The sequence below is a fragment of the Streptomyces radiopugnans genome, assembly GCF_900110735.1.
Taxonomy (GTDB): domain Bacteria; phylum Actinomycetota; class Actinomycetes; order Streptomycetales; family Streptomycetaceae; genus Streptomyces; species Streptomyces radiopugnans.
This window is the reverse complement of the sequence record NZ_FOET01000019.1, coordinates 57,672-114,905: the sequence shown is the minus strand read 5'-3', so window position 1 is coordinate 114,905 and position 57,234 is coordinate 57,672. Positions and strand designations below refer to the sequence as shown.

Genomic DNA, 57,234 nt, shown 5'->3' with positions numbered 1-57,234 from the left:
GGGCTCTCCGGAATCCGGTGGCGGCACCGGGCACGCCGAGGGAAACGAACGGCGAGCCCCGTGAACTGTTTGCCCGGCACCGGTTTTCCTTTTGATCCGGAAGCTTCGGGCGGGATTTTTCACCTTCCGTCACCATGCCGTGGAAGCGCGGCGGCCGAGGAGATCCCGATGATTTACCGCCGACTTCGTTCCGGCGGCACGGTTTGCGGGAATTCGGCAGGCGCCGGCCGGATCGGCCCGCGGGCGGTGAGGGTTCGGCCGGGGCAGCCGCCGCGGTCGCTTCCCGGGGGCGCTCCCGCCGGCCGCGCTCCGGCGGGAGGGGCGGGGCGGCCTGCCGGCGGCGAACGGCAACTTGATGCCAGATGCCGCTGGGAGCCGACGGCGACGGACGCACGCGGAAGACAATCGGTCCGCCTTATGAACCCCCTTTCGAAGGAGCCTCCCCCCATGTTCGGACGGGTCGGACGGGTCGCCGTCAGACATCCTTGGCTGACCATATTGGTGTGGGTGATCGCGGCGATGGGCACGGCAGCTCTGGCTCCGCCCCTGAAACCGGTCAGCGACCAGGCCGAATTCCTCCCCTCGCACTACGAGTCGGTGCGGGCCGGGGAACTCCAGGGACGTGCTTTCCCGCAGCAGGAGCAGCCTGCCTCCGTCATGGTCTTCCGCCGTGACGACGGCGGCAAGCTGACCGGGGAGGACCTGGCGGACGTGCAGAAGGTCGCCGCCGGTCTGGAGAAGGCTGGACTGGACAAGATCAAGAAGGTGGAGACCAGCGCGCAGGCCGTCTCCCCCAACCGCGAGATCGCCCTGGCGGGCATCGTCGCGACCACCAAGGACCCCTACAATGCCGATCTGCTTGATTCGATCAAGCAGATGCGGGAGGAGGCCAAGCCCCTTTTGAAGGGCACCTCCCTGCACATGGGGATCACCGGAGCCTCGGCGACCACGCTGGACACCCTGGAGTCCTCGGGTGACACCGACGCCATGATCATGATGGCGACCCTGGTGCTGATCGTCGTGTTGCTGGCCGCGATCTTCCGCAGCCCGCTGATCGCGATCCTGCCGGTCCTGGTCATCACCCTGGTCTTCGTGGTGGCCACCGGGCTGATCTCCACCGCCGCCGAGTTCGGCGGGTTCCAGGCGGACGCCTCGATCGGGTCCATCCTGATCGTGGTGCTGTTCGGTGTCGGCACCGACTACATCCTGTTCCTGCTCTTCCGCTACCGGGAGTTCCTGCGCCTGGGGCAGGAGCCGAAGGAGGCCATGGGCGAGGCCGTCGCCCGGGTCGGGGAGACCATCGCCTCGGCCGCCGGCGCCGTGATCGCCGCCTTCCTCGCCCTGCTGCTGTCCTCCCTGGGCATGCTGCGGGCCATGGGGCCCGCCCTGGCGATCTCGGTCGCCGTCACCCTGCTGGCCGCACTGACTCTGGTGCCCGCGGTCTTCTCGCTGCTGGGCACCAAGGCGTTCTGGCCGTCCAAGGCATGGCGCAGGGAACCGCGGCACGGGCTCGCCGCCCGGACCGCCTCCCTCACCGCGCGCCGCCCCGCTCTCGTCGCCGCCGCCTCCGGCGGTCTGCTGGCCGTGCTGGCCGCGGGCGTCCTCAACCTCACCACAGTCTTCGACAACGCCGGTTCGCTGCCGAAGAACCTGGAGTCGGTACAGGCGGCGGAGACGCTCGAGCGCGGCTTCTCGGCCGGCCAGACCGACCCGACCCAGGTGTTCCTGGAGGCGGAGGACGGCGGCAAGCTGGAGCGGAGCCAGGTCCTCGCCTACGAGAGGGAGCTGTCCGCGGCCGGTCTCGGGCAGGTCACACCCGCGGTCTTCAGCCCCGAGGGCAGCGTCGCCCGGTTCGGTGTGGTGCTCGAGCACAAGCCGGACAGCACCCAGGCCATCGACGTGGTCTCCGGACCGCTGCGCGACGCCGCCCACCAGGCCGCGCCGGAGGGCACCCGAGTCCTGGTCGGCGGCACCTCGGCGGTGCTCGCCGACATTCAGCACGCCACCCACCGCGACTACTCCGTGGTCTTCCCGGCCGCCGGAATCGCGATCATGGTGATCCTCGGGCTGCTGCTGCGCAGCGTCGTCGCCCCCTGGTACCTGATGCTCGCGGTCGGCCTGGGCTTCGCCGCGACGCTGGGATCCACCGTCTGGCTCTTCCAGAACCTCATGGGCGAGGCCGGTCTGCCCTTCACGCTGCCCGTGATCGTCTACCTGTTCGTCGTCGCGATCGGCACCGACTACAACATCCTGGTGGTGGCCCGGCTGCGCGAGGAGGTCAAGCGCGGTAACGCCCCGGCGCAGGCCGTCCGCCAGGCGATCACCCACTCGGCGTCGACCATCGGCACGGCGGCCGCCATCCTCGCGGGCACCTTCGGCGTCCTGCTGCTGGCCCAGAACTCCATGCTTCAGCAGATGGGCTTCGCCGTGGCCTTCGGCATCCTGCTCACCGCCTTCGTGATGGCCCTGCTGCTGGTGCCCGCCGTGACGACCCTGCTCGGTCACCGGACGTGGTGGCCCGGCCGCGTCACGCCGGACGCCGAGCCGGAGGAGGCTCCGGCGCGGGAGCCCGCCCTCGCCCGGCACGGGTGACGGACGGGATTGCCGCCCGGCCCCCGGGGGCCGGGCGGCGCTCCTCTTCGCGGAGGGGCGCCGGGCATCTTGTGATCGTGTCGTCCGACGGCACGGAACAGCTCCTACGATCAGCGGGGTGAAACCAGTCGCCGTTCTCCTGATAGCCGCGGCCGGCGCTCTGCTCGGCCCGATGATCATGGCTGTCGTGGCCCGCAGACTGCTCGGACTGCGAATCGGCAGGGTCCGCGCCCTTCTCACCGGGTGCGTGGGACTGCTGGCCGCAGGAGTGGTCGGCACCCCGATGGGTTCCGCGGCGAGCCGCGCCCCGCTGGTGACCGTGCAGCTCGGCGCGGCTCTGATCGCCGCCATGATCTTCCTGGCGCTCTCCGAGGCCGTGGTCCCCAGCGGGTCGGTGCGCGGCGTGGTCCGCTGGCCCGGTGCGGTGCGCCGCAGGCTGGCGCGCAGCCGGCGCTACACGCAACTCAGCAGAATCGCCGTGCGGCACGGGCTGCGGCGCTTCCTGACCGGCCGGCCCCGACGCGCCGGCAAGAGCCCGCAGGAGCAGGCGGAACTGGCCCGGTCCCTGCGGCTGGCGCTGGAGGAGGCGGGAGCCACCTTCGTCAAGCTGGGCCAGGTGCTCTCCTCCCGTTACGACCTGCTGCCCGACGTGTTCGTCGACGAGCTGAGCTCGTTGCAGCACGAGGTCGCCCCTGAACCCTGGCCCGACATCGAGCGGGTGCTGGCCGAGGAGCTGGGAGCCTCGCCGGTGGAGGTGTTCGCGGAGTTCGACCCCGAACCGCTGGCAGCCGGCTCCATGGCCCAGGTGCACCGGGCCCGGCTGCGCGGCGGCCAGGCGGTGGCCGTCAAGGTGCAGCGGCCGGGCGCCCGGCAGATCGTGGAGCGCGACCTGGACATCCTCTTCCGGATCAGCGACATGCTGGAGCGGCACACCCAGTGGGGCCGGACCGTCGGCTCCCGTGAACTGGTGCAGGGGTTCGCCGATTCGCTCCACGAGGAACTGGACTTCCGCACCGAGGCCCGCAACACCGTGGCCGTGGCCGCGAACGCCGCCCCGTCGGGGGACACCGGGCCCGCGGGCGGGGCCGGCGGCGGAGCGCAGCAGAGCACGGAGGACCAGAGCTTCGACATCGCGCCGCGCGTGCGGTTCCCCCGGGTCCACCAGGAACTGTGCAGCGAGCGGGTGCTGGTCGTCGAGTGGCTCGACGGGGTCACCCTGAACCGGGCCGACGCCGTCATCGACGCGCGCGGCCTGGACCGCGGGGAACTCGCCCGTGACCTGCTCGGCTGCCTGCTGGGGCAGATCATGTCCGAGGGCGTCTTCCACGCCGACCCCCATCCCGGGAACATCCTGGTCCTGGAGGACGGCAGGCTGGGCCTGGTGGACTTCGGCTCTCTGGGCCGGATCGACCAGATGCTCCGCTCCAGCCTGCGCAACCTGCTCATGGCGATCGACCGCGGCGATCCGCTGGCGATGTCCGACGCCCTGCTGGAACTGGTCGAGCGCCCCGAGGAGATCGACGAGGAGCGCTTCAAGCGCGCGCTGGGCCGCTTCACGGCCCGCCACCTGACCTCGGGCGCTCCCCCGAGCCACGAGATGTTCACCGACCTGTTCGTGATCGTGGCCCAGTACGGACTCACCGTGCCGCCCGAGGTGGCCGCGGCCTTCCGCGCGCTGACCACCGTGGAGGGCTCCTTGAACCGGCTCATGCCGGGATTCGACATCGTCGAGGAGGCACGTTCCTTCGCCTCCCGCGAGCTCACCCGCAGACTCTCCCCCCAGCACCTGAGCCGGTCCCTGGCGGACGAGGCCGCCGCCGTGCTGCCGATGCTGCTGCGGCTGCCGCGCCGGGCGGAGCGCATCAGCAGCGCGCTCGAGCACGGCAGGCTCAGCGTCAACGTACGGCTGCTCGCGGACGAGCGGGACCGACGCTTCATACGGGGCATCGTCCGTGACGTGCTGCTCGCCTTCCTCGGCGGACTGACCGGGGTCCTGGGCATGCTGCTGCTGGCCGCCGAGGGTGGCCCTCGCATCTCCGACTCACTGAGGCTGTTCGACGTCTTCGGTTACAACCTGCTGCTGGTCAGTACGGTGCTGGTGCTGCGGGTGCTCTTCACGATCACCAAACCGCAGCGGTGAGGGCGCCGGTGTCCGGTCGCGGCCGGACACCGGCGGGCCCTGCCCGCGGCGGTCGCGGCGGGTGGCCACCGCCGTCATCGCCCCCTCGGCGCGGCCGGTGCGCGCGGGGCGGCCGGTGCGGTGCGGGCCCGCTGCAGCGCGTCCCCCAGTTCGGCAGCCGAGTCGAACATGGCCGCGCCGAGCCGCCGGCTGGGGACCAGGCCCATCCGGCCCGGCGTACCCGACACTGACAGCGCGGCGACCACCCGGCCGTCCCCGCCGCGCACGGGCACGGCGTACGCGACCTCGCCGGGCACCATGACGTCGGCTCCCCTGGCCCAGCCGCGGCGACGCACCTGGGAGAGCTGGCCGGCGGTGAACCGGGCGCCGCGCAGCCCGTGGTAGATCTCCTCGGGCTCCTCCCAGGCGAGCAGCACCAGGGCGACCGCACCAGCGGTGACGGGTCTGGCCGTGCCCACCGGCGCCTTATCGGCGCCGACGGGTCCGGCCACACCGTCCGCGGAGGTCGCGACGCAGACCTGCACCCTCCCGCGGCGCCGCACGATGCGTGCTTCCAGCCCGGTCGCGGCGTGCAGTTCGGCCAGCACCGGAGCCGCCGCCCGGACCAGCCGGTCGTAGCGCGCCTGCACCGCCAGGGCGCCGAACCTGGGGCCGAGGACGAACCGTCCGCGGCAGTCGCGGGTGAGCAGTCCGAGCCGTTCCAGCGCCACCGCGATCCGGTACACGGTGGGACGGGCGAGGCCGCTGCGGGAGACCAGTTCGCTCAACGGCGCCGGGGCCTGCTCGACGATCTCCAGCAGTACGGACGCCTTGTCGAGCACGCCGACCCCGCTGACCCACTCCCGGGCCGCCGTGGTCATCGCCGGACCGCCGCAGGTCTGCGGCAAAGGCCGCCGCCGTCGACGCACGCCACCGCCCGGCGGCCCGGCAGCCGCCTGCGCAGCGGCGCCGAAACGGCGTGAGGACACAGCCGGATGTGGTCGGTGCCAGGTGGCATGGTGTTCCGCTCTCCTCCCCGCGCGGGATGGTCGTCAGTCCAGGGCGCCGGGGCCGTCCCCGGACACCGCTTCGATGTCCTGGGCGGTCCGGCGGATCAGTCCCGCCCGGCTGCCGCCGTCCGGCTCCGGTGCGACCGGGCGGCGGCAGCCGAGGGGGCCGGTGTGGGCGCGCACGCTCTGCTCCCGGCCCGTCGGCGAGGTGAGCCGGCGGGCTGCGGCCCCGGTCCGGCCGCCGCCGTACGGCCGCGCGGCGGCGTTGGTCACCCCCGGCCGGCGCCGGAGGGCCAACACCGTGTCCCGCGGCCCGACGGCGAGCGCCCCGGCGGCGAGGGCGGTGTACCCGCCCGGGCGGCGGCCCGCGCAGGCGGCCACGGGCCTGCCGGTCGCCCCGCACCGCACCGCCCCGCAAGGGGCGGTCACCGCGCCGGCGCGCACCGAGAGCCGCGCCAGGCCGACGCGCCGGAGCCGTCCGGCCGGGGTGCGGAGCGGCGGTTCGGGGAGGTCCTCCCCGGTGGACTGGGAGATCCCCGCGGTCGCATCCCGGGACAGGGGGCCGCGCCGGAACCCGCCCACCGCCTGCCTCGGCCTCCCCGGACCGGGAAACACCAGGCCGACCGGCCGCTGAGTCATGGATCCGCCTTCCGCACGGAAATGCACCGGGGCAACGGGGACCCGCCGGTGCCAGGGCCGAGGCGTGCGGGTCCCCGCGTACCGGCGGCCTGCGGGGGGGGTGGCGGGCCGCCGGGGACGGGAAAGCCCTCGAACCGGAACTCCGTCCCCGGCTTCATCCAACTGTGCGGCGCGGGAGAGGGGCAACGCCCGTTTCATGAAGCTGCCAGGCCGCTTCACGGGCCGGGATCACCGCCCTGCCCGGGCCCCGTCGTGGGCGGGAGCAGCCCCAGCTCCGCGGCCCGGACCCCCGCCTGGAAGCGTGAGCTGGCCCCGAGCAGCGTCATGATCTCCGCGACGTAGCGCCGGTAGGTCCGCACGGAGACCGTCAGCTCGCGGGCGGCGACCTCGTCGGTGACCCCGGCCCGCAGGGCGCAGAGGATCTGCCGGATCAGCAGTGCCCTGTCACGGTCGCCGAAGGCGATGCGCTCGCCGACGGGCACCGAGCTGCACCAGATGCTCTCGAACAGGGTGTGCAGGACCTGCAGCACCTCGGGGGCCTTGATGAGGGAGGCCCGGCGGCCGGCCGCGGACCCGGCCACCACCAGGGCGGCGGTGCCATCCGTGGTCAACACCTCCAACGGCGGCAACCGGGCCACCCGGACCGCCGCCGGCCCGCCCCGGTCCGGCCGCCGGCGCAGCAGGGACTTCTCGATCAGCTCCGGACTGACCAGCAGCCGTGTCGGGACCGTGTCCCGCGCGTACTGCAACAGACCGTTCTCCATCCATCCGAAGCCCTCCAGCTGCTCGCCGGGGCCCGGTGCCCGGGAGTGCAGGACATCGACGCTCTCCTCGGCACTCTCGATCAGCTCACGGGCGACACGCATGATTTTCCCGTAGCCCCCGGTGACCGCCGTGATGAGCTGCTCCCGCCGGCTGCGGTCGCGATGGATGACCATGGTCGACTCGATCAGCTCCCTGACCTGTAGAAGGGCGTACTCGAACTCGTCCCCGGGACGTCTGCACACGCTGTGACCCCACAATCACCGTCGGCAGTTCGTTCTCACGGTTACTTCACACCGGCCGCACCGCGTCACACGGCGGATTGCCGCTCCTGCGGCAGCAACCCCAACTCGACCGCTCGCACGCCGGCCTGGAAACGGGAGGACGCGTCGAGTTCCCGCATGATCTCGGCGACATGCCGCCGGTAGGTACGCAGCGACACCTGCAGGTCACGCGCGGCGGCGGCGTCGGTGTGCCCGGCCCGCAGCCGCTCCAGGATGCGGCGCGTGAACTCGGTGCGCAGCCGGGGGCTCAGTTCCGTGTGGCCGAGGAACCTGCGCCCGCGCGACCACGCGCTCGCGTAGAGCAGCTCCAGAGCGCTGACCGCCGTGGTGTCGGTGACGATCGCCGCCCGGCCGCCCCCCTCCCCGCCGGAGGCGGACCGCAAGAACGCCAGCGTGCCGTCGACCACCACCAGTCCGTTCAGCTCGTGCCGGAACACCCGGACCGCCGACAGGCGGCGGGACCGGTTGAGCACCACGTCGACGGCGGCGGGAGTGCACAGGACGCGCACGACCACTCCGCTCGGCACCTGTTCCAGGCTCCTCAGGACAGCCTCGGCGAACACGGCGCAGCCGGTGAGCGTCACGCTCACCGAGCGCCGGGCCCGCAGCACGAGCCGCTCCAGGGTCTCGGCGGTCACCGCGCCGTCGGTCCGCATCACCCCCGACACCGCGGCCGGACGCCGGCGGTGCAGGGAGACCGTGGACTCGATCAGTGCACGAGCCTGCAACAGCGTCTGTTCCAGGTGAGCGGCGTGGCTCTGGGCAGCGCTCCCCTCCAGTCCGCCGACACCTGGAAGATCGAATGCAGTACCTGCCACGTGTGATTCCCCCCATGATCGTTCAAAGCCTGCGTGCCCTTTCGCGCGTCTCAGCCCCGGTACCTCAGCCGGGCGACTCAGGCGGCCACCGTCGATCCGCCCGGCGCTTATTGAAAAAGCAAATACTCCGCACCGAACGCATGACGACTTGCCCCCCGGACAGTGACCCGCACGTTACGTCTCAGTCAGTGAGATCGCCTCGCAGTATGGCCGAAATCAAATGCAGAGAACCACAACTCTTCACCAATATTCGACCTTTCCCCCTCCCGCGCTGTCAGCAAGATGCAAGCCAGGTAACGGAATCAGTTGTTCCGATTCCATATGCGCGACTCTATGCGCACAGGGCGTCACCGAATGTGACATAGGTGTCCGCTAGCGGACACCCGACGGCCGACCCCCGCCCCTTTCTAACGTGGGAACCTACGGTGACCCGGTGCCTACAGGACACATACGGCCTCCCGGCCCCGCAACCCCTTTGACGCCCAATCGCCACGCCACCACCACTCACGTGTGGTGGTGGAAAGTGTCACCCAAAGGATCAAGCAGGACCGATATCGCCATTCTCGACACCGCAGAACGCAGTCGTGCAGACCAAATGAAATCCGCCGCCGCGGCCAACGAGTTCATTACCTGCCGAGCAGCAGTGCGTCGCATATTGTCCGAATTTCTTCAAGTGCCGACCGGCTCGATAACAATTGGTCGGAACCCTTGCCCCAAGTGCCACAGCCGGCAGCACGGCCCACCCGCGATCCACCGCCCCGCCACCGACCGGTGGATCAGCATCTCCCACACCACCGGCCTCGGCCTGCTGGCCGTCTCCCCCTTCCCCGTCGGCGTCGATGTCGAGGCGGTCCGCCAGGTACGCACCGACGAACTCGCCGACACCACCACCACCCCCGCCGAACGGCACGCACTGCTCGCCCAACCACCGGGCACCGCCCGCAGCACGGCATTCCTCCGCTGCTGGACCCGCAAGGAAGCCGTCCTGAAAGCCACCGGAGTCGGCATCGGCTCCGACCTGAACCAACTGGAAACCCGCTTCTGGGCCCCCGGCCCCGCCCACATCACCACCAACGCCACCGGCACCCCCACCACCTGGCGCGTGGACACCCTCCCCCTCCCCCACCCCTGGATCGCGGCCCTCGCCCTCCCCCACCACACCCCCCACGCCGTCACCCTCCAACACCACTGAACAACCACCACACCCCCAACCGCCCCCACACACAGACAAACCCGAAGAAAGATCCAACATCACCTGCGCGTCGGAGGTCGTTCCCGGGACTGTCGATCGAGCGGTGCGACGGGGGCGGTCGGGGTTGGTGGCAGGCTGCGGAGAGTCGGCCGTCGAAGGTGGTGTCGAAGGCGTTCAGCGCGGTCTTCCAGCGCATGGTCCAGCGGGCTTGACCCCGGCCGGTGGGATCCGGGCTCATGCGCGTTGACGGTGCAGACGACGCGGCGGATATCGGCATCGAAGCGGAGGAACGGGGTGAGCTCTCCCGCAGACTCCGTCCGGGGCCCCCACCCACACGTTCTCCCGCAGCCGCACGATCACCGGACACTTCCGGCCCCAGGCCTCGGTGTGAAAGGAGACGTCGGGCTCGACGCAGCCGACGGTACGTAGCCGCCGACGTGCTGAGGACGGCTCGTCGGGGCGGGGCGGCAGGGCGATCCGGAGTTGCGCGGCGGCCGGACGTTCTTCCGGTAATCGGTGTGCACTGCCGTCCAGGCGGCCATGACGAGAGCGCCGGGCCCGGGGAACACTCCCACAGCGGTGGGCCGACGGTGGGAAGAGAGCATGTTTCCCGATCGAGGAGGTGCTTCTTGGGCACCGCACTCCGGCGACCGCCGCACCCTCGTCGACCAGATCGGCTTCGAGTTCTCGCCGCACGCCTTCGCCGAGGGGGTCGTGCTCTACCCGCTCCGGCCCGAGGTGGGCATGGAGGAACGCCTCCCGCGCCGGCGGCGACCCGGCCGCATCGGCGCCTCGGCCGTCCTGGACAAGGCCGAACAGGCCCGGCGACAGGCTACCGACCACTTCGCCCGCGCGTTCTTTGACAGCAGCGGAAGCGCCGCGCCGTGAGCGCCCGCCTCTTCCCCGGCCGAGCTCCCAGCATCCCGGCCGCCGCCGCATGAGCATCGAGCGGGTGCGGCGCCCGCGCGACGGCCCGCTGGATCACCCACCGGCCGAGCCCCCGGGGCGACCCGCCCTGACCTCGATCGCCCCGAGGCCGCGGGTTCGGCCCGTCGCGGGGAAGGAGCGCTACACCGAGAGCTCGTAGCGGTACGCGTCCACCGTACGGCGGATGGCCTCTTCGACCTCCTGCGGAGAGGAGGCGCGGAAGCGGAAGCGGCCCAGGATGCTCTCGTAGCCGCCGTCGCCGGAGAACACGTGCCCCGGCTCCGGAAGGTCCTCCGCGTACAGGTGGGGGATCTGCCCGAGGAGGGAGGTGCGGGACAGCAGAGTGGAGCCGACCGGCTCGGGCAGCATCAGGAAGCCCGCGTACTCCCGCACCGCGCCCCCGGCCGCCGTCGGCGGAACCGCGGGCGGCTCCCCGAGCGCGATCCGGAACCAGTCCGCGAACAGGTCCACGGCGTAGACGTCCCGGACGACGAACGGGATCTCGCCGCCGCCCACTCGCGCGCCGACCTCCAGGAACACCAGACCGTCACGGTGCTCGATGACCTCGAGGTGGTACGGGCCGTCGGTCAGGCCGAGGGCGTCGAGGCAGCGGGCCGCGAAGCGGGAGACGGCCGCGGCCTCGGGGCCTCCCTGGGCAGCCGAGCCCAGCCAGCGCCCCTGGGAGAACCCATGGCAGGTGTCCAGGTAGCGGGAGCTCAGCGTGAAGATGTCCTCGCCCCGGTAGCGGAGCCCGTCCACGTGCCAGATCGGCCCTTCGACGAACTCCTCCACCTCGTAGTCGGAGAGGTCCCGGCCGGCCAGCACGCGCCGGGGGTCCTTGCCCTCGGCGATGATGAAGCAGCCGACGGAAGCCGCGCCGCCCCTGGGCTTGGCGACCACGGGACCGGGGTGTTCGGCCGCGAACGCGACGACGTCCTCCGGGGAGCGGACCGCGCGGAACCGGGGGACGCGCACTCCCTCCGCGGACAGCGCCGCCTTCATCCGCACCTTGTCGCGGAACAGCGAGGTGGCCTCGGTGTCGGGGCCCGGCACCCCGAGTTTCTCCCGGACGAGGGCGGCTGTGAGGAGGTCGAACTCGGAGGGCGCGAGCACCGCCTGGAGTGTGCCCGCCGCGACGTGGCAGCGGCTCGCGGCCGCCACCACGGAGTCGGCGTCGCGGACGTCCTCGACGACCTCGACATGACCGGTGCCCGGCGGGATCATCGGGACGTGGTCGGCGATCGTCACGTAGCTGACCCGGTGGCGGGTGTGGTCGAGGTACCGGCCGTAATCGGCGAAGTCGTCGCTGTAGCGGTTGATGATCAGGATATGCATGCGACGGCGCTCCCCACGGACTGCGCGACGTGTGTGTCCACTCGGGCCAGCGCGGTGTCCAGCGCCGGCCGGTCGTCCGCGACGAGGACGGCGTGGCCGAAGCGGTCGCGGAAGTCGGTGGCGGGCTGCAGGAGCGCGCCCTCCCCGTGGCTGACCGAGACGTTGCGGCACCCGGCCACCGCGGACACGCGCCCTGCGAGCTGCGCCGGATCGCGCAGGACGGCCGGGAACGGGACCGTGAAGAAGCGCACACCGGCGAACCGCGGCCGGAGGTCCGGATCCGGTGGGGTCACGGGGAGTCCGGCCAGGGCCTCGATCATCGCTCGCGGCAGGTCGAATCCGTACGCGGCCGAGACCAGCTCCTGGATGCGGTCGCCTCCCAGGCGCGCGGCCACCTCGATCACGACCGGGCCGGTGGGCGTCAGCCGCGCCTCCAGGTGGAACGCCCCCACGTGCGTGCCGAGGGCCTCGACCGCGGCCCGGGCGACACGCTCCACGTCGGCCCGCACCCCCGGTTCGAGTCCGGCGTCCACGACATGGCCGATCTCCACGAAGTGCGGCTCCGGGCCGAGTTGCTTCTCGGTCACTGCCACGATCCGGACGGTGCCGTCCGCCACGTATCCTTCGACGCTCACCTCGGGGCCCGTCACGTACGCCTCGACGAGCAGCAGGTTCCCGAGACTGACGCCCATGTCGTCGATGGGGTCGCGCCGGGACAGCTCCACCTGGTTGCGTAACTCCCCCAATCCCTCGACACGGCGGACCCTGAGGCTTCCGCAGCCGTTGACGGGCTTGACGACCGCGGGGAAGCCCACCCTGCGGGCCACATGCCGGAGCGCCTTGTCATCGGCCCGCTCCGCGGCCAGCGAGACGCCGTGCGCCACGCGTACGCCGGCGACTGACAGTGCCTGCTTCATCTTGCGTTTGTCGCGCAGGAGTTCGGCCGAACGGGGGGTGATTCCCGGCAGGCCGAGGCGTTCCGCCACCGCGGAGGCGACGGGCACGGCGTACTCGAACGCTGCTACCACCGCGGCGACTTCGGTCCGCCGGGCCAGGGCGGCGGCCGCGTCGGCCACCGCCCCGGCTGACCGCGTGTCCACCCGGAGGTGGGCTGCCTTCCCCGCGGCGACGGCGTCACGCACCGCGGACGGCAGCTCGTGGACGGCCCGGCGGTCAACCACGTGGACGCCGAAGCCAAGCCCGAGCGCTGCCGGGATGAGGTCGATTCCGGATGACTCCGGTTCGATTATCAGGACGGTCGCATCGGGCACTACGAATCCTTACGGTCGGAGGGCTTCACGCGGGTGTGCGGGTGGGCACGGGCAGGTTCAGTCCTTGCTGCCCACCGTGGTCTCGTAGAGCTCGGTGAAGTAGAGCGCTATCAGGTCGGTGAAGTTGACCAGGTGCCGCTCCGCGTCCTCGAGGGAACCCCAGCCCTTGATGGCGCGGTCCACCGTGGACCACATCAGCTCGTCGTGGTCGTGGGACTCGTCGTAGTCGATGTGGGCCTGGGAGCCCTTGACCTTCTCCAGGCCGTACACCTCGGCCGCGTGCTTGGTGATGGCGGGGTTGTAGCGGTCCGAGTACCACTCGACGAACCAGTTCCAGACGGTGGTCGGGAGCGGGCCCTCCTGGTTGATGGAGAAGTACATGTACCCGATCAGGTACTCGGTCGAGGGGAACGGACGCGTCGCGTCCACGTCTTCCTTGCTGAGGCCGAATTCCTTCAGGTCCCTGAGGAACATTCCCTCGTGGTTGTTCTCCTCCGAGAGGTACCTGGCAAGGGTCGCGGCCAGACGGTGGTCCTTGTAGCCCACCTTGTAAAGGCCGTAGGCGTCCACCTCGTTGTTGAGCCGGATGCGCAGTACGGTCTCGACCAGGTGGCGGCGGTAGTAGTCCGGGTCGGTCCACTCGGCCGCGTGGAATTCCCGGGCCTTCGGAACCTTCTCGAAGAGCCGCTCCATTCCCTCGGCGGCCAGCTTCTCGAGACGCTCGCGTGACATGTGAGTCCCTTCCATTGCACGACAGTGTGGATTCTTTCGTGCTCCTCGGCGCATCGCGGTGACAGCCGATGCCGGCCGAGGTCCACCACCTCGCGAGCTGTTCAGACCCTCAGGATGAACGCCGTTTTCCTGTTCGTCGAATCGCATCGGAGGGAATGAGCGGAGGCGGTTGTCATATAGGGGGCCGGCTCATCGGCAGCCATGGACCCCGATTGTCAAAGGGGCGTGCAGTGCCATGGGCGCGCGGCAGAGCGAGCGCCCCGAAAGAGAAGGATCGAACCGGAACGGACAACGGTGGAAACGGGTGCGGACCTTCCGCATCCGGCGGCTAACTGCGGGCCGATTCGACGCCCGCGGGGGCGCCGAGCGGCTCGGGTGCGAGTTCCGGACGGCTGCCGCGCCGTACGGCCCCGAGGCTCGCCAGGACCACGCACAGGAGGCCGAAACACTGCAGCAGCGTCATCGACTGGCTGAGGAGGACGAGGCCGACGACGGCCGCGATGCCCGGCTCGAAACTCATCAGGGTGCCCATCGCCGCAGTGGTCAGTCTGCGCAGGGCGACCAACTCCAGTACGTACGGCAGGACCGGCAGCAGCAGCGCGGCCGCGGCGGCTCCCACCACCACCGTGATGCTGAAGTGGCCCACTGCCTGGGGGAGGCCGAACGGTGCCGCGCACAGCGCTGCGACCGTCAGGGACAGGGCGAGCCCGTCGACGCCGGCGAACCGGTCGCCGACCTTCTGGGTGAAGACGACATAGCCGCCGAGACACGCCCCGGACAGTGCGCCGAACAGCAGCCCGACCAGATCCGCGGAGCCCTCCCAGGGGCGGGCCAGGGCCAGTACGCCGACGGCGGCAAGGGCGGGCCAGAGCAGGTCGAGTCGCCGGCGGCGCAACCCGAAGATCGCCACGCCGAGAGGTCCGAGGAATTCAAGGGAACTCGCGACGCCCAGCGGAATCCGGTCCACCGCAAGGAAGTAGAAGATGGTCATCGCCGCGCTCATGGCGCCGAGCGTGGCGGCGACCCGCAGATCCCCGGGCTCGCGCCCGCGCAACCGGGGACGAGCCCAGAGCAAAAGGAAGACAGCGGCCCAGGCGAGACGCGTGAATGCGGTGCCCATCGGGCCGATCTCGTCGAACATCCAAGTCGAGACCGCAGCGCCGGACTGGACGCTGATCATCGCGATCACGACCAGGCCGGCTGGACCGTACGATCTCGTGGAAACTGACCTGGCTGACAAGGCTTCCCTCTGAATCTTTTTCGCTTGGGCGGAAGAAATGGGCGATACTGCAGAGCGGGAACCAGTAGTGCATCGAATCGACGCTGGAGAAGGAATGTACCCTCTCTCCTCCCCCTGCGGCCGTATGCGTCTTTTGAGGCTGCAGTCTGGTCCCAGCTATTCAAGGGAATGCCCCGGCCTCGATGTGCACTCAAGCATTGGCCGGTCCGAGTGTCAACCAAATCTTGTCGCTTCCAGCCACTTGTGGCTGGAGAACGGCGATTCCGGGTCTCGCAACGATGCCTTCACGCCACGAATACCTCCGCCGGCTCCGTACCCGCGTCCGCGCCCGCGCCGGACCGCACCAGACGGGCCGCGGCCGCGAGACGGGCCACCGCTTCGTCCGCCAGCGGGTCGCCCACCGTGAACGGCAGGCGCACATGGCCCTCGAAGGCCCCGTCCAGGCCGAAGCGCGGCCCGGACGGCACCCGCACCCCGAGCCGTTCGCCCACCTCGGCCAGGCGCGCCCCGGAGAGCCCGCCCACGCGTGCCCACAGCGTCAGGCCACCACCGGGCACCTCGAACTCCCAGTCGGGCAGTTCCCGGCGCACCGCTGCGACGAGGGTGTCGCGGTTGTCCTTGGCACGTGTCCTGCAGATCTCCACGCCCTTCTCCCAACCGCCTGTCCTCAGAAGCCAGTCGACCGCGAGCTGTTCCAGTACGGGTGTGCCCAGGTCGGCGTGGGCGCGAGCCGCCACGAGACTGCGGACCACCTCGGGCGCGGCGCGTACCCAGCCGATGCGCATACCCGCCCAGAAGGCCTTGCTCGCCGAGCCGACGGTGATGACGGTGGAGCCCGCCGGGTCGAACGAACACACCGGACGCGGCATCTCAAGGCCGGGTTCGAGTCGCAGCTCCGACATCGACTCGTCGGCGACGAGCACGGTGCCTGCCGAACGTGCGGCGTCCACGAGGCGGCGGCGCTGGTCGTCGCCGGGCAGAGCGCCGGTCGGGTTGTGGAAGTCCGCGACGACATAGGCGAGGCGGGGCGCCGACTCCCGCAGGATCCGGAGCCAGCGGTCCATGTCCCAGCCCGCCGGCCCCTCGGCCATCGAGACGGGCACCAGCCGGGCGCCCGTCTCGCGCATGAGCCGGAGGATGTTGGCGTACGAGGGTGACTCGACGGCGATGCGCTCGGCACGGCCCGCGAAGAGGCGGCAGATCGCGTCGATCGCGCCCATGGCACCGGTGGTGACCATGATCTGCTCGGGCAGGGTCGGGATGCCGCGCTCGGTGTAGCGGTCGGCGAGCATCTGCCGCAGCACGGGCAGTCCGGCCGGATGGTCACCGTGTGTCCGGGCGTAGGGCGGGAGTTCTTCGAGCGCGCCCTGCACCGAGCGGGTGAGCCAGGGCTCGGGCGCGGGCAGCGCCGCGCACCCGAGATCGATCACGAAGCCGGGCGCTTCGGGCGGCAGCGGTTCCAGCCCGCGCGCGGGCAGCGGATTGCCCGCAGGTACGGTGATCCAACTCCCCGCCCCCCTGCGGGACTCCAGGAAGCCGTCGCTGCGCAGCGCCTCGTAGGCGGCGGCGACGGTGGTGCGGCTGACGTTCAGCGCCTGGGCCAGTTCCCGCTCGGCGGGTAACCGTGCCGCCACCGGCAAGCGGCCTTCGAGCACCAGGAGCCGGATGCCGTCGGCCAGCGCACGGTAGGCGGGCGGGCGGCGGGCACTGGCGGGGCGGTCCTGCTGGGAGCCGATCAGCCACGCGAGTCGCGTGGAGCCAACCGCAGAAGTCCACTGCGTCATACCAACCAGTGCACCTTTCCCGAATTGGCCATGGCCGACCCTATCTTCCGGGCCGCAGAGTGTCATTCGGCAGGCCACCACCGAGGTTGAACCCGGGACGTCATGCCGCAGACCGGGCAAGCCGGGCGGTCAGGTCCTCCGCGACGTGAGTGATCGGCCGGCCCGTGGCGCGGACCTCACGGATCGCGCGCTCGCGGAGTTCGTCGGGGTGTTTACGGGGTGCTGCCATGGTGCTGGTGGTTCTCCTTCGCCGGGACCGTGACCCTGGCATCAGGGACTCCGCACATCTCGGGGTGGGGAGGTTGATGAACGTGGCCGCCGTCGGCCCTCGTCAGCGTGCCCCCATCCGGCCCGTGCGATAACAGAGCGCGGCCCCGGAGGGGAACACGGCCCGGTTCACGATCACGAGGCCGGACCGCCCACAGCGATGATCCCGAGGCCCCTGGAGGCGATGCCTCCAGGGGCCCATCGTGGTGGCGGAGCCACGGGACGACCAGCGTGATCGGAGAGACAGAACCCGGATCCCTGTGCGACCAAGCCGGCCAGAGCCTCGCCCAGGCGACCCGTACGGCCGGCGCGGCGCCCTCGCCGGCGCCGGCGGACGCCGACCGACTACGCCGAAGTCCCGGACGGCCGGCCGGGGGTACAGGTCACGTCCGCCGGAGTGCCGGCCACGCCTTCGCCCTGGAAGCCGAAGGTGGTGCTTCCGTTGCCGCCGAGGGTGCCGTTGTAGCCGACGTTGCGGACGGTGACGTCCTGTCCGTTGACGGTGAGGTTTCCGTTCCACATGTGGCTGATGGACTGGCCACTGGACAGCGTCCAGGTGACGGTCCAGCCGGTAATCGGCGCGGTGTGGTCGTTCCCGACGGTGATCTCGGCGGTGAAGCCGCCCTGCCACTGGCTGGTGACGCGGTAGGTAGCGGTGCAGTTGCCACCGGGGGCGGGGCTGCCGCCGTTGAGCGCGGCGGCGATGGCGTGATAGGCGGGCTTCTTGGCGAAGTCCTCGTCCCATGGCAGGGCGGCACCCTGGCCCGGGAAGACGGAGGGGACCCAGGAGTACTTGTCGGTGTAGTCCCAGACGGTGATGCCGACGCACCGGGAGACCGCCAGGCATGCCTCGACCACGGCGCCGTAGTCGGTGGCCTGCTGGGCATCCTTGGCAGCGGTGCGCGGCAGGGTCATGCGGATGTCGAGTTCGGTGAGGGCGACGTCGACGCCCAGGTCGGCGAAGCGCCGGATGTTCTCCTGCAGGCTTGCCGGGACCTGGCCGGCGATCAGATGTGCCTGCATGCCGACGCCGTCGATGGGGATGCCCTGGGCCTTGAAGGACTTCACCATCTCGTAGACGGCATCGCTCTTGGGGCCGATGCCTTCGATGTTGTAGTCGTTGTAGTAGAGCTTGACGTCCGGATCGGCGGCGCGGGCGGCCTTGAAGGCCTCGGCGATGTAACTGTCGCCGATCTTCTGCTGGAAGACCGACTGCCGGCGGCTGCCGTCCTCCTCGAACGCCTCGTTGACCACGTCCCAGTGGATCAGTCGCCCCTTGAAGTGGTCGACCTCGTGGGTGATGTGGTCGCGCATGACCCCGAGGAGCTCACCGGCCGGCACGTCGTCGACCCAGCTCGGCAGCTGGTTGTGCCACACCAGGGTGTGTCCGCGCACCGACTGGCCGTTGGACTCGGCCAGGTCGACTATCTCCTCGGCGGCGGTGTAGTCGAACCGGCCCCGAGACGGCTCGGTGTACTGCCACTTCATGGTGTTGCCGACGGTGATCTGGCTGAACTCGCTGCCCAGGATCTGCGTGTACTGAGTGTCGGGCAGTTCGGGGTTGTCCGTGGCGGAGCCGAAGTAACGGCCCTTGGCCTCGGCCAGTTCGCCCAGGGTGGCGGTGTCGGCGTGGACCGGGTGAGCGGGCGCAACCGCGGTCAGGCCGGCCGACAGGGTTGCTAACGCTGCCGCGAGGAGGCCGGCCGTGCGGCGGCCTCGGGTCGGGTGGTGGCGGAACATGGTCATCCTCCGATTCGGAAAACGTCCGGAGCTTGGTGTGTTGCCGTGCTGGCAGGACGGCGAACCGATCCGGCCCCGTCCCGGTCCCTCTCGGCAGACAGGAGGTGCCGCCTGCCGATGTCGAGGCCCGGGCGCCATGCGACTCCTACCACAGCGCCCGGCCATCGCGGGCGCGTTGTGCGGGTCGCGGAGGAGCTGGACGGAGCAGCGCAGCGGTCGGGACATCGGCCCCCGGTCCGGACAAGCCGCGGTGCCGATGCGGAGCGCGGCGACCAGGTGGCCGGCACGGCCGGACGCCGGAGCCCTTCGCCGTTCGTGGTCCGCCGGCCGTTCCCGTCTCAGGAGCCCGGGGCAGCGCCCGTCGCGGGGACACTGTTCGTCCACTGCCCACAGGTGGCCCTGCCGACCGTCCCAGGACGTGCCCCCGGCCGGACTCAGCCGTCCAGCCCGGCTTCCCACTTGCGGCGTCGCAGCACGTAGCCGCTGAACAGGTGCCGGCCACGGTCGAGCAGCTCGCCCACTTCCGCGTCGCCGCGCCGGGTGTCCGCTCCCGGGTGCCAGCGCTGCACGGACTGCCCGGCCCAGGTGCGCAGTTTCACGTCCGGGTCCTTCAGCAGCCCGACCGCCGCCCTCAGTGCCACGACCCCGCCGTACGCGGTCAGGAGCCGGAAAGCGGCGACCCGTACATGCCGTGGCCGCTCGGGCTCGGTGCGCTTCAGCAGCCAGTCGGCGGGCAGTCCCCTCGCCGACGGCAGCAGGGCCGTGGCCGTCTCACGGACGACGGCGGGGGACGGGTCGTCGAGCAGTGGCCGCAGCCGTTCCGCGTCCGCGAGGTCCAGCGCCCGCAGCCCGGCGACCGCCTGCGCCCGTACCGCGGCCACCGGGTGCGCGAGCAGTGGTGACAGCAGGGCGGCGTCCGCGCGGTTTCCGCATTCGGCCAGCCCGATGACCGCCCCGGGCGGCAGGCCGGGGTCATCCGGTGCCGCGCAGCGCCTGCGGTACCAGGGTTCCGGGTCGCCTCCGCACTGGCGCACCACGTACCGGGCGCAGGCGCGCACCAGGGCGGACCGGTCGCCGAGGAAGGGCTCCGCCTGACCGGGCCTTCCCGCTCGCCGCAGCGCGGTGACCCCGGCCGAGCGGGTGCGCGGGCTGCGCGCGCCCAGCAGTAGCGCGAGCACCTCGTCGTAGGCGCTCTCCTCGTCAGGCAGGGCCGCGAGCGCCGCGGTGGCGCACAGATCCTGGACCACCGCGTCACCGTCCCGGGCGGCCGCGCGGGCCAGTTCCACGGAACGGAGGAGGTGGTGGTCGACGGCCAGCCGGTATACGAACCGCCGTACCGTGGGGTCGTGATGGGCGGACAGGGCGGTGATCCGCCCGCGGGGTGCCCCGCTCAGGACCTCCTCGAGCAGTTCGGCGCCGAAGGCGCCCCGGTCGCGGCGGCCGATGCGCAGGATCAGCGGTGCGAGGTCGGCGGCGGTGTCCGCGGGGCTGTCCTGGGCCCATCACCGCCGGCACGCTCGGTGTGAGGCGCCGGCGTTCCCCGTCACCGGATGTCGTGGCCGGGGTGGGCCTGGTCGTAGCGGTGCCGTGCCTCGGCGATGGCGGCGCGGTGTGTGAGGGACCAGTCGGCCAGCGCCTTGACCAGGTGGGTCAGGCCGGCCCCGGTCTCGGTCAGGCGGTAGTCGACCTGGGCCGGGACGGTCGGGTACACGGTGCGCAGGACGAGTCCGTCGCGTTCCAGCCTGCGCACGGTGAGGGTGAGCATGCGCTGGGAGATGCCGTCGATCGCGCGCTGCAACTGCCGGAAGCGGCGCGGCCCGCCGGCGAGTTCGACGATCACGAGTACCGACCACTTGTCCCCGATGCGGTCCAGGACGTCACGGATCCCGCAGTCCGGATGGTCCTCCTGCCCGCAGGGGGCGAGGTCGGCGGGCGCGGTGGTTACCCCGGTGTGCGTGGGTGACATCGAACTGCCTCCTTGTGGCCGGTACACGGGCCGATCAGGATCGATCGTAGTTACCGAAGAGAACCACGGCGGAGGACTGTGACCGACATGATCCTGGTGACCGGAGCGAACGGAAACCTCGGCTCGGCCACGCTCGCGGCGCTGCGCGCCCGCGGCGCGAACGCGACAGGCGGCAGCCGCGCCCCACGCGACGGAATGCGGCCGCTCGACTTCGACGATCCCGCGGGCATCGACCTCGCCGGCGTATCGACCCTGGTGCTGGTCTCCGCCGGCTACGCCGAGGACGACCGGGTCATCGGGCGGCACGCGGCCGCCCTGGACGCCGCAGCCCGGGACGGCGTCCGGCACGTCCTCTACACAAGCCTGACCGGCGCCGGCGACCATCTCGGTTTCGCACTGGCGCACCGCGCGACCGAACGGCTCGTACGCGCCTGCGGCCTGCCGTGGACGATCCTGCGCAACGGCCTGTACGCCGAACTCTTCGGCGGCCTGCTGATGTGGGCCGACGGCGCGCTGGAGTCCGCGTTCGGCGACGGCGCCCTGGCCGCGGTCGCCCGCGCGGACCTCGCCGAGGCCGCGGCGGTCATCGCGGCGGACCCGGCACCGCACGGCGGGCGCACCTACGACCTGACCGGCACGCCGGTCACGGCGGCACAGGTCGCCGGCAGGCTCGGCGTCCCGCACCGGACCATCGGCCTTGGCGAGTACCGGCGCAGACTCGACGCGATGCCGGAACTGCTGCCGTTCCAGCCACCCATGCTCGTCTCGATCGCGACCGGCATCCGGCACGGCTTCCTGGACGGCACCGGCCCCGACCTCGCCGGCATCCTCGGCCGCCCGGTGCGCGACCCACTGGCCACAGCCGCCACAGCCGCGGCCGGCGGCCGGCCGGCGGGTCAGGACGTCGTCCCCCGTGGTGGCGAAGCGGTACAGGACGAGACCGTGGTGAGGGCCCGGCGGTAACGGCCCTGGCGTCTTCCCTGCTTCCCGGCCGAGCCGGCAGAGGACTTCCGCGAGTGGAGCGGTACCCGTACCCGGCGGGCCCCGGAGCACGGCCTGGCGCTCACCGAGGGGCGAAGCCTCCCCTCCCGGCAGACGGCACGGACGGCACGGGTCCGGACGCTCCCACGCCCGAGACCGGAAGCGCCGGGCGGCGGGTGGTTCCGGTGGATGCCCGCAGCGCCCCTGGAAACCCCGGGGCAGGACTCCGGGTGTCCTGATCACACCCCTTGTGACGTTGGCATGTCAGCGTCATTCTGGGCGGCGCGGCGGTTTCTACCCGCATAGAGGAGGAGCCGTCCGCGCCCGTGTACCCGCTCCTGACCGCATCCGCCTACGCTTCTCCGCAGGAGACCCGCGTGATCAGACACCGGTTCAGAACCTCAGTCGTATGCGCCACCCTCCTCGCCTTCGGCCTCGGCACCCTTCAGGGAGTCGCCTCGGCCTCCGCGCCACCCGACACCGCCCGGGCCTCCGGGACCGTCGCCGCGATCGAGGACGGCGCCGCCCGCTCGCTCGCGGCGACCCTCTCCGACTCCGCCTGGCGGACCCGGGTCCGGGAAGCAGCGCTCACCTCGGACGAGGTCGGTCTCGGTGACCTCGTGGGGAAGGACCCCTCGCAGGCCGCGAAGGGCTTCGGGTCGGTGGTCGCCGATGCCGACCGGGAACTGGCGGAGGCCAAGGGGCTCGGCACGAAGGCCGGCCCCCTGCTGCAACTCCGCCTCGCCGACGAGTCGATGCGCGAGGCGCTCAGGGCCGGGGCCGAGCCGCTGGTGGCGGCCGCCCCCGCCGACGACGGCGCCACCACTGTCACCGCCTACGACAGCGCGGGCCGCGCCCACGCGCTGGACGCGCACCGGCTCCCCGAGCGCCCCGTCTACGTGGTCGGTGTCGACGCCGAGCGGGCCGTCACCGCGGGCATGGCCGTCCTTCGCGAGGAACTCGCCCGGAACAGCCTCTCCACGGCCGGCCCGGTGGACTCGGCGAGCGCCGCGAGCGACGGTTTCTGGACAAGCCGCATCACCTCCGTGAGGCTGTCCGACGACGAGGAGCCCTGGGTCAAGGGCGATGCCGAGATCTTCTCGCTGGTGACCGGCTTCGGCCAGGACGGCAAAGTGCGCGTCGATCCGGTCGACATGCCGTATCTCGACGAGGACGGCAGGACCTATTACCCCAACCAGATCCTGGTGAACTGGTCGTACTACAAGTACAACCTCGCCGACGTCGTGATGATGGAGGAGGACGGCAGCACCAACTACCGGTCGCTCGCCAAGGCCCTGGCCGACGCCCTGCTCACCATCATCGACATGGGAGCCTACGTCCCGCTGGTCAACGCCGTGCTGGACGCCATGCCCGACGACTGGTGGACCGACGACCCCGACTACGTGGACTCCTGGTACACCCTCGCCCGCAGCAGCGCGGGTTCGTTCAGGGGCGCGCGGGGCAACGGCACCATGGCGCTCGAACCCTACTGGGTGTCGGCCTTCTAGGACGCTTACCGGGTCGTGACCGTCGTGACCGGTGAGAGGGTCCTCACCTCGCGCTGATCCTCGATCCGGTATGGGCCACCTTGCATGACACGTGCGCAACCGGCCCACGTGGAGCAGAAGTTCATCGAGCCGTACCTGCCGATCGGTGGGTACGGCTCGTATCCGGCGCGGAAGACCGAAGACGGTCCCGAAGAGAAGAGCGACGACGCGTCCGGCACCTGGACGCCGACACCAGCGGTCGAGGGCGCGGCCACAGCCATCGCCCCCCGACAGTGGTCTTGGGGGTGTCAACCGCCCCGCACAGCCTGGGACATCCTCCATGCGCATACGCGTCACCACCGCCGCGGCCGCTCTGCTGGCCGCCGGCCTCACCCCGCTCGCCACGACCGCCCCCCCCGGCTACCGCGCCCGCCTCCCGGCCGTGGACGGCAACCCCTCGACGACCACGGATCGTGCGGGTCCTTCCCACCGCGGCACACGCGGACGGCTCTGGGGTAAGCCGCCTGTCGGCGTGTCGGCCCGCTCCGAGGCCGGTTCGGCTTCGGAGCGGGCCGACCGCGGTGCGGCGTACGGCCTTAGGAGACGACGTCGCGCACGGCGTTGATGACCCCGGTGTTCGAGATCATCCCGATGTGCCCGAGGCAGGCGGTACGGCGGTTGTCGGCGCCGTCGAGCATCGTGCTGCCGACCGGGTTGATGACGAGGTCGCAGGGCGAGCGGAAGGTCGTGTAGCTGACGTTGCCGGGAGTGGGGTCACCGGCGTTGAGGTTCCTCAGGAAGTCCGACCCGGCGCGCATCTCCTTGCAGGAGGTGATGAGGAGGTCGCAGAATCCGGCGATCGCGGTCCCGTGGTTCGGCCCGCCGATCGACACCCAGTCGTCGACCCGGCCGGCGCCGCCGAGGTTCTTGATGTAGTAGCGCGAGGAGAGGCCGCCCATCGAGTGGGTGACGATGTCGACCTTGTTCGCGCCGGTCTGCTTCAGGACTCCGTCGATGTAGTCGGACAGTCGGCCCGCGGTGGTGGCGTTGGAGCGGAACGAGTCGTATCCGAAGACGTGCAGCTGGTCGTCGGAGTAGCCGTTCGCCCTGAAGTTGCCGGTCATCGTGGAGAACTGGCCGCTCTTGCCGGCGAAGCCGTGCACGAAGACGACGGGCTCGGAGGCGTTGGCCTGTGCGGCGGTCGAGGTGAGCGGTACGACCAGCACGGCGGCCAACAGGGCGCACAGTGAGGGCAGGACATGACGCAGGCGCATCTGGACTCCTGTCGGGCAAGCGGTGGGGGCTGCTGTGTGGGAGGTTTCAGGGAGCGCGCGTCCCGCGTCGGAAGCAGGCCGGTGTGCTTCGGACGACGTCAGGTTACTCGCACGTAGCCTGCCGTTGACATCACAGGTACATCACGGTGTGTGATCTACGAAAGCCGCCGGACCGGCTTCCCCCCCTCGGGAGGGGTCACCGCGCATAGGGGCGAACAAGGCCGTGCGAGGAGTCGCCGGAGTTCATCGCGAGAAGGCCTTCCGGGTGACCGGAACAGTCCGGGTCCGATGGCCCGACGGCTCGATGGCCCGAGAACTCGGCACGGCACCGCCCGGATGTGCTGCCGGCCGACCGCGGCGGCGGCCACGGCGCGTACCGCCGTCCGCTTCGGGCCCTCGGCGCGGCACCGCCGATCGTCAGGTGGCCGACGGCCGGCCCGCGCACGCCGGCTGCGTGCCGGCCGTCGTACCGGGAGAGTGTCGCCGGCCCGCTTTCGGAAGCCGGCTCCGCGGGCGGCCCGGCTTCCGAATCCCAGCAGGCGGATCAGCAGGCGGACAGGGAATAGCGCCGCTTCTCCCGGGCCCGGGCCCCCATCCGGTCGTAGAACCTGATCGCGTCCCTGTTCCACGGCGGGGTCTGCCACTGCACCTGGCTGAGTCCGAGAGCACGGGCCTCGGTCAGCACGGCCTCCACCAGCATCGGGCCGATGCCCAGACCCCGGTGGCCGTCCCGCAGGAACAGGCAGTCCATGTGGAGGTACTCCGCACCGTCCCATGTGGACAGCTCGGGAGCGCAGGAGGCGTACCCGACGACCTCGCCGCCGTCCAACTCCGCGACGAAACAGCGCAGTCGCGGAGCCGCCGGACCGAAGAGCAGTCTCTCCAGCCTCAGGGGCAGGTCGGCAGGTGGCGGCGGCGCGCCCTCGTACGCGGCGTGCTCGGCCGCCAGCGCGGCGACACGGGGGAGGTCGGCGGGACGCGCATGCCGTACCAGCGGTGCCCCGGCGCGCGTCATCGGACCTCGCCTTCGAGCATGTCGCCGCACCATGCGGCCAGCCGCTCCTCGAGAGCGCCGTCACCTCCCAGCACGTGCCGGCTGAAGGAGTCCCGTTCGCGGGCCAGTACGGCCGCTTCCCAGACGCACGGAGCCAGCCCCGAGCGTCCAGGCCGCAGCCGGTCGGCGTCACCGGCCGGCCCGGTGAAGACGGCGAGGTCGGCCATGTACCCCTCGATCCAGGTGTGCACCAGGACGTAGTCGCCATCGCCACCGGCGTGGACCAGCAGCACGGCGAGCCCCAGCGATCCCCGCAGGTACGCGGACGACAGGTGGTCGGCCGCGATCCTCAGCCCGGCCTGTGCGTGCCTGTCTGTCACAGTCCGGCCGGGCGCCTCGACCGCGTAGGACTTGACCAGGTGCCCGGCGATCTCAGAGCTGTCGAGGGCGCGTACGGTCCGGGCGTGGTAGCCGTCGGCCAGTGCGCGTAACGCGCCGGAACCGGCGAGTGCCGGAGAGGGCCCGGACCGGATCTCAGCAGGGTCTGTCATGCGGTCATGATGCATGCCCCTCCACGGCAGCCACCACGGGTGTCCGGGCGCGGCGCGCTTCACCGCCGTGGCCCGCCCTGCCCGGGGCGCGCCCGGCAGCGGTGCCGGCCGGGCGGCCCGCGTGGCCGGGCCGACTCCTCGTCCGATCAGGGGTGCGCGGGTGTTCCGGCGGCACGGCCTCCGTGCCGCGACGGCCGCCGCCACCGACCCGGCCCCCATGGGGTCACCCCGTCTGCGGCCGGCGGTCGCGGGGCACCGTCCGGAGCTCGTTGCGCAGCTTGAGAACGTATGTCGCGGTGAGCGCGACGGCACGGTCTTCGTCATGTGACAGGTCCGCGAGGGCACGTGATGACGGGGCCCCCGGGATGTCCGCGAGCGCCTGTGCCAGTCGTCGGCGCGCAGGCGGTCCGGCGGTGCCGTGGGCAAGGCGGCCGACGAGCCCGGTGGCGATCCGGTCGGCCAGAGCGGGGTCTCTCGCCAGCATGCCCAGTGCATCGGCAGCGTCGACGTCGTTCCTCCCCTCGACGACCATGTCGAGGAGCGTCGGGATCGCGTCGGCCGCTCCGCGTGCCCCGAGCGCCAGGGCCGCGTACCCGCGGACGACGACGTCGGGGTCCGCGAGGGCGTCCCGCAGCAGGGCGGTCGCCCCGCCGTTCGGAATCTCGGCGATGGACCGGACCGCGCGTTCGCGCACCTCGGCCACGGGCGAGCCGAGGCTCTCCGCCAGCAGCGCCGCCCCGTCCTCGCCCGATCGCGCCAGAGCCCAGCGAAGGGCTCCGGCGACGTTCGGGTCCGACTCGGTCAGCACGGCCTCGACCAGTGCTTCCACCGGCACGGGAACGTCCTCGGCCGCGGACAGGGCCGCGCGCTGCCGCGCCCCGGCGCTCTTGGAACCCAGTGCCCGGAGGAGCGCGACGACCCGGAGGACACCCTCCCAGTCGGCGGGCGCCGCGGCGCCGATCCGACTGAGCCGCGTGAGCAGTTCCGTTTCCGCCGCGATGCGGTCCCGCGTCCGGCGGATGAGGTCGTCGACGAGTTCCGCGGGCTCGAAGCCGGGGTCGTCGAGCGCGCGCCCGACCTCGCGCAGCGACAGCCCCAGCGACCGCAGGCTCTCGATGTGGAAGATCCGCCGGATGTCCTCGCCGGAGTACTCCCGATAGCCGGAGCCGGTACGGCCCGTCGGCCGCACCAGGCCGAGCGATTCGTAGTGCCTGAGCATGCGGGCGCTGACCCCGGACCGTCGCGCGACATCACCGATCAACACCGCCTGCCCCCTTCCGGCCGGCCCCGCCGAGGGCCACGACGCGCTTCGCCTCCTCGATCGCGAACTCGAATCCGGCCTCCGGGTCGCGCCACAGCCGTTCCGTGGCGGTCGCGTGCGCGCGTACACGGGGGTCGGGATCCGCCGTCGCGGCGCCCAGTGCCGGCAGCATCGCCTCCCCCAGCGCGATCAGCGCCCGGCTGAGGCTCAGCTGCGTCTCGCGTCCGCCACGCCCGAGCTGTGCCGCCAACACTACGGCCAACTCCCCCTCCTCGCCTTCGGGCACGAGCACGACCGCTGCCCGCCAGGCGCTCCGGGCCACCTCGTCGTCGGCGTCGGACAGCAGCGCCGGTGTGATCGCCTGCCACGCCTGCCGGTCCCCGATCTTGGAGAGCGTGTGCAACGCCTGGCTCCGTGCCTGCGCACGCTCCGAGCGGAGTTCGGCGAGAAGCGCCGGGACCGTCGCCGATGCCGCGTGGCGGGTGAGCGCCCACGTCAGCATCTCGCGCACGTGGAAGTCGGGTTCGATCGCGCATCGTTCGACGAGCTTGCCGACGAAGCCCGGATCCGGGGCCGTACCGACCGCCAGTGCTGCCTGCAGCCGGACCGGCGCACTGTCGCTCTCCAGCCTCTGGAGGACTCGCATCGGGTTCGTGTCTCCTTCCGGTGTGGTCATCGGGACCACCTCCCCGGCCGCAGTGAAGACCTTGTCACCGTGTCAAGGTCAAGCGGTGCCGGGCCGGCGGGCGGCCGGGGTCCCCCGGGGCCTTCGCGTTCGGCCGCCCGGTCGGCCTGCGCCGCTCCCGGGCGAGCCACGGCCACCGGGACCAGCGGGACCCGCGTACCGCCGTCGATGTCAGTGGTGGATGGAACGGTAGGGGCATCGAGCCGGAAAGAGGGGGAGCTGCCGTGTCCGGAAGCCAGAACTACATCAACCACGTTGCCCTCGTGCTGGACGCCAGTTCGTCCATGTCGCACCTGAGCAGCAAGGTCGTCGAAGTCGCCGACCAGCAGATCGCGTATCTCGCCCGCCGGTCGCGGGAACTGGACCAGGAGACCCGCGTCACGGTGTACGTCTTCGCGGACCGGGTGGAGTGCGTCATCTACGACAAGGACGTGCTGCGGATGCCGTCGCTGAAGCAGCTGTACCGGGTCGGGGGGATGACGGCTCTGCTGGCGGCAGCGCTGAAGTCGCAGCGGGAGCTGGCGCAGACGGCTCAACTGTACGGCGACCACAGCTTCCTGACGTTCGTACTCACCGACGGGCAGGAGAACGCCAGTCACCGCTGCCCGGACGCCCCCGCCAGGAATCCGCGTGAACTGGTCCAGGCCGTGGCCGAGATGATCAGGACGCAGGAGGACAACTGGACTCTGGCCGTCCTCGTGCCGGACCAGATGGGCAGGCGCGAGGCCATGCAGTGCGGCTTCCCGAAGGACAACATCGCCATCTGGGACGCCACGAGCACACAGGGTCTGGAGGAGGCCGGGCAGGTCATCCGGCAGGCCACCGAGAAGTTCATGGTGGGCCGCACCCAGGGCATCCGGGGATCGCGGACGGTGTTCTCCACGGGTGCGGACGCGGTCAACGAGGACACCATCAAGGCGGCCGGCCTCACCCCGGTGGATCCGTCGAAGTACCAGCTGATACCGGTGGCCCGTGACGCGGCGATCCGGGACTGGGTCGTCGAGTGCGGGCACACCTACCGTACCGGTGGCGCGTTCTACCAGCTGAGCAAGTCGGAGAAGATCCAGGCGCAGAAGCAGATCGCGGTGCTGGAGAAGAAGACGGACCGGGTGTACACCGGGCCCGAGGCCCGGGCTCTGCTCGGCCTGCCGGGCGTGGAGGTGCGCGTCAAGCCGGACCACAACGAGGACTTCACGATCTTCGTGCAGAGCACCAGCGTGAACCGGAAGCTCGTGCCGAACACACGGCTGCTGCTCATGCTCTGACTCCTCGGAAACCCCGCCCTGTCCAGGAGACTCGGCCGGGCCGGCCCCGGCGGCAGAGCCGGCCGGGGGCCGGCCCGGCGCAGGGGTACCTGGTACTCGGACGACCGCCACCTCCGCCGGTCCACGGCCGGCACAGGCCGGTGGAGCCGCGCCGCGGGAGGCGGACGCGGAGCGGACGTGACACCACGGGCGAACACCGAGAGGGCGGTGGCAGGCGGGCCGGTGTCTTCGTACACCGCCTCCCGGCGGGGAGACGGCGTTCTCGTTCCTGTGCCGGGCAGCGGACCGCCACGGCCCGGATGCCGAAGCCGTCGGCCTGCCGGCGGTGGCGTGACCACCGGCTCCGGGGACCCCTCCGGCGCCTGCGGGTCCCCGCGGGCACGCCGCCTCACCCTGCCGGTTCGCGTGTGCGGGGGCCCACGACCGCGCGGCGACACCGCCGTCTCGCTGGCCGCTTCCGGCACAGAGCCGGGACAATGAGGAGAAAGAGCCGCAGAACACATGCCACGTGCGGAGGCCCGGCCTCTGGACGAGACCGGTAAGGGGTCCGGCCTTCCCTCTTCTGCGCCTGTGCCGACCGGGAAAGCGAGGTGGCGGAGCTGTGCGCGCCTACGATCTGGCGGATCCCTATCCGTGGGTGACGACCGATGACGATGCGATGACGGCGGCCCGGTTGTTCGCGAAGCGGCGCCTGCCGGCACTGCTGGTGGTGGATCCCGAGGAGCGGCCGTACGCGGTGGTGCCCGGGTCGCAGTTGCTGAGGGCCGCCGTGCCGGACTTCGCCCTGAACGAGCCGGTCCTGGCGGACCTTCTGCGGGACGACCATGTCGAGCTCCTGGCGGAGAAGCTCCATGGGCTCACGGTGGCCCAGTGGATTCCCCGGCACGGGACCGTTCCCGCCGTGGTGGGGCGGGACACCAGCGCCGTCCGGATCGCCGCACTGATGGCCAGGACGCATACGCCGCTGGTGGCGGTGGTGGAGAACGACGGCGAGCGGACGCGGACGGTGGGCGCGGTCACCGCGGCGCGGCTGATGGAGTACTTCCTCGCACAGGGGTGAACCGGGACGTGGGAGCCCGCCGGGACACGGCGCTCCGTCCACGACCGGAAGTGCTCCGCGACCGCAGGGCCGGGCGGGCACGCACTGGCGTATCAGCGGGGGTGCCGCCTCGGCAGGGCATCTCTACCTTTTGTGTGACTTTAGGCACATAATGAGATTAATACCGCTATACGTGGGAGATGCCATGATCATCCTCGGCGTCATTCTGCTCGTCATCGGCTTCCTCGCCGATATATCGATCCTGTGGACCATCGGGCTTGTCCTGGTGGTGATCGGCGCGATCCTGTGGATCCTGGGCACCGCCGGCCACGCCGTGGCAGGCCGCCGGCACTACTGGTGATCGGCCCCGCACAGGCGGCGAGCAGGCGGAAGGTCCTGTTGTGAGTCACGGCTGAGAGGCCGGTCCCGGCCGCCGACCGGTCCGCTCCGGTGCACGGCGCCAAGGAGGCGACGACCCGAGTGGACACCGACGGTGCCCTGTCACGGACACGTATCGCCAACCTGTGTGAGCTCTGCCCACAGCCCGCCGTCGCATCCCCGTTCCGCTCACCTGCCACACCCCGGCCCCGGCCGCCCCACCGGGCCGGGGGGCGGGACAGAGCGGCTGCGGTGACACGGGCGGACGCGCGCCGCCCACTCGTCGCTGGCTCAACACGCCCGGGGCGCGCTGGAGCGCCGCGATCGCGGCACGGACCGACGTGTCGGCCGGTGACGTCTGGGCGGTGGAGGAGATCGCCTCCGCCTCCGGGCGCGCCGGGCTCCCGGCCCGGGTCCACCTCAAGACGAACCGGGCCCGCGCACTGGGCACCATCACCAACGAGCCGGTCACCGGTGTCGGCGCCCGCGTCGCACGCGTCTACCCCTGAACGGTCTGGCGGCCGCCGGTCGGCCGCCGTGCGCCGGTCCGCTCCGGACGGATCAGTGAGGCCGCCAGCACGGCGGCCGCCAGGTAGCAGGCGCCCGCCAGCAGCAGACCGCGTTCGATGCCCGCGGCCAGTGCCTTGCGGCCCGGTCCGTTAGGGACCGCCGCGCCGTGCGCCGCGCCGGTCAGCAGCAGGGCCGCGTACAGCAGGGTGCAGCCGTCGACGATCCACTGGAGACCGGTGACCTCCGCGCCCAGGTCGCGCTGGACGGTGGGCAGCGCGAGGCCGATCACGGTGCTGTCCAGCAGCGCCAGGAACAGGGCCGAGCAGACCACGGCCGGGGTCAGGTTCTCCCGGCGGCCGGCCGGCCGGGTGCGGGGCCGTCACTTCTTCGTCATCACGAAACACGCGGTGTGCTCCGGGGAGTCGAGCCGCTCGATGGTGAACTCCCTCCCGAACAGCGTCTCCTCCTCACCGGGCTCCGGCATGCTGTGCATCTTGGAGACACCGGCGAAGCGGAAGCGCGGCACATCCTCCCTGCGTGCGTGGGAGCACCACAGCACGAAGACGGTGCCGGGGCGGGCGTAGCGGTGGACGGCCCGGGCCATGCCCTCGCGGGGCGCGCCGGTCATGTCGTCCAGGGCGCCGAAGTCGAGGATGACGTCGAAGGAGCCGCTGACCCCGGGGACGGGGTAGGAGCTGATGTCCCCGCGGACGAGGCGGCAGTTGCCGCTGACGCCCTTGCTCCGGGCGAGCGCGCGGGCACGTTCAGGGCGGAGCGGCCGTACGGGGCGGCTACCGCACCCGGCGCAGCCGCACCAGCGCGCTCGCGCAGTCGCCGCGCGGCAGGTCGGGCACCGGAAGGCCGTAGCCGGTCAGCGTCGCCCCGGACCACTGCGCCCCGGTGTCCTCGTCCCGGTACCGGGCCCGCGCGTCCAGGCCGCGCAGTCTCAGCGGGGGGTGGGCGGGCCCGAAGGAGGTGCTCGGGCGCCACACGAGGACCACCGACCGGTCGGCGTCGGCGCCGGTGTACTGGACGGCCGTCAAGGGCCCCTCCCCCGGCGCGAGCAGCCGGTGCTGGCGGCCGTGCTGCACCACCGGGCGGATGTCCTTGTACAGCTCGACCAGTCGGGCGGCCTCGGCGGACTCCTCGGCGGTCCAGCGCGCCAGGTCGCCTCCGATGCCCAGGACGCCGGCCATGGCCGAGTGGAACCGGAAGGCCAGTGGGACCCTGCGGCCCGTCAGCGGGTTGGGGCTGTCGGTCACCCAGGCGGACATCACCCCGGCCGGGTGGATCCGGCCGAAGCCGTGCTGGATGGTCAGCCGGTCCACCGCGTCGGTGTTGTCGGAGGTCCACACCTGGTCGCTCCGGGCGAGGACGCCCAGGTCGATCCGGCCTCCGCCGCCGGCGCACCCCTCGATGCGCAGGTGCGGGAACGCACTCCGCAACCGGTCGAGCACCCGGTGGAGGCCCCGGGCGTGCTCGGTGTACACCCTCCGCGCGTCCCGGCCGCCCCCGTGGACGCCCGCTTCCGTGAAGGACCGGTTGAAGTCCCACTTGAGGAAGTCGACGCCGTTGCCGTCGACCGTGTCGCGCAGCCACTCGTACGCCCAGTCCGCCACCTCGGGCCGGGAGAAGTCCAGGACGAGCTGGTGGCGCAGCTCGGTGGCCGAGCGGTCGGGCAGGTGCAGCACCCACTCGGGGCGCCGCCGGTAAAGGTCGCTGTCGGCGCTGACCATCTCCGGTTCCACCCACAGGCCGAACCCCATGCCCAGCCGGTGCACCTCGTCGGCCAGCGGGCGCAGCCCCCGCGGGAAGCGGCGCCGGTGCGGCGTCCAGTCGCCCAGGCCCGCCCGGTCGTCGTCCCGGCCGCCGAACCAGCCGTCGTCGACCACGAACAGCTCCACGCCCAGGGCGGCGGCACGCCGGGCCAGCGCAAGCTGGTTCTCCTCGCTGACCTGGAACGACGTCGCCTCCCAGGAGTTGTACAGCACCGGCCGCAACTCGTCCGGGTGCGGCAGGACGTGCCGGCGCACATAGGTGTGGAAGGCGTGGCCGGCGCCGCCGAAACCGCCCGTGCCGTACACCGCCACGCTGACCGGGGTGGTGTGGCGCCCGCCGGGCTCCAGGGCGATCTCGACCCCCTCGTGGCCTTCCGAGGCCACGACGCCCACACGTCCGGCGGCGGTGCGCTGGACCGTCAGGCGCCAGCTGCCGCTGGCGGCGAGCGCCACGGCCCAGACCTCCCCGTGCTCCTCGTCGGCACGGCCGGTGTCGAGCATGGCCCACGGACCGGCGTGGTGGCCGGTGTGGCCGCGCCTGCTGGTCAGGGTCGTCTCCCCGGCGGCCAGCGCGGTCCGCTCCAGCCGGTTCTCCGCGGACCAGCCGCCGTGGACGCAGGACAGCCGCCAGTCCGGCCGCTGGGGCAGCGGCCAGTGGGCGGAGGCGCACCGCAGGAGGAGCAGCGGCTCCGCGCCCGGTCCGGCGGTGTGGGTGATCTCCGTCCAGCGCTCGAGCATGTCCGCGCCGGGCGGTGTCCGGTAGTGCAGCTCCCACGCCAGCGGCCGTGAGCGGTCCCGCAGCGAGACGGCGACATGGCCCTCCGCGACGATCCGGCAGCCCTCGACGCGAGGTTCGACCGGGTCGCTGCCGTCGGCGAAGCGGACCTGCAGGGCCGGTACGCCGAACCGGGCTCCGCCCTCGACGGGGTACTCCTCCACCCCGTCGAGGCGCCCGGCGAAACTGTCGTCGTGGTCGGCCCACACCGGCAGCGCCGCCGCGTCGGCCAGGGGCACGGGCGCGCCCCAGTGGACGTGGCACACGGTGCCCGCCGCGGTGTCGACGCGCAGGACGTAGCAGGAGGCGGGGGTGCGCAGTACGACGGTGCCGCTGGCCTCGTCGATCTCCACTCCCCCGTGGGACGGCCGTGAAGCGCTCCGGGCGGGCATGGGCGGACTCCTCGTGGTGCTGGGCGGGGCGGGGAAGCGGCGGGGTGCGGCGGATCCGGCCGCGCGGGTCAGGGCCGGTGCGCGCGCTTCTCCTCGCGTACGACGACCACTCCTCCGGCCGGGATCTCCACGCGGGAGCCGCCGCCCGCGGCGTCCAGGAGCGCGGTCCCCTCGACGGCGGCCTCGACGCCGTGGTCGGTGTGGTTGACGAGGAAGAGGTAGGAGCCCTGCGGGCCGGTCCGGCGTACCGCCTCGACTCCCTCGGGGACGGCGGCGGCGGGACGCAGACCGGCCTCCTCGCCGAGGTCCCGGATCAGTCCGCGCAGCGTCGCGACGGAGGCGCGGGTGGCCATGTACCAGGCCGTTCCCTCACCGTGGGCGTGCCGGGTGGCGGCGGGCCCGCCGCGGGCCGGGCCGCCGTCGGGGGCGTCGGCGAAGCGGAGCACCGGGTCGCAGCCGCGCGGCTCGACGCGTTCGGCCCACTGCCGGGCCTGCGAGCCGTCGCTCAGGCGGACGGTCTCCTCCGGCCGCAGCGGCAGGTACTCGTCGACGCGGAGTCCGAGCACATCGCGCAGGGCACCGGGGTAGCCGCCCAGACGCACCCGGTCGCAGGAGTCCACCACACCGCTGAAGCAGCCGACCGCGAGGTGCCCGCCCCGGTGCACGTACCGGGTGAGGTCGTCGGCGTGCTCGTCGGCGAGGAGGTAGAGGTTGGGAGCGACGACCGCCTTGTACGGTGCCAGGTCGGTCCCGGGCGGGACCACGTCGCAGGTGATGTTCGAGGTCCACAGGGCCTCGTACCAGTCGCGCACCGCGTCGAGGTAGCGCATCCGGCCGGAGGGGCGGGCCTCCAGTTCCAGCGCCCACCAGTTGTGCCAGTCGAAGAGCAGCGCGACGTCCGCCCGGACCCGTGTCCCGGTCACCTCGCCGAGCGCCGCGAGCTCCGCTCCCAGTGCGCGCGCCTCGCCCCAGGTCCGGGTGTCCGTGCCGCCGTGCGGGAGCATCGCGCTGTGCCACTTCTCGGCGCCCGCCCGCGACTGCCGCCACTGGAAGAACATGATGCCGTCCGCGCCGCGCGCCAGGTGCGTCAGGCTGTTGCGGCGCATCTCCCCCGGTCTCTTGGCCACGTTGACGGGCTGCCAGTTGACGGCGGAGGTGGAGTGCTCCATGAGCAGCCAGGGGCGGCCGGCGGCCATGCCGCGGGCGAGGTCCGCGTTCAGGGCCAGGTCGATGTGGCCGTCCGGGTCGGCGGCGGGCAGGTAGTGGTCCAGGGAGACCAGGTCGCACTCGCCTGCGAAGGCGTGGGCGTCGACCTTCTTCTCCAGCGTCCCCAGGTGGTTGGTGGTCAGGGGTGTGCCGGGTGCGATGCGGCGCAGCAGGGCCGCCTCGGCGCGGTGGCGGGCCAGGAGGGCGTCGGAGGAGAAGCGGCGGTAGTCCAGGTCCTGCCCCGGGTTGCGGAAGGCCGTCGTGTCGCGGGGCGGGTCGATCTCCTCCCAGTCGCCGTAGCGCTGGCCCCAGAAGTCCGTCCCCCACGCCTCGTTGAGGGCGTCCAGTGTGGTGTGGCGGTCCCTGAGCCACCGGCGGAACGCGGCGGCGCTGGTGTCGCAGTAGCACAGGCCGTTGTGGTTGCCCCACTCGTTGTGGACGTGCCACAGCACGACCGCGGGGTGGTCGGCGTAGCGGGTGGCCAGTGCGGTGACGACGGCGTCGGCGGCCTCGGCGTAGGCGGGGTGGCTGGGGCAGAAGGCCTGCCGGCTGCCGTGGGCCAGCCGGGTGCCCGCGGCGGTGACCGGCCGGGCGTCGGGGTGCAGCCGGGTGAACCAGGGCGGCGGTGCGGCCGTGGGCGTGGCCAGGTCCACGGCTATGCCGTTGCCGTGGAGCAGGTCGAGCACCTCGTCCAGCAGGCTCCAGTCGTAGGTTTCCGGGCGCGGCTGGATCCGGGACCAGGAGAACACTCCGACGGTGACGAGGTTGACGCCCGCTTCGCGCATCAGGCGCACGTCCTCCCGCCACACCTGTCTCGGCCACTGCTCGGGGTTGTAGTCGCCGCCGTAGGCGATGCCGCCGAGCCGGCGGTTCAGGGCGGTCAGGGCGTGGGTCACGACTTCACCGCCCCGGCGGTGAGCCCGGCGCGCCAGTAGCGCTGGAGCATGAGGAAGGTCAGGACGATGGGCACGACGGAGACCAGGGCTCCCACGATGGTGAGGGTCTGCAGCTCGGGCAGGCGGCTGGTCTGCGACTGCCAGGTGAACAGGCCGAGGGTGACGGGGTAGAGGGTGTCGTCCTGGAGCATGACCAGGGGCAGCAGGAAGTTGTTCCAGATGACGACGAACTGGAACAGGAAGACGGTCACCAGCGCCGGGGACATCATGCGCAGTGCGATGCCGCAGAAGATGCGCAGCTCCCCCGCGCCGTCCATCCGGGCGGCCTCGACCACCTCGTCCGGGACGGACGCCGCGGCGAAGATGCGCGAGAGGTAGACGCCGAAGGGGCTGACGACGCTGGGCAGGAAGACCGACCAGAACGTGTTGGTCGCGTCCACCTCGGCGAAGAGCAGGAACAGGGGCAGCGCCAGGGCGGTCGCCGGCACCAGGACGCCGCCGAGGATGACGGAGAACAGCGCTTCGCGCCCGGTGAAGGTGTACTTGGCCAGGGCGTATCCGGCGGCCGCGGCCAGGAAGGTGGCGATGGCCGCGCCCACCCCGGCGTAGAGGAGGCTGTTGAGGAGCCACCGGCCGAAGACGCCGTCCTGCTGCTCGAAGAGCGCGGTGAGGTTGTCGCCCAAGTGCCATTCGGCGGGCAGCAGCCCGGGGGTGGAGACCAGGTCGCTCTGGCTCTTGGTGGCGGAGACGAGCAGCCAGTAGACCGGCAGCAGCATGTAGCAGGCGGCCAGCGTCATGAAGGCCACGGCGGCGGCCACGGAGAGCCGCCCGGCCGCGGGGCGCCGCCCCGGGGCGGCGGCGTGGGCGCCTTCGGTGCGGGTGAGGAAGCTCATCCCTGCCTCCTGGAGGTGAAGTGCAGAAAGGCGAACGACAGCAGGAACGTCACGGCGGCCAGCAGGACCGACAGGGCCGCCGCCTCGCTGTAGTTGTCGCCGGAGGCCAGGGAGTACGCCGCCAGGTTGGGCGTGTACGTGCTGGTCACGCTGGTGGAGATGGACCGGAAGACCTGCGGTTCGGTGAACAGCTGGAAGGTGCCGATGATGGAGAAGACGCCGGTGAGGACGAGTGCCGGGCGGATCAGCGGCAGCTTGATCCGCAGCGCGATGGTCCAGTTGCCGGCTCCGTCGACGCGCGCCGCCTCCCCTATGTCCGACGGGACGGCCTGCAGCGCGGCGTAGAGGATCAGCATGTTGTAGCCGGTGTACGTCCAGGTGACGACGTTGCCGATGGAGAACAGGATGGCGTCCGAGCCCAGCAGGTCGACCTGGACGCCGGCCGATCGGAACAGGTCCACCACCGGCGAGAGCCGGGGGTCGTACAGGAAGGCCCACATCAGTGCCGCGACCACGCCCGGGATGCCGTACGGGACGAAGTACACCAGGCGGAAGAAGCGCTTGAGCCTGGCCACGGCGGAGTCCAGCAGCAGGGCGAGCGCCAGGGCGAACAGGAGCATCACCGGGATCTGCACCAGGGCGAACAGGCCGACGCGTATGACGCTGTCGGCGAAGAACGGCTCACGCACGACGTCGGCGTACTGCTCGAATCCGGCGAACACCGGGCGGGTGCTCCCGAAGGTGCCCCCCACCCGCTCGGTCTTGTGCAGGCTCTGCCAGAAGGCGTAGCCGACCGGGACGAGGGTGAACAGGACGAACGGTATGAGGAAGGGGGCGAGGAACGCGTAGGGGGCGAGGGCCCGGCGGGGGCGCCTGCGGCGTGTGCTGGGCGGGGCGGCGGTGGATGTCACGGGGGGCCTTCGGCGGGGTGCGGTCCCCGCCGCGGGCGCGGCGGGGACGCGGGGCGAGGGGTGATCGGTCAGTCGGCCACGTCGAGGGACTGCTTGCGCAGCGAGTCCACGCTCTGGGACTGGGTCTGCTTCAGGACGTCGCCGAGGGTCCCCTCGCCGCCGACGGCGCCGGCCGTGCCGTCGCTGAGGAAGCGGTAGGTGTCGGTCATGGTCGGCCCCCAGGTGAAGTCCGTGTCCACGTCGGCGGAGGCCTGCGCGAAGACGTCGAAGATCTTCTGCTTGCCGTAGAAGTCCACCGGCTGCTTCAGGGCCGGCAGGTCCAGGCCCGCCTTGGCCGCCGGGTAGAGGCCGCCCTCGCGGTTGAGGATCTCCAGCGCCTCGGGATCGGTGTTGAGCCACAGCGCGAACTCGGCCGCCTCCGCCGGGTGTTCGGTACCGGAGAGCACCGCCGTGGTCGAACCGCCCCAGTTTCCGGCCCGCTGGTCGCCGGCGTCCCACTGCGGCATGGGGGCCACCGCCCACTTGCCCTCGGTCGACTTGGCGTTGTCCCGGATGGTGCTGTAGCCCCAGGCGGCGCTGACCCAGGTGACGACCTCGCCGGAGTTCCAGGCCTTGTAGAGGGCGGGTGAGAAGCCCTGGAGGTCCGTGGCGACGAGCTCGTCGTCGATCAGCTTCTGCCAGTAGTCGGCCACCTGGCGGCTCTCCGGCCGGTCGACGGTGACCTTCCAGGCGTCGCCGTCCCGTTCGAACATGGTGGCCTGGTTCTGCCACAGCAGGCCGGTGAACCAGTTCGGGTCGGTCTGCGAGAAGTGGGTGATGTACTTGCCGTCCTGCTTGACCTCGCGGGCGGCGGCGGCGTACTCCTCCCAGGTGGTGGGGGCCTCGATGCCGAGCTTGTCGAAGACGTCCTTGCGGTAGAACATCGCCATGGGGCCGGTGTCCTGCGGGACGGCCCAGATGCCGTCCTCGCCACCGGCGCCGAAGTCCACCTGGGACCGGGTCCAGTCGACGAACTTCTCCTGGGCCTCGCTCACGCCGGGGCACTGGGCTATGTCGCGCAGGCCACCCTTGAGGCGGAAGCTGGCCAGGGAGTCGTACTCGATCTGGCCGAGGTCGGGCGCCTTGTCGGCCTTCAGGGCGTTGGACATGTTCTGGTAGGTGCCCGCGTTGCCGGCGGGGGTCGTCTTCAGCTTCACCTGGACGTCGGGGTTCTGCCCGTTCCACAGGTCGACCGCTTCCTGCATACCCGGCACCCAGGACCAGTACTGCAGCGTGACCTTGCCCGAGGACGGCTTGCAGGACGCGTCGGCCGCGGCGTCGTCCCCGCTGTCTCCGCCGCCGCAGCCGGTGGCCGCCGTGAGGGCCACGACCGCCGCACCGATCATGCAGCGTCTGGCCATGGGTGAGGTGTGAGCGCGCATCGCCATGGGGTTGCTCCTTGGGCTGAGAGTCCGCTCCGACGAAGCGGTGGGCGCAACCTTCACAACAGGAATCCGAAGAAGTCAACAGGCCGGACGCATTCAGTCGGCTTCGAGTTCGCTTCGTGACCACCCGACACGACACGGAAGAGCCCCCTTAAACCCTTCCTGACCTGCTGTTTCCCTTCGTCGACCGACCCCGCCCCTGTCAGGCTCTCGTCATGCGGAATCGATTACGCTACGGTGTCCACCAGGTCATGGCGGCGCCGCCCGAGAGGGCCGGAGGCCCGGGACAGGAGCCCTGATGGGAGGGAAGGCCGGTCAGGCCGAGGCGCGCGCGACGAACTCCGCCTTCACCCGGACGGTCCGGTGCACGCTCCGTCCGTCGAGCCTCCCCTTGAGCAGCCGGGCGGCGGCCCGGCCGACGTCCTCGGCGGGATAGCGGATCGTCGTGAGCTGCGGATGCACCAGGGAGGCGAAGGAGGCGTCGTCGTGGCCCACCAGCGCCACGTCGCCCGGTATGTCGATGCCCAGTTCGCGAGCCTTGTCCATGGCGCCGACCGCGACGACGTCGTTGACGCAGAACACCGCGTCCGGCCGGTAGCGCCGGCGCATCAGCTCGGCGAACCCCTCGGCTCCCGCCTCACGCGTGTGCTCGCCCCTGATCACCAGTTCCCGCGGCAGGGAGGTGCCGAACTGCCGGGCGAGCCCTCTGAGCAGCTCCAGACGCGGATCGCCCCCGGTCGCGTCCCGCGGCCCCGCGATCATCGCGATGCGGCGCCGCTGCGCCGCGGTGACCCTCTCCAGTGCCTGCCGGGTCGCGGTCCGCGCGTCGGGGGTCACCAGGTCGACGGGGCCGAAGGGGACGTCCGCGCTCACGACGGTGGGGATCCCGGCATCGGTGAGCGTCCGGATGTCCCGGGGCAGCAGCCGGAACGGTGTGATCACGACACCGGCGAAGCCCTGCTGCACCGCCTCGGCCAGCAGCGCGCGCTCCTCCTCGCGGCGGGCGCGGGTGTCGCAGACGACCACATGGATGCCCAGGCCCCGCAGCTCCTCCTGGAGGATGGCCGCGAGCTGCGCGAAGAACGGGTTGGCGATGTCGGGCACGATCAGCGCCACGAGGCTGGACCGGCCCGTCCGCAGACTGCGGGCCGCCGTGTTCACGGTGAACCCCAGCTCGTCGATGGCGCTCTCCACCGCCGCCCGGGTCGCGGGGGCGACGGGCCTCTTGCCGGACAGGACGTAGGAGACCGTGGCGGAGGAGACTCCCGCCGCACGGGCGACGTCCGCCATGGTGACCCGCTCTCGCACTGCTCACGCTCCCTTCGCGCCGTCACCCTACTTCAAGGGCGACATTCGGACGGACCCGCTCTCACCTGGCAGTTTCCACCGCCGCTCGGCGATGGGCGGCGACGGACAGTCACCGCCAACCGTGCCCGGGCCCGTCAGGAGCCGGCGCGGGCGCCCTCGCCCGGATCGAGGCGGAACTCGTCGTCAGGGCAGTCGGTGCGCCGGAGGTGCCCTTGCGACGGATGACGCACCGTCCGGGGAAGCGGCACTTCGACCCACCGTTCGTCCACGAGCATCCACAGGCTGAAGATCGCGTCGTTCTCGTTGTGGAGCAGCAGTTGGACTCCGTGGGGGCACTTCCACGGAACCGTCTGGAGCAGTCGCCGGAGCCTTACGGTGTTGAGGTGGTCGAAGGTCCCGGCGACGACGTGGCATTCAGCCCCCGCCCGTCCGCCCCAGTGCCCGAGGGGGTGGTCCGCGCTGACGCGCCTGAAACCGCCGCCGTCAGCTCCCGGGAGATCGAGTTCGACGAGATGCTCCATCGCCTCGTCCTCCAGGTAGTTGAACAGCAACAGGACGTCTGTGAAGTCACTCACGGTCGGTTCCTTCCGTCTGCAGGGGCGGGCGGCACCGATGTGCACGCTTACCGTTCTCCCCGGTGGCACAAGGCGTCCATTGGATCGGCGCGTGATCACCGGTAACGGTGCCGGCTGCCAGGCCATGCTCTCCACGGCTCTTCATGCGTTCCCCGGTGTGGTCCTGCCGTTCCCGTCCGGACGATCATGCGGTCGGGGTGTTCCGAGCGGGCTGGGGTTTCGGATTGGCCCGGTGGCGGCACCGGGCAGAGGTCAGGTGAGGAGCCGCACGGCAGGGGCTTCCTCACTGGTGGCGAGCGGGTGATCGCAGTGGCCGCAGGCGTCGCGTACCGGCCGGACCATGTTGGTCTGGATGTCGAACGCCCCGGACTGCCGGGCCTGCGGACAGTAGTACCCCAGGTGCAGGCGGACCCATGGCGTGAGCGGGAGTGTGGCGGCCGCCTGGTCGCGCTTGGCGTCGTGGAACGGCGCCCACCAGTAGTCGACGAAGACCCTCAGTGCCGTCCGCTCCCGCTCGTCGGTGATGTCGAAGGCGGCGATCCGGGCCGCGGCGGGATGCTCGGGACGCTCCCTGTCGGCTGAGCAGAGAGCGTGCTCCTGCCCGTACCGGAAGGAGGTCGTGCGCCCGGTGCGTCCGCAGACGAAGCAGTCCAGGCTCAGTTCCAGTCTCTGCTGCCAGCGCAGGTTGTGGAAGGCCTCGTCTCGCCGGGGGCAGACCAGTTCGGCGGTGACCTCGACACTTCGCAACACCGCGCGATCATCCCAGAGCGACCGCGACGAGGTTCGGGCAAGGTGCAGCAGCTCGCTCTGGCCGGAGATCCGGACCGTCGATTCCACCGTCCACTTCTTCACGAACTCGACAAAGTGCTTGCTGCGGCTGCGGGGCATGACATCGCAACGGACCCGGCGAGTGGGCCACGGTGGAGGTGACGGGTCTCGAAGACCTGCCTGCACCAACCTCCCTCGATACTCACGTCGGCTCGCTCGTCAGCCAGTTCGGCATGAGTGCATGGACGCTCGATCAGGCGCTTCCGTCGCGACGCCCCACGTCCTCCTCGCGGACTGTACGAGGCGTGCCGTCCGCCGCCGGGGATCCTCGGCGGCGGACAGCGCACCCGAAGTCGCTCAGCGCTCCGACGCGAAGCGCACGAACCGGCTCCAGCCCTCGCGGCCGATCTTGAAGGCGGGGCGGGCCAGGTCCTTGGAGTCTCGTACGTGGACGGCCTGTCCGTCGATCGCGACCTCCACGCAGTCGTCGCCCTGGCTGCCGCTGTAGCTGGACTTGAACCAGGCGAGTTCCGTCGTACCGCTGCTCATAGCTCTCCTCGCAGTCGCTCCAGCAGGGCCCGGGATTCGTTGGGGCTCAGGGCCTGCGAGCGCAGTGTTTCATAGCGCTGGCAGAGCAACCTCACCTCTTTCCGGTCCGAGATGAGCCGCCCGTTCTGCTGTCCTTCGGAGTAACCGAGCCACCGCCCCTCCGGGGTCTCCAGGATTCGCGTCGGCCCGTCCAGGCAGGCGTGCAGCCCCGCCTCCAGCGGCACGACCTGGAACGTCACGTTGCGCGGAGTGGTGAGTTCGAGGACGTGGTCCAGCAGTTCGCGCATCATCTCCGCGTCCCCGAACCGCCGCCGGAACACGTGCTCCTCGACGATGAAGCTGAACGGTACGGTCGGCCGCTCCCGCATCATCCGCTGCCGGTCCATTCGTGCGGCGAGTTGGGCCTCCAGCTCCTCGTCGGTGCGCAGCGGGATCGTGCCCTCGAACACGGCGCGCGCGTACGCCTCCGACTGCAACAGGCCCGGCACCAGTCGGCACTCGTAGGTGGACAGGCTCGCCGCCTTCCGCTCCAGCCGTGCCCACTGCCGGAACCACGCGGCGAGGCCCACCTCGCCGCGCGTGAGGTGGCGGGCGGCCTTGCGCAGTGCGCCGGTGTTGCCGAGGGCCTGCTCCGCGCGTTCCACGAACGCCTGGTCCGGCATCCGGCGTCCCAGCTCCACCGACGCCACCGTGTGCTTGGAGTACCGCACCCAGGTGCCGAGTTCGGCACGGCTGAGGCCCGCGTGCTCGCGCAGCGCCTGGACGACCGCGCCGAAGGTGCGCATGCTGTCCGAGGGATGCGGTTCCCGGTCCCACTCCCGCTCCGGGCCCGACCGCTCCTCGTCGCCTGCGGCCTCCCGCGCGGTCTCGTCCTCGGCTTCGGTCCCGGCTCCGGCCTCGCCGTCGGCCTCATCCCCGGCCCCGACTTCGAACCCGGCCTCGATGCCGACCCCGGCCCTGTCGACGTTGTCCATCCGCCGCCCTCTCCGCTTGCTCCGCGTTGCGTACCCGGACCGCGACGGCTACCGAAAGCGCCTGAGGCTACCACCCAGCGTGACGGAACGCTTTCCGTACCGTCCACCGAAAGTGCTCGTACACTCACTCCACGTACGCAATCCCGCACTCGCTCACGCCCCCGCGCGCCCCTACCCCGGCCCGCAGAACCGAGCAACACCACAGGCCGGACCGCCCCTCGCCGATGACGAGGCGCACCCCCGGTGTGGGATCTCGGATTCCGTGGCCGAATCTCATGCCCCATGGCCACTCGATGGCCGGTCGGCCACCAGTCCAGGACAGGTCGGACGAAGCGTTCACCCCTGGGGCCGGCGAAGTGCCCAGTCGCGGTCGCTCGGCGTCGGCTCGGTTCGCCAACGGGCCCGTAGGATTCCGTCGTCGTCGGGCATGACGGCAGTGCACAGAGGCACGCGTTCACCCGCGTACACGGACAGGAGCGCGGCGGCACGGGCACGGGATATCCGGGCGGTCAGTTCGGGGCACTCGTCCTCTTCGACGATGGCGCTGCGGATGGTGCCGTCGCCGTCCTGCCACACGCCTTCGACGAGGCCGTCGGCGGGCAGAGCTCTCAGGACGGCGTCGATGTCGGTGGACAGGGGCGGCCAGACGGCGAGACGGGCCCGGGGAGCCAGTCCGGCGCGAACGGGGTCGATGGTGTCGCCGGTGAGGTGATGCCACCGTGAGGCACCCTCGAGATACGTCTCCTCCAGGATTCCCGCACGGCCGGTGACCACTGCCCTGCGCAACTCGGCCCAGAAGGCGTCGTCACCGGGCCGCTGGGCGGTCTGCTCTTCTTCCTCGGCCTCGAAGGCGTACGGGGAGGTGTTCAGGCGTTCCGGGAACAGTCCGAGCTGCCGGGTGCGGGCCAATGCTTCCTCGCAGGGCCGGCTGCTGCTGATGTAGAGGTACTGGTCCCATCCCACATGGACCGCGAACACGCCTTCCACTTCCAGCCGGCACCAGGCGCCGTTGTCGCGCAACATGGCGCGTACCAGCCGCAGACCGGTTTCGAGCGGTACTTCCGCCCCATCGTGGAAACCGGCGGGGCCGTCGGGGAAGAGTCCGTCCAGGCCGAAGCCGTCCACCGGAGGCTCCGCACCGAAGTGCGCGAAGGACGGGATCTGCGGCTCGCGTACGGCCAGGTGACCGACGCCGGTGTCCCCGGCGAAGGCCGCGACCGCCCGGAGATAAGACGCCTCTACCTCGCCGTGATCGCCGGCGGTGTCCTCACTGCCGGTGTAATGCCCGTGTTCGTCACGGTCGGCGGGGTCGTACTTGGTGACGCGGTAGACGTAGGGGAGCTGCACCGCCCCATCATCCGGCACGCTCGTGCCGCCCCGCGGGGAGAGCCGTGGAGGGTAAGACAGAGGCACGGGGCGACGTCCTGAGACGGATCGGGAACCTGCCGGCCGGCGCGGCGCTCTGCGACACGAGCCGCGCGATCCTGCACCCAGTGGAACCGCCGCAGCGCCGTGAGGGACGTCCGGGCCTGGACCGCGACGGGCGCCGAAAGCGCTCGCGGTCACCGGCCGGCGTGACGGAACACTTCTGTACCGTCCATCCGAAGTGCTCGTACACGGACTCCGCGTACACGGTCACGCACTCGTTCGCGCCCCCGCGCGACCCCCACCCTGACCCGCATGAACCGAGCAACACCGCAGGCCGGACCGACCGTCGCCGTCTTCACGCAACTGCTGTCGTCCACGCGGCGCGGAGCCCGTCTGGCCCGGCTCCTGACCGTGACCGAACTGCTTTCCTGGGAGGTCCCGCGGGACCTCGCCGAGCGCGCCGAACTCGTCGTCGCGGAGCTGGCCGCCAACGCCGTCCTCCACGGCCACGTGCCCGGCCGCTGCTTCCGGCTGGCGCTCACCTACGAGCCGTCGGCCGGCCGCCTGACCGTCGACGTGACCGACGCCCGGGGAGAGTCGAAGCCGCGCGTCCCCGCGCCGGAGGCCGGACCGGATGACGGGCCGGACGCCGAAGCCGATCCGCTCCGCACCGGCGGGCACGGACTCACCCTCGTCACCGCCCTCGCCGACCACTGGGACTGCGTCCCCCACCCGCCCGGCGGCAAGACCGTCCGCGCGGTGCTCACGTCCCCGGCCGCCGGGGCGTGATGCGCGCGGTCGCGCCGACGCGGGCCCTCAGCACGTCCGGTGCGTTCCGGGCCGTCCCGTGCAGCCTTTCAAGGTGACGCGGCGGCCGGTGGTCCCGTCAGGTGTTCTCGGCGTGGATCCGCGCTTCCAGGTCCTCCGCCCACTCCATGGCCCACCTCTTGAGTTCTTCGATCTGTTCGGAGGTGAGCCCGTACGTGGTGTAGTCCTCATCCTCGTACCAGTTGGCGCCGATGAGCCGGTCACGGAGGTCTTCGAGGCTGAACTCCTCGTGGGCGCGGCGACGTCCGAGGGTTTCGAGGTCGGTGGTGGACCGATGGCGGGAGGCGGCCTGGACGTCGATGAGGTCGCGGGCGGTGCCGCGGTCGGCGAGGGCGCGGACCTTGGTGCCGATCACGTCGTCGAGGGAGAGGACGGGGCCGTAGGGGGTCTGGGTGGGCGGGGCCCAGAACGGCTCCTTGAGGACGTCGACCTCGCACTCCTCGCCGGTCTCAGGGTCGGTGACGAGGAACCGGCCGCTGAGCGGGTCGGTCTGGACATGCGTGGTCCGCCATCCGCGCGCGGTGAGGCCCGCGGTGAGCGAGGCGACGATCTCGTCCATCGGAGCGGGGTTCTCGGTGGCGACGTCGAGGTCGCGGCTGAAGCGTTCGACCAGGCCGTGAGCCTGGACCGCGTATCCGCCGGTGAGGACCGGAGGATAGGGGGAACCGAGGTCGATGATGTCGGCGAGGAGGCGCCGGTGGAGCGGAGTGAGATTCACGCGGCGGTCGCGTCGGCCGGGCCGGTGCGGGGCAGCTCGGGGAAGGCGTCCTCCCAGACCTCGCGGATGTACGGGCTGACCAGGCGGCGCAGGACGGGCCACTGCTCGGCGAGCAGCCGGTGATGGAGGAACGTCTCCAGGTCCTCGCGCAAGCCCTCGGCGAGGACGGTCCGGTAGAGCGTCATACGGGACTTCGGGCGGTCCAGGCTGTAGCTCGTACGCCCGGACCAGGCGATGTGCAGCGGCAGGTCGACGGTGCCCTCGACGGGGCCGGTCAGCTCCCGCAGACGCTCCGGCAGCCGGTTGCGGTAGCGGTCCCGCAGCACCTCGGCACGTGAGGCGGTGGTCATCGAGTCCATAGGTCCAGTATCGCCGGTGGCAGGAGTCGGCACGACGGATACGAGACTCCGGCCCCATCCGCACCAGCGGGCACGGACTCGCCCTCGTCACCGCCCTCGCCGACCACTGGGACTGCGTCCCCCACCCGCCCGGCGGCAAGACCGTCCGCGCGGTGCTCACGTCCCCGGCCGCCGGGGCGTGATGCGCGCCGGGGCGGTCGCCGGCTCCGGCCGGGCCGCACCGGAGTGATCTGTCTCACAGCCTGTCACAGCGGCCTGCCGCGCGGTGTCTTGAGGCCGGACACCCGAAAACGAAGGAGGCACCATGACGGGGAACACGAACGTGGTCGTGATCGGCGGCGGGTACGCGGGCGTGATGGCCGCGAACCGGCTGACGCTGCGCGACGACGTGGCGGTGACGCTGGTCAATCCGCGCCCGGACTTCGTCCACCGGGTCCGCCTGCACCAGCTGGTGGGCGGGTCCGACGACGCGGTCGTCGCCTACCGGGACGTCCTGGCCGGGGGCGTCCGGCTGGTGGTCGGCTCCGCGGCCCGGATCGACGCGGACGGGCGCGGCGTGACGCTGGCCGACGGCGGCACGCTCGGCTACGACTACCTGGTCTACGCCGTGGGCAGCGGCAGCGCCGAGCCGGGCGTGCCGGGGGCGGCCGAGTTCGCCCACCCGATCGCCACCCTGGAGGAGGCGCGGCGGCTGCGCCCGGTCGTCGCCGCCGCTCCCGCGACGGCCCCGGTGACGGTGGTCGGCGCCGGTCCCACCGGCATCGAGACCGCCGCCGAACTGGCCGAGCAGGGCCGCCGGGTGACCCTGGTCTGCGGCGGCGTGCTCGGCCCGTACCTGCACCCCCGGGCCCGGCGCTCGGTCGCCAAGCGGCTGGCCGGGCTCGGCGCGACGGTCCTCGAAGGCTCCGGCGCGAAGGTGACGGCGGTGACCCGCGACGCCGTGCGGCTCGCCGACGGCCGCGAGCTGCCGAGCGAGGTCACCGTCTGGACCGCCGGCTTCGGCGTGCCGGACCTGGCCGCGCGCAGCGGGCTGAGCACCGACGCCGCGGGCCGCCTGCTCACGGACGAGACGCTGACGAGCGTGGACGACGCGCGCATCGTCGCGGCCGGGGACTCGGCGGCGCCGTCCGGCCTGCCGCCGCGGATGAGCTGCCTGAACGCGATGCCGTTGGGCGCGCGGGCCGCCGACACCGTGCTCAGCCGGCTCGCGGGTGAGCGGCCGGAGAGCCTCCGCCAGTCGCTCTACGCCCAGTGCCTCAGCCTGGGCCGGAGTGCGGGGGTCTACCAGCTCGCCAACCGGTCCGACGTCGCGGTGCGGCTGTACGTCGAGGGCGGGCTGGGCGCCAGGCTCAAGGAACTGGCCTGCGGGGGCATGACCGGGCATCTGACCAAGGAGGCGCGCAGGCCCGGTTCGTTCAACCTGCATCGCATACCGGGAGGTGCCGCCAAGCGCCGGCGGCTGCTGCGCGCCCACCGCTCCGGGGCGCCGGCCGCCGCCGGCCGGGCGGCCTGACCGGTGGGTGCTGCGAGGATCACGCCGTGGACGCGCACGGACGCGGCCGGCCGCCGGGGCCGGCCGCGGACAACCGGGATGACTGGGACGACCGGGACGACGGGGAGAGGGGACGAGGGATGAGCGACGACGCCGCCGACCCGGCGACCGAGGCGTTCCTCGCCCACCGCGCCCTGCTCTTCACCGTCGCCTACGAGATGCTCGGGTCGGCGGCCGACGCCGAGGACGTCCTCCAGGAGAGCTGGCTGCGCTGGGCCGCGGTCGATCCGGGGCAGGTGCGCGACCAGCGCGCCTACCTGGTGCGGATCACCACCCGCCAGGCGCTCAACCGGCTGCGCACCGTCAAGCGCCGCCGGGAGGCGTACGTCGGCTCCTGGCTGCCCGAGCCGCTGCTCACCGTGCCGGACGTGGCCGAGGACGCCGAGCTCGCCGAGAGCGTGTCTATGGCGCTCATGCTCGTCCTGGAGACGCTGTCACCGGCCGAGCGCGCCGTGTTCGTGCTGCGCGAGGTCTTCGACGTCGGCTACGGCGAGATCGCGGCCGCCGTCGGCAAGAGCCCCTCGGCCGTCCGCCAGATCGCCCACCGCGCCCGCCGGCACGTCGACGCGCGCCGCCCCCGCCGGGTGGCCTCCTCCGAGGAGGGCCGGGCGGTCCTGGAGTCGTTCCGGCGCGCGGTCGAGACCGGGGACCCGCAGGCCCTCCTGGAGGTGCTCGCCCCCGACGTCGTCCTGATGAGCGACGGCGGCGGCGTCAGGCACGCCGCGCTGCGGCCGGTCACCGGCGCGGAGCGGGTGGCCCGTATGTTCGCCGGCGGCATCGGCAGGCTCGAAGGCACCCTCACCACCGAGCCGGCCGTGGTCAACGGCGGCGCGGCGCTCCTGGTCAGCCTGGACGGCGAGATCGACGGCGTCCTGGCGGTACGTGTCGAGGACGCCCGCGTCACCGGCCTCTACTACGTCCGCAATCCGGAGAAGCTGTCCCACATCGCGTCCGAGACGCCGCTCACCCTGCGCTGAACGCCGGTGGTCCCCGGCACACGGACGCCACCCCTTCCGGGTCCCGCGACGGTGTTCCGCGGCTCCCCGCTCGCTCCGTCACCGCCCGCCCGTACGGCGCCTCGCCGGGCGGGCGGGATCGGGATCGCGGCAGCGGCCGCCGGGGCGGAGGGCGGGTGGAGGCCGCCCCGGGACGCCGGTCCGCCGGAGCGCCTCGCGCTGCGGGGGCGGGACGTCCGGCAGCCGTGCGGAGCGCCGAGCACAGGGAGCCGACGCCAAGGAGGCCACCTTCGGCGCGTCCCCGGGCTACACGGCCGAGTCGAGCACCATGGCCCTGATCAAGGGCTTCCTGTACGCCATCTCCGCACTCGTCGTCGGCGCGTTCTTCACCGTCTGGACCGTGCAGCGCAAGGCCGAGATCGCACTGCTGAAGGCACTCGGCGCGCCCACCGGGTACATCCTTCGCGACGCGCTCGCCCAGGTCGTCGCCGTGCTCGTCGGCGCGACGGCCGTCGGCACCGCCGCCGGCCTGGCGCTGGGGAGCGCGATGATCGGCAAGGCGCCGTTCTCCCTGTCCGCACCGACCGTCGCCACCTCCTCCGGCCTGCTCATCGGGCTGGGGACCGTGGGCGCCGCCGTCGCCGTCCGCCGCATCACCGCCGTCGACCCCCTGACCGCCCTGGGAGCCACCCGATGACCACGCCCTCCACCGCCACCGGCCACCGGGCCGCGCCGGGCGCATCGCACACGCCGGACGCACCGGACGCCGCGAGTTCCGGTGGGCTGCACCTGCTCGGCGTCACCCTCGCCCTGGGCGACGGCGACACCGCCGTGACCGCCCTCGACCATGTCGAACTGGCCGTCGCTCCAGGGGAGTTCGTCGCCGTCGTCGGCCCCTCGGGCTCGGGCAAGTCCAGCCTCCTGGCCGTGGCCGGCGGCCTCCAGCGGCCCACCTCGGGCACCGTCCGCGTCGCCGGCACCGAGCTGACCGCCCTGTCGGACAGGGAGCGCACCGCGGCCCGCCGGCGCCACATCGGCTTCGTCTTCCAGCAGTCCAACCTGCTGGCCTCGCTGACCGTCAGGGAACAGCTCCTGCCGCCCCCCGCACATCGACGGGCGCCTCGACGGCGCGGCCCGGACCCGGGCCGACGAGCTCATCGGGGCGGTCGGGCTCGCGCACCGCGCCGGCTCCCGGCCGCACCAGCTGTCCGGCGGCGAACGCCAGCGCGCGGGCCTGGCCCGCGCCCTGATGACCTCCCCCGCCGTCCTGCTGGTGGGCGAGCCCACCTCCGCGCTGGACCGGGTGCGATCGGCCGAGGCCGTACATCTGATCGCCGAGCAGACCCACGAGCGCGGCACGGCCACGGTCATGGTCACCCACGACACGGCGATACCGGGGCCGCGGGCCGACGCGTGGCTCCCGGCCCCGCCCGCCACCCCCGGAGCCTCACCGGATACCGAAGATCAGCGCCTCCACCGTCGCCGAACACCGTGCCCGCCGGCGCGAGGCGCTGGTCGGGGCGGCGATCGACATCCTGGTGAACGAGGGCGCCGCCACCGTCACCCCGGCTGCGGTCGGCGCCCGGGCGGGTCTGGCCCGCTCCAGCGTGTATCAGTACTCCGACTCCTCGGCGGCCCTGCTGGCGACCATCACGGAGGAGGCGTTCCGGCGGTCGAACGAGGCGTTCACCGGCGCCATGGCCGCGGCGAGCGGCCCGGTGGAACGCGTCGAGGCGTTCTTCCGGGAGAGCCTCCGACTGGGCTCCGAGGGCGCGCACCGGCCGGCCGCCGCCCTCATGAGCGCCGGTCTGCCTCCCGCCTGCCAGGAACGGCTCATGGAACTCCACCTGGAACAGGTCGAGCCGTTCCGCGCCGCCGTCAGGGAGATCGGCGCCCCCGGCCCCGAACTGACCGCCGACCTGATCGCCGGGATGCTGCACACGGCCCTGACCGCCGTGGAGCACGGCGCCCCGCTGGACGCCGTGACCGACCGCACCCTCGAACTGGTACGCCGCTGCCTCTCCCCGGCCGGCGGCGCGGTCCGCGACCGGCGCGAGGGCGACCGGGCCTGAGCCGGCCGGCCGGATCACCGGCCTCGCCCGAGGCGCCGGCTCGTCACCGCGTCTCCCCGTCCCCTGTCCGGGGGCCCTTCGGGCGCTGATCGGTGAGCTGCCAGGACAGGGCGCCTCGGCCGCGGCCGGCACTCGCCCACTGCTCCCCGCCCGGTCCGAACTCCAGCCGGTACGCCGCGGGCTGCCCGGCGGCCCGCCACCGGGCGGCGACGCCCTGGATCTCCTCCCAGATGTCGCGTGGCCCCGACGAGGTGACGGCCCACACTCCGCCGCCGTCCGGACGGACGCGCACCCACGAGCCGCATGCGGGGGCTCCGATCCCCAGGTGCTCGGCGCCGAAGTCACGCACCAGTCCGGGATGGAGATGGTCCAGGGCCAGCCACATTCCCCGAGCGACGTCCGGTGGCGGTGCCAGACGGCTGTACGCGGTCCGGCCGTTGCCGGCGGCGATCCGTGCACGGAGACCGGCATCGAGAAGAACGCGCTCCAGGCCATGCCCGGCGCGGTGCCCGAACTCCACTGCCCGTAGCTCCGCCTCAGTCCGGCCGTCCGGTGTCCTGGTGACCGTGGCCAGGCCCGGCCACGACGGCGAACTGGTGCCGACCGTCGCCAGCGCCACACCCTCCGGCGCGAGTTGCTCCAACCACGCCCCGGGTACGCGGGGGACGGCGAAGGAGACGAGGATCCGGTCGTACGGTGCCCGGCCGGGCCAGCCCGCCTCACCGTCTCCGGTCACGGCGACGGGCCGGTGGCCGAGGTCGGCCAGGCGCGCCCGGGCGGCCGCGGTGAGGTGCGCATCCCGGTCGAGGGTGACCACGCCCGTATCACCGCAGAGGAGACACGCCACCGCGGCGGTCACCCCCGCGCCCGTGCCGATGTCCAGCACCCGCTGCCCCGGCCGCAGATCCAGCTGTTGCAGCAGCCGGGCCGTCGTCCCCGTCACGCTGGCCATCGACGTGATCGCGCCTCCTGAGCGGACACCGCGCTTCCGGCCCAGGAGCGGCTCGCCGCCGTGCTGGATGAGCACGCTCCTTCCGTCGTACAGCACATCGAGCAGCTCCGGCCGGTCCGCGGCCGCCGACCAGTCCAGCAGCGCCCAGCGCGGCGGTGTCTCCTCCGGTGCGCTGCGCCGCACGTACGCCTGCGGCATCAGCACTTCCCGGGGCAGTGCCAGCAGGGCGTCGCGCACGGGCCCGGGGCGAAGGTCGCCGGCCTCTTCCAGACGGGCGACCATCGCCGCCCGGGCGGCGGCGGCACGGTCCCGCGCCGCACGCGCGGCCGGGGCGCCGGTGGGGGACGCGGGCGGGGTGTGGTCGGGCACCGAGATGACCTCCGTGGGCGAGTCGGGGGCGGAAAGGTTTGCGAAGGGTGGTCAGGTCCAGCTCGGTTCGGTGTACAGCCGCCTGTCCCGCTGTGCCCCTAAGGGCCCGGCCGGCATCCGCTCGGTCGTCGGCAGTCCGGCCGGGCGCTCCCGGGCCGCTTCCAGAGCCCATCGCCCGAACTCGGTGCCCGGTGGGCGCGCCCGGTAGCGGCCGATCAGCGCTTCCGGACGGCGCCGGGGCCGCCGGCGTCCGAACACCTTGGGACCGTGCACGCGTACAGAGAACAGGTCCACCGCTCCTCCGGGGCGACGCCGCTGGGCACAGACGCTCCGATAACGGCCGCTAGGGCGCACCCGTAACGGTCGCAGCGGGTTCCGCGTACCAGCCGGGCCGATCGCCCCGCGGCGGCCGCACGGCGGGATCCGGTGGACGGAGATCACGCGGAACGAGGCGGGCGGCGAGGTCCCGTGGCCGACCGCGGGATGCGCCGTGCTCAACGTGTCATCAGACCGCGGTCCTCGAACTCGTCCGCGCACTCCTCCGGCACCATCACGGTCCTGAGGGTCGCGTTCGGGCGCACCGGGGTCGCGGACGGGGCGAGCGCTTCGCGCCGCTCGCGCTCGGCCTCGGCACGGGCCTGCGCGACGTCGTCGGCGAGTTCCCGGCAGTCGACGGCGTACGTGCCGGTCGGCGCCGGTTCCCCGCCGGGGGAACGCCGCGTGTCCGCGGACGGCTCGGTACCGAGGGCGAAGGTGGCGGCGAGGCCGGCCAGGCAGAGCACGGCCCACCCCACGGCGATCCGCCGGCGGGCGTTCAAGAGCCGGCCTCTCCAGCGGGACCGGCACAGGGAGGCAGTGAGGTGCGCGCGATCATCGGGGTTCCCTTCTCACGGGGTCGATCCGGTCTCCGGCGCGCCGGACCGACCGGACGCGGAGGCGGCACGGGCCGATGGGCCCGTCCCTCGCATGCCCGTGGACAGGGCGAAGAGGGCCGGGCCCATCGGTTCCGAAAGGCCGGTGTGCGCCGGACTCAGCAGAGGCAAGGGGCCGTGCCCCAGCCGAGGCCGAAGATGTCGGTGTCACGCAGCGCCCCGGCGTACGCCTGCACCTCGTCCACGTCCCCGTGCAGATACTCGCCCCAGCCGTCGCCGGTCATGGAGCGGCCGATCTGCAGGGCTCCGGAGCTCGGCGGACTGCCGGGGAAGGACGCTGTCGCGCCGTCGTTGGTGTGACCGTCGAGGTAGAGCTTGATCCGGTCGGCGGCGTCGTCGTACACCACGGCCAGCCGGTGGCCCGGCCCCTCTCCGCCGTCCGGGGCATGGATCTGGGACACCACGACCTCGGGCGCGTCTGCCCTGTCCTTCTGCGGCATCACCAGTTGCCAGGAGTGGACGGAGGGGTCGTAGCGCACCTTGAAGACGTCCGTGTGCTTGCCCGGCTGGGACAGCACGGTCATCGGGCGGGTCGGCGCGGAATCGGCGAGGCGGACGACCACGCCCAGGGTGAAGCTGTTCGTTGTGTCCACGACGGCACTGTCGGTGCTGGCATACCCGTTCTCGCCGTCCAGTCGGAGATGACCGTCACCGACGAGCGGGTAGGGCACGGCAGGGCAGTCCGGATCGAAGTCGGGGGTGCAGGAACCGTCCGGAACACGGTGGATGGTGGCCCCCGGGCCGAGGGTCAGCGGGGCCCTGCCGCTCTGCTCCGGACTCACACCGCCCGGGGCGTCCTCCAGGGACCAGTGGCCGAGCAGTGTCGGCTTGCGGTATGCGAGTTCGTTCACCTCGTCCGGCACGGCGACCCTGTCGTACGCCCGTACGTCACCGAGTTCGCCGTGCCAGCGGCCGCGGTAGCCGTCGTCCTTGCGTACCCGGCCGATCTGGAAAGCTCCGTCGGAGGTGTCGGCGGGCGTCGCCCGGGCGGCGGTACCGACCTCACGCCCATTGACGTAGAGCCGGGCCAGGCCGGTCTCCACGTCGTACAGGCCAAGCAGATGGGCCCACTCGCCGGTCTCCGGCGCCCCACCGGAGATCCGCGTACCGCCGACCGCGAAGGACCATCGGGGCCCGTCGCCGCTCGTGTGCAGATCCAGGGAGAAGCCGGCGGAGGGGCCCGCGTCCTGGCTGACCACGGTCATGCCACGGTCCGTCTCCGCGGGGCGTGCCCAGGCGCTGACGGCATAAGTGCCGCGAGTGTCGACGGCCGGGACGTCCGGGGTGAGGTACCCGTGACCACCGCCGTCGAGACGGACTGCCGAGGCCAGTGAGGTGCCCCTGGGTGCGGAGGCGCCGAACGTCACACCGGCGCCTGCCCGGGCGTCGGGCCCGCTCTCGGCCTCGGCCGTGGCGGAACCGGCCGCGTCACCGAGCGTCCAGTGGGCAACCGGGGCACGGCCGGACTTGACCCGGAACCAGTACGTGGTCGTCGCGCTGCTGCGGCCGGCCCGGTCGATCGCGCGGACGCTCAGGTAGTCGGGCGCAGGTCTGGTGGGAAGGTGCCGGATGGTGGCCGGGCCGCCGGGTTCGTCGGGACGGGCGGTCAGATACGGGCCGCCGATGAAGTTGTAGCGGTACTCGACCACGTCGTCGGACGGGGAGTCCATGGTGAAGCCGCCCCAGACGCCGACGCCGTCGCGGATCTCGTCCTCGGGGTAGTCCGGGGAGGTGACGACCGGCTTGTCCGGGCTGACGTCGTCGTAGACGAACTCGCAGGTGATGCCGTCGCCCTGGGAGCTCCAGGCCGACACCGCGGTTCCGTCGTTCGCGCGGACGCGCCAGGAGATCGGCGTGTTCGCCGGGATGTCCTGCGGCAGCCTCCACTGCTGCCGCGTCCCCGACAGCGTGGTGCGCGTGGAGTACGTCAGGCGCTGCTCGGCACCGTCGGCGTCCTGCCACCAGGCCTCGAACTCGCCGTGCACGAGGTTGGCCTCGGCGGGCTGGTTGTCCTCTTCCGGGTCGTACAGAACCGCGCTGAGCGTGGGCGGGCTTGCGACGTAGGGCCTGTCCTCACCGGCGGCGCACGGCCGGGTTCCGGCCTGCAGATCCTGCACCAGCGGCTGACGTGGCGGCAGGTTCTCGACGGCATGGGCCGCGCCGGGTGCGGTCAGCGCGGCGGCCATGGCGAGGCACCCCGCGGCAAGGCTACGGGATCTTCGCCAACTCCCGGATTCCTCGGCACTGTTCACGTTTCTCCTCCCTGTGGTCCCCCACATGACACGGGCCGCAGGAGGCTAACAGCGCCGGCTGACATCCCCGGAGGATTTTCCGGCAGGCGCACGGCACGGCCGGCCGGCGGAGATCGCCCTGGGCCGGAGCCCGGTGCGGGCGGCCCGTCCACGCCACAGCCTCCCGGTGGGGCTGCGCCCGGCCCCTGCCGCCGCCGTAGTGACCTACGGGGACCAGGCGGTCTCACTCGCCGGGGCGTGCCGCGGCGCGGTGGTGCGGGTGCGGTGCGGGGGCGCCGGAGGTGTGGCCGCCGCGGGGCCGGAGGGACCGCCAGAGGTGTTCCACGAGCAGCACGGTGGAGGCGGTGGCCACGCACACCGCCCACTGGGCGGCTGTGAGGGAGACGGTGTCGAAGACGCCGTGGGCGAAGGGGACCTGCACGGCGACGATCTGCAGCACGAGGACGGCTGCCAGGCTGGCCCACAGGATGCGGTTGCGCAGCTGGTGGCGGCCGAGGACGGGGCCGTCCTCGCTGCGCGCGTTCAGGGCGTTGAACAGCTGGAAGAGCACGAACGTGGTGAAGGCCATGGTCGCGGCCGTCGCGGGATCGGTGAGGTCGCGGGCGACCGCGAAGACGGCCAGTGTGCCGGTGGCCATGACCGCGCCGGCGCGGGCGATGGCGCCCAGCCGGCGGGCGCCCAGGATGCGCTCGCCGGGCGGCCGGGGCGGGCGGTGCATGATGCCCTCCCGCGGCGGGTCGATGCCCAGGGCCATCGCGGGCGGCCCGTCCATGATGATGTTGACCCACAGCAGCTGGATCGCGGTCATGGGGGCGGGCAGCCCGGCCAGCACGGTGGCGAGCAGGGTGAGGATGGCGCCGACGTTGGTGGACAGCTGGAAGCGGACGAAGGTGGTGATGTTGTCGTAGATGGCGCGGCCTTCGCGTACCGCCCGGACGATGGTGGAGAAGTCGTCGTCGGTCAGCACCATGTCGGCGGCCTCCTTGGCGACGTCGGTGCCGGTGACGCCCATGGCGACGCCGATGTGCGCGGCGCGCAGGGCGGCGGCGTCGTTGACCCCGTCGCCGGTCATGGCCACGATGTGGCCGCGCTGCGCGAGGGCGCGGACGATGGTGACCTTGTGCTCGGGGGCGACGCGGGCGAAGATGCCGACGCCGTCGATGCGCGAGGCGAGTTCCTCGGCGCTCATCCGGGCCAGTTCGGCGCCGGTGACGGCATCACCGGTGATGCCGAGTTCGCGGGCGATGGCGGCGGCGGTGTCGGCGTGGTCCCCGGTGATCATCTTGACGGTGACGCCGGCGGCCTGGGCCAGGGCGACGGCGTC

At 72.1% G+C, this 57,234-nt stretch carries 51 protein-coding genes and 3 pseudogenes (1 of these 54 cut by a window edge); 17 read left to right on the top strand and 37 right to left on the bottom strand.

What is annotated here, in order from left to right:
• Positions 1–447: 447 nt before the first annotated feature.
• Positions 448–2,592, top strand: a complete 2,145-nt coding sequence (locus BMY40_RS24945; RefSeq protein WP_093663035.1) for an MMPL family transporter — start codon at positions 448–450, stop codon at positions 2,590–2,592.
• 118 nt (positions 2,593–2,710) lie between these two features.
• Entirely contained in the window at positions 2,711–4,732 is a 2,022-nt protein-coding gene (locus tag BMY40_RS24940) for an ABC1 kinase family protein (protein WP_245770308.1), read from the top strand.
• 74 nt (positions 4,733–4,806) lie between these two features.
• Here BMY40_RS24940 and BMY40_RS24935 read toward each other — a convergent pair whose 3' ends face one another.
• The 4 genes from BMY40_RS24935 to BMY40_RS24920 form a co-directional block, all read right to left on the bottom strand.
• Positions 4,807–5,592 carry an IclR family transcriptional regulator gene (locus tag BMY40_RS24935; RefSeq protein WP_093663034.1) on the bottom strand — a complete coding sequence of 262 codons (786 nt, stop codon included), beginning with the start codon at positions 5,590–5,592 and terminating at the stop codon, positions 4,807–4,809.
• Positions 5,593–5,763: 171 nt separating this feature from the next.
• Positions 5,764–6,360 carry a hypothetical protein gene (locus BMY40_RS24930; protein WP_093663033.1) on the bottom strand — a complete coding sequence of 199 codons (597 nt, stop codon included), beginning with the start codon at positions 6,358–6,360 and terminating at the stop codon, positions 5,764–5,766.
• Between the two features lie 215 nt (positions 6,361–6,575).
• The gene (locus tag BMY40_RS24925) at positions 6,576–7,367 is read right to left on the bottom strand and encodes a LuxR family transcriptional regulator (RefSeq protein ID WP_093663032.1); all 792 of its coding nucleotides are present in this window, start codon (positions 7,365–7,367) and stop codon (positions 6,576–6,578) included.
• Between the two features lie 65 nt (positions 7,368–7,432).
• On the bottom strand, positions 7,433–8,134 hold the full coding sequence (locus BMY40_RS24920; RefSeq protein ID WP_245770307.1) for a helix-turn-helix transcriptional regulator: 702 nt from the start codon (positions 8,132–8,134) through the stop codon (positions 7,433–7,435).
• 763 nt (positions 8,135–8,897) lie between these two features.
• On the opposite strand from BMY40_RS24920, the gene BMY40_RS24915 reads away from it, so the two are divergent.
• Positions 8,898–9,416 carry a 4'-phosphopantetheinyl transferase family protein gene (locus BMY40_RS24915; RefSeq protein ID WP_177214123.1) on the top strand — a complete coding sequence of 173 codons (519 nt, stop codon included), beginning with the start codon at positions 8,898–8,900 and terminating at the stop codon, positions 9,414–9,416.
• Positions 9,417–9,549: 133 nt separating this feature from the next.
• On the opposite strand, the pseudogene BMY40_RS29195 reads toward BMY40_RS24915, so the two are convergent.
• Positions 9,550–9,800 (bottom strand): annotated as a pseudogene (locus BMY40_RS29195) (hypothetical protein); the annotation flags it as partial.
• A 219-nt stretch (positions 9,801–10,019) separates the two neighbouring features.
• Between BMY40_RS29195 and BMY40_RS28150 the strand changes: the two are divergent.
• On the top strand, positions 10,020–10,304 hold the full coding sequence (locus tag BMY40_RS28150; RefSeq protein WP_177214122.1) for a hypothetical protein: 285 nt from the start codon (positions 10,020–10,022) through the stop codon (positions 10,302–10,304).
• A gap of 180 nt (positions 10,305–10,484) precedes the next feature.
• On the opposite strand, the gene BMY40_RS24905 is transcribed toward BMY40_RS28150, so the two are convergent.
• The 4 genes from BMY40_RS24905 to BMY40_RS24890 all read right to left on the bottom strand — a co-directional run bounded on the left by BMY40_RS24905 (position 10,485) and on the right by BMY40_RS24890 (position 14,684).
• The gene (locus BMY40_RS24905; RefSeq protein WP_093663030.1) at positions 10,485–11,678 is read right to left on the bottom strand and encodes an ATP-grasp domain-containing protein; all 1,194 of its coding nucleotides are present in this window, start codon (positions 11,676–11,678) and stop codon (positions 10,485–10,487) included.
• The gene (locus tag BMY40_RS24900) at positions 11,666–12,949 is read right to left on the bottom strand and encodes an ATP-grasp domain-containing protein (protein ID WP_093663029.1); all 1,284 of its coding nucleotides are present in this window, start codon (positions 12,947–12,949) and stop codon (positions 11,666–11,668) included. The genes BMY40_RS24905 and BMY40_RS24900 overlap by 13 nt, the downstream gene beginning before the upstream one ends.
• 57 nt (positions 12,950–13,006) lie before the next feature.
• Complete coding sequence (locus tag BMY40_RS24895; protein WP_093663028.1) at positions 13,007–13,681, bottom strand: iron-containing redox enzyme family protein; 675 nt, start codon at positions 13,679–13,681, stop codon at positions 13,007–13,009.
• 328 nt (positions 13,682–14,009) lie between these two features.
• Positions 14,010–14,684, bottom strand: coding sequence for an EamA family transporter (locus BMY40_RS24890; protein ID WP_218158318.1), 675 nt, complete (start codon positions 14,682–14,684; stop codon positions 14,010–14,012).
• Here BMY40_RS24890 and BMY40_RS28320 point away from each other — a divergent pair.
• Positions 14,665–14,934, top strand: a complete 270-nt coding sequence (locus BMY40_RS28320) for a hypothetical protein (RefSeq protein ID WP_218158317.1) — start codon at positions 14,665–14,667, stop codon at positions 14,932–14,934. The genes BMY40_RS24890 and BMY40_RS28320 overlap by 20 nt on opposite strands.
• Positions 14,935–15,205: 271 nt before the next feature.
• Here the strand turns inward: BMY40_RS28320 and BMY40_RS24885 are convergent, their stop codons facing one another.
• The 4 genes and pseudogenes from BMY40_RS24885 to BMY40_RS24870 all read right to left on the bottom strand — a co-directional run bounded on the left by BMY40_RS24885 (position 15,206) and on the right by BMY40_RS24870 (position 20,678).
• The gene (locus tag BMY40_RS24885; RefSeq protein WP_093663027.1) at positions 15,206–16,705 is read right to left on the bottom strand and encodes an SCO1417 family PLP biosynthesis transcription factor; all 1,500 of its coding nucleotides are present in this window, start codon (positions 16,703–16,705) and stop codon (positions 15,206–15,208) included.
• Between the two features lie 612 nt (positions 16,706–17,317).
• Positions 17,318–18,718, bottom strand: a complete 1,401-nt coding sequence (locus BMY40_RS24880) for a glycoside hydrolase family 10 protein (RefSeq protein ID WP_245770306.1) — start codon at positions 18,716–18,718, stop codon at positions 17,318–17,320.
• Positions 18,719–19,146: 428 nt separating this feature from the next.
• Positions 19,147–20,193: pseudogene (locus BMY40_RS24875) on the bottom strand (HEAT repeat domain-containing protein); the annotation flags it as partial.
• Between the two features lie 62 nt (positions 20,194–20,255).
• Positions 20,256–20,678 (bottom strand): winged helix-turn-helix transcriptional regulator, encoded by a 423-nt coding sequence (locus tag BMY40_RS24870; protein WP_093663025.1) that lies wholly within the window; start codon positions 20,676–20,678, stop codon positions 20,256–20,258.
• Between the two features lie 87 nt (positions 20,679–20,765).
• Between BMY40_RS24870 and BMY40_RS24865 the strand changes: the two genes are divergently transcribed.
• Together BMY40_RS24865 and BMY40_RS24860 are read left to right on the top strand one after the other, a co-directional pair.
• Positions 20,766–21,641, top strand: a complete 876-nt coding sequence (locus tag BMY40_RS24865; RefSeq protein WP_093663047.1) for an NAD(P)H-binding protein — start codon at positions 20,766–20,768, stop codon at positions 21,639–21,641.
• A gap of 395 nt (positions 21,642–22,036) precedes the next feature.
• Positions 22,037–23,167 (top strand): DUF3103 family protein, encoded by a 1,131-nt coding sequence (locus tag BMY40_RS24860; protein WP_093663046.1) that lies wholly within the window; start codon positions 22,037–22,039, stop codon positions 23,165–23,167.
• A 575-nt stretch (positions 23,168–23,742) separates the two neighbouring features.
• Here BMY40_RS24860 and BMY40_RS24855 read toward each other — a convergent pair.
• From BMY40_RS24855 to BMY40_RS24835, 5 genes are all read right to left on the bottom strand, one after another.
• A complete protein-coding gene (locus BMY40_RS24855) occupies positions 23,743–24,420 on the bottom strand; it encodes an esterase/lipase family protein (protein ID WP_093663024.1) in 678 nt (225 codons plus the stop codon).
• 544 nt (positions 24,421–24,964) lie between these two features.
• Positions 24,965–25,435 carry a GNAT family N-acetyltransferase gene (locus BMY40_RS24850; RefSeq protein ID WP_093663023.1) on the bottom strand — a complete coding sequence of 157 codons (471 nt, stop codon included), beginning with the start codon at positions 25,433–25,435 and terminating at the stop codon, positions 24,965–24,967.
• Positions 25,432–25,965 carry a hypothetical protein gene (locus BMY40_RS24845; protein WP_093663022.1) on the bottom strand — a complete coding sequence of 178 codons (534 nt, stop codon included), beginning with the start codon at positions 25,963–25,965 and terminating at the stop codon, positions 25,432–25,434. Before BMY40_RS24845 ends, BMY40_RS24850 begins: the two co-directional genes overlap by 4 nt.
• Positions 25,966–26,188: 223 nt before the next feature.
• Positions 26,189–27,229, bottom strand: a complete 1,041-nt coding sequence (locus BMY40_RS24840; RefSeq protein WP_093663045.1) for a MerR family transcriptional regulator — start codon at positions 27,227–27,229, stop codon at positions 26,189–26,191.
• A complete protein-coding gene (locus tag BMY40_RS24835) occupies positions 27,216–27,902 on the bottom strand; it encodes a HEAT repeat domain-containing protein (RefSeq protein ID WP_093663021.1) in 687 nt (228 codons plus the stop codon). Before BMY40_RS24835 ends, BMY40_RS24840 begins: the two co-directional genes overlap by 14 nt.
• Before the next feature lie 233 nt (positions 27,903–28,135).
• Here BMY40_RS24835 and BMY40_RS24830 point away from each other — a divergent pair, with 233 nt between their 5' ends.
• From BMY40_RS24830 to BMY40_RS28140, 4 genes are all read left to right on the top strand, one after another.
• On the top strand, positions 28,136–29,176 hold the full coding sequence (locus BMY40_RS24830) for a vWA domain-containing protein (RefSeq protein ID WP_093663020.1): 1,041 nt from the start codon (positions 28,136–28,138) through the stop codon (positions 29,174–29,176).
• A gap of 601 nt (positions 29,177–29,777) precedes the next feature.
• A complete protein-coding gene (locus BMY40_RS24825) occupies positions 29,778–30,236 on the top strand; it encodes a CBS domain-containing protein (RefSeq protein ID WP_093663019.1) in 459 nt (152 codons plus the stop codon).
• Between the two features lie 184 nt (positions 30,237–30,420).
• Complete coding sequence (locus BMY40_RS28145; RefSeq protein ID WP_093663018.1) at positions 30,421–30,576, top strand: DUF6131 family protein; 156 nt, start codon at positions 30,421–30,423, stop codon at positions 30,574–30,576.
• A gap of 358 nt (positions 30,577–30,934) precedes the next feature.
• Entirely contained in the window at positions 30,935–31,102 is a 168-nt protein-coding gene (locus tag BMY40_RS28140; protein ID WP_177214121.1) for a hypothetical protein, read from the top strand.
• Here BMY40_RS28140 and BMY40_RS24815 read toward each other — a convergent pair.
• The 13 genes from BMY40_RS24815 to BMY40_RS24755 all read right to left on the bottom strand — a co-directional run bounded on the left by BMY40_RS24815 (position 31,093) and on the right by BMY40_RS24755 (position 44,899).
• Positions 31,093–31,434 (bottom strand): hypothetical protein, encoded by a 342-nt coding sequence (locus BMY40_RS24815; protein ID WP_093663017.1) that lies wholly within the window; start codon positions 31,432–31,434, stop codon positions 31,093–31,095. The genes BMY40_RS28140 and BMY40_RS24815 overlap by 10 nt on opposite strands.
• A 48-nt stretch (positions 31,435–31,482) precedes the next feature.
• Entirely contained in the window at positions 31,483–31,731 is a 249-nt protein-coding gene (locus tag BMY40_RS24810) for a hypothetical protein (RefSeq protein ID WP_093663016.1), read from the bottom strand.
• A gap of 163 nt (positions 31,732–31,894) precedes the next feature.
• A complete protein-coding gene (locus BMY40_RS24805) occupies positions 31,895–34,048 on the bottom strand; it encodes an alpha-galactosidase (RefSeq protein WP_093663015.1) in 2,154 nt (717 codons plus the stop codon).
• Positions 34,049–34,116: 68 nt separating this feature from the next.
• The gene (locus BMY40_RS24800) at positions 34,117–36,150 is read right to left on the bottom strand and encodes a beta-galactosidase (protein WP_245770305.1); all 2,034 of its coding nucleotides are present in this window, start codon (positions 36,148–36,150) and stop codon (positions 34,117–34,119) included.
• Positions 36,147–37,043: a carbohydrate ABC transporter permease gene (locus BMY40_RS24795; protein WP_093663014.1), complete on the bottom strand. Its 897-nt coding sequence runs from the start codon at positions 37,041–37,043 to the stop codon at positions 36,147–36,149. Before BMY40_RS24795 ends, BMY40_RS24800 begins: the two co-directional genes overlap by 4 nt.
• Complete coding sequence (locus BMY40_RS24790) at positions 37,040–37,954, bottom strand: carbohydrate ABC transporter permease (RefSeq protein WP_093663013.1); 915 nt, start codon at positions 37,952–37,954, stop codon at positions 37,040–37,042. Before BMY40_RS24790 ends, BMY40_RS24795 begins: the two co-directional genes overlap by 4 nt.
• A gap of 68 nt (positions 37,955–38,022) precedes the next feature.
• Positions 38,023–39,381, bottom strand: a complete 1,359-nt coding sequence (locus BMY40_RS24785; protein WP_093663012.1) for an ABC transporter substrate-binding protein — start codon at positions 39,379–39,381, stop codon at positions 38,023–38,025.
• 312 nt (positions 39,382–39,693) lie between these two features.
• Complete coding sequence (locus BMY40_RS24780) at positions 39,694–40,686, bottom strand: LacI family DNA-binding transcriptional regulator (protein ID WP_245770304.1); 993 nt, start codon at positions 40,684–40,686, stop codon at positions 39,694–39,696.
• A gap of 134 nt (positions 40,687–40,820) precedes the next feature.
• Positions 40,821–41,261: a hypothetical protein gene (locus BMY40_RS24775; RefSeq protein WP_093663011.1), complete on the bottom strand. Its 441-nt coding sequence runs from the start codon at positions 41,259–41,261 to the stop codon at positions 40,821–40,823.
• Positions 41,262–41,513: 252 nt separating this feature from the next.
• Positions 41,514–42,011, bottom strand: a complete 498-nt coding sequence (locus BMY40_RS24770) for a hypothetical protein (RefSeq protein WP_245770303.1) — start codon at positions 42,009–42,011, stop codon at positions 41,514–41,516.
• A gap of 375 nt (positions 42,012–42,386) precedes the next feature.
• Positions 42,387–42,578 (bottom strand): DUF397 domain-containing protein, encoded by a 192-nt coding sequence (locus BMY40_RS24765; protein WP_093663010.1) that lies wholly within the window; start codon positions 42,576–42,578, stop codon positions 42,387–42,389.
• Positions 42,575–43,552, bottom strand: coding sequence for a helix-turn-helix domain-containing protein (locus BMY40_RS24760; protein ID WP_093663009.1), 978 nt, complete (start codon positions 43,550–43,552; stop codon positions 42,575–42,577). The genes BMY40_RS24765 and BMY40_RS24760 overlap by 4 nt, the downstream gene beginning before the upstream one ends.
• Before the next feature lie 336 nt (positions 43,553–43,888).
• On the bottom strand, positions 43,889–44,899 hold the full coding sequence (locus tag BMY40_RS24755) for an RNA-binding protein (RefSeq protein WP_093663008.1): 1,011 nt from the start codon (positions 44,897–44,899) through the stop codon (positions 43,889–43,891).
• A gap of 333 nt (positions 44,900–45,232) precedes the next feature.
• Here BMY40_RS24755 and BMY40_RS24750 point away from each other — a divergent pair, with 333 nt between their 5' ends.
• Complete coding sequence (locus BMY40_RS24750) at positions 45,233–45,709, top strand: ATP-binding protein (protein ID WP_093663007.1); 477 nt, start codon at positions 45,233–45,235, stop codon at positions 45,707–45,709.
• A 97-nt stretch (positions 45,710–45,806) separates the two neighbouring features.
• Here the strand turns inward: BMY40_RS24750 and BMY40_RS24745 are convergent, their stop codons facing one another.
• Positions 45,807–46,466 (bottom strand): nucleotidyl transferase AbiEii/AbiGii toxin family protein, encoded by a 660-nt coding sequence (locus BMY40_RS24745; RefSeq protein WP_093663006.1) that lies wholly within the window; start codon positions 46,464–46,466, stop codon positions 45,807–45,809.
• A complete protein-coding gene (locus tag BMY40_RS24740) occupies positions 46,463–46,825 on the bottom strand; it encodes a hypothetical protein (protein WP_093663005.1) in 363 nt (120 codons plus the stop codon). The genes BMY40_RS24745 and BMY40_RS24740 overlap by 4 nt, the downstream gene beginning before the upstream one ends.
• Before the next feature lie 304 nt (positions 46,826–47,129).
• On the opposite strand from BMY40_RS24740, the gene BMY40_RS24735 reads away from it, so the two are divergent.
• From BMY40_RS24735 to BMY40_RS24715, 5 genes and pseudogenes are all read left to right on the top strand, one after another.
• Complete coding sequence (locus BMY40_RS24735; RefSeq protein ID WP_093663004.1) at positions 47,130–48,338, top strand: NAD(P)/FAD-dependent oxidoreductase; 1,209 nt, start codon at positions 47,130–47,132, stop codon at positions 48,336–48,338.
• Between the two features lie 119 nt (positions 48,339–48,457).
• Entirely contained in the window at positions 48,458–49,354 is an 897-nt protein-coding gene (locus BMY40_RS24730; RefSeq protein WP_093663042.1) for an RNA polymerase sigma-70 factor, read from the top strand.
• A 307-nt stretch (positions 49,355–49,661) separates the two neighbouring features.
• Positions 49,662–50,030 (top strand): FtsX-like permease family protein, encoded by a 369-nt coding sequence (locus BMY40_RS24725; protein WP_245770302.1) that lies wholly within the window; start codon positions 49,662–49,664, stop codon positions 50,028–50,030.
• A pseudogene (locus BMY40_RS24720) lies at positions 50,027–50,726 on the top strand (ABC transporter ATP-binding protein); the annotation flags it as partial. The gene BMY40_RS24725 and the pseudogene BMY40_RS24720, both read left to right, overlap by 4 nt.
• Before the next feature lie 61 nt (positions 50,727–50,787).
• Entirely contained in the window at positions 50,788–51,405 is a 618-nt protein-coding gene (locus tag BMY40_RS24715; protein ID WP_093663003.1) for a TetR/AcrR family transcriptional regulator, read from the top strand.
• Between the two features lie 43 nt (positions 51,406–51,448).
• On the opposite strand, the gene BMY40_RS24710 is transcribed toward BMY40_RS24715, so the two are convergent.
• The 4 genes from BMY40_RS24710 to BMY40_RS24690 form a co-directional block, all read right to left on the bottom strand.
• On the bottom strand, positions 51,449–52,726 hold the full coding sequence (locus tag BMY40_RS24710) for a protein-L-isoaspartate O-methyltransferase family protein (RefSeq protein WP_245770301.1): 1,278 nt from the start codon (positions 52,724–52,726) through the stop codon (positions 51,449–51,451).
• Between the two features lie 494 nt (positions 52,727–53,220).
• Positions 53,221–53,544, bottom strand: coding sequence for a hypothetical protein (locus BMY40_RS24700; RefSeq protein ID WP_093663001.1), 324 nt, complete (start codon positions 53,542–53,544; stop codon positions 53,221–53,223).
• Positions 53,545–53,756: 212 nt separating this feature from the next.
• Positions 53,757–55,844 (bottom strand): LamG domain-containing protein, encoded by a 2,088-nt coding sequence (locus BMY40_RS24695; protein ID WP_093663000.1) that lies wholly within the window; start codon positions 55,842–55,844, stop codon positions 53,757–53,759.
• Positions 55,845–56,133: 289 nt separating this feature from the next.
• Positions 56,134–57,234, bottom strand: partial view of a cation-translocating P-type ATPase gene (locus BMY40_RS24690; RefSeq protein ID WP_093662999.1) — the end only. The gene runs 1,677 nt beyond the window's last position; the window shows 1,101 of its 2,778 coding nt (coding positions 1,678–2,778); its start codon lies beyond the right edge, outside the window — the gene reads right to left on this strand; its stop codon occupies positions 56,134–56,136.

Coding starts and splice junctions, on each gene's coding strand:
- BMY40_RS24935 (WP_093663034.1), bottom strand. CDS start 5,592: ATGACCACGGCGGCCCGGGAGTGGGTCAGCGGGGTCGGCGTGCTCGAC.
- BMY40_RS28320 (WP_218158317.1), top strand. CDS start 14,665: ATGGTCATCGCCGCGCTCATGGCGCCGAGCGTGGCGGCGACCCGCAGA.
- BMY40_RS24855 (WP_093663024.1), bottom strand. CDS start 24,420: ATGCGCCTGCGTCATGTCCTGCCCTCACTGTGCGCCCTGTTGGCCGCC.
- BMY40_RS24765 (WP_093663010.1), bottom strand. CDS start 42,578: ATGAGCAGCGGTACGACGGAACTCGCCTGGTTCAAGTCCAGCTACAGC.
- BMY40_RS24835 (WP_093663021.1), bottom strand. CDS start 27,902: ATGACCACACCGGAAGGAGACACGAACCCGATGCGAGTCCTCCAGAGG.
- BMY40_RS24740 (WP_093663005.1), bottom strand. CDS start 46,825: ATGGACTCGATGACCACCGCCTCACGTGCCGAGGTGCTGCGGGACCGC.
- BMY40_RS24930 (WP_093663033.1), bottom strand. CDS start 6,360: ATGACTCAGCGGCCGGTCGGCCTGGTGTTTCCCGGTCCGGGGAGGCCG.
- BMY40_RS24905 (WP_093663030.1), bottom strand. CDS start 11,678: ATGCATATCCTGATCATCAACCGCTACAGCGACGACTTCGCCGATTAC.
- BMY40_RS24810 (WP_093663016.1), bottom strand. CDS start 31,731: ATGACCGGCGCGCCCCGCGAGGGCATGGCCCGGGCCGTCCACCGCTAC.
- BMY40_RS24730 (WP_093663042.1), top strand. CDS start 48,458: ATGAGCGACGACGCCGCCGACCCGGCGACCGAGGCGTTCCTCGCCCAC.
- BMY40_RS24735 (WP_093663004.1), top strand. CDS start 47,130: ATGACGGGGAACACGAACGTGGTCGTGATCGGCGGCGGGTACGCGGGC.
- BMY40_RS24795 (WP_093663014.1), bottom strand. CDS start 37,043: ATGAGCTTCCTCACCCGCACCGAAGGCGCCCACGCCGCCGCCCCGGGG.
- BMY40_RS28150 (WP_177214122.1), top strand. CDS start 10,020: ATGTTTCCCGATCGAGGAGGTGCTTCTTGGGCACCGCACTCCGGCGAC.
- BMY40_RS24945 (WP_093663035.1), top strand. CDS start 448: ATGTTCGGACGGGTCGGACGGGTCGCCGTCAGACATCCTTGGCTGACC.
- BMY40_RS24865 (WP_093663047.1), top strand. CDS start 20,766: ATGATCCTGGTGACCGGAGCGAACGGAAACCTCGGCTCGGCCACGCTC.
- BMY40_RS24785 (WP_093663012.1), bottom strand. CDS start 39,381: ATGGCGATGCGCGCTCACACCTCACCCATGGCCAGACGCTGCATGATC.
- BMY40_RS24890 (WP_218158318.1), bottom strand. CDS start 14,684: ATGAGCGCGGCGATGACCATCTTCTACTTCCTTGCGGTGGACCGGATT.
- BMY40_RS28145 (WP_093663018.1), top strand. CDS start 30,421: ATGATCATCCTCGGCGTCATTCTGCTCGTCATCGGCTTCCTCGCCGAT.
- BMY40_RS24695 (WP_093663000.1), bottom strand. CDS start 55,844: ATGGCCGCCGCGCTGACCGCACCCGGCGCGGCCCATGCCGTCGAGAAC.
- BMY40_RS24880 (WP_245770306.1), bottom strand. CDS start 18,718: ATGACCATGTTCCGCCACCACCCGACCCGAGGCCGCCGCACGGCCGGC.
- BMY40_RS24725 (WP_245770302.1), top strand. CDS start 49,662: ATGGCCCTGATCAAGGGCTTCCTGTACGCCATCTCCGCACTCGTCGTC.
- BMY40_RS24805 (WP_093663015.1), bottom strand. CDS start 34,048: ATGCCCGCCCGGAGCGCTTCACGGCCGTCCCACGGGGGAGTGGAGATC.
- BMY40_RS24895 (WP_093663028.1), bottom strand. CDS start 13,681: ATGTCACGCGAGCGTCTCGAGAAGCTGGCCGCCGAGGGAATGGAGCGG.
- BMY40_RS24885 (WP_093663027.1), bottom strand. CDS start 16,705: ATGACGCAGTGGACTTCTGCGGTTGGCTCCACGCGACTCGCGTGGCTG.
- BMY40_RS24845 (WP_093663022.1), bottom strand. CDS start 25,965: ATGACAGACCCTGCTGAGATCCGGTCCGGGCCCTCTCCGGCACTCGCC.
- BMY40_RS24760 (WP_093663009.1), bottom strand. CDS start 43,552: ATGGACAACGTCGACAGGGCCGGGGTCGGCATCGAGGCCGGGTTCGAA.
- BMY40_RS24750 (WP_093663007.1), top strand. CDS start 45,233: ATGAACCGAGCAACACCGCAGGCCGGACCGACCGTCGCCGTCTTCACG.
- BMY40_RS24870 (WP_093663025.1), bottom strand. CDS start 20,678: ATGTCACCCACGCACACCGGGGTAACCACCGCGCCCGCCGACCTCGCC.
- BMY40_RS24850 (WP_093663023.1), bottom strand. CDS start 25,435: ATGACGCGCGCCGGGGCACCGCTGGTACGGCATGCGCGTCCCGCCGAC.